54 protein-coding genes and 5 pseudogenes (1 of these 59 only partly in view) are annotated in these 57,171 nt (G+C 67.7%); 41 read left to right on the forward strand and 18 right to left on the reverse strand.

Going from position 1 to position 57,171, the window contains the following annotated elements; translation table 11 throughout:
• Positions 1–68: 68 nt before the first annotated feature.
• Positions 69–362 (forward strand): DUF503 domain-containing protein, encoded by a 294-nt coding sequence (locus A5764_RS15490; RefSeq protein WP_067114395.1) that lies wholly within the window; start codon positions 69–71, stop codon positions 360–362.
• A gap of 49 nt (positions 363–411) precedes the next feature.
• Here the strand turns inward: A5764_RS15490 and trmI are convergent.
• A pseudogene (trmI, locus tag A5764_RS15495) lies at positions 412–855 on the reverse strand (tRNA (adenine(58)-N(1))-methyltransferase TrmI); the annotation flags it as partial.
• Positions 783–1,370 carry a hypothetical protein gene (locus A5764_RS15500; protein ID WP_067114396.1) on the reverse strand — a complete coding sequence of 196 codons (588 nt, stop codon included), beginning with the start codon at positions 1,368–1,370 and terminating at the stop codon, positions 783–785. The pseudogene trmI and the gene A5764_RS15500, both read right to left, overlap by 73 nt.
• A gap of 295 nt (positions 1,371–1,665) precedes the next feature.
• On the opposite strand from A5764_RS15500, the gene arc reads away from it, so the two are divergent.
• The gene (arc, locus tag A5764_RS15505; protein ID WP_067114544.1) at positions 1,666–3,495 is read left to right on the forward strand and encodes a proteasome ATPase; all 1,830 of its coding nucleotides are present in this window, start codon (positions 1,666–1,668) and stop codon (positions 3,493–3,495) included.
• Positions 3,496–3,594: 99 nt separating this feature from the next.
• Here the strand turns inward: arc and A5764_RS15510 are convergent, their stop codons facing one another.
• Both A5764_RS15510 and A5764_RS15515 read right to left on the reverse strand, forming a co-directional pair.
• Positions 3,595–4,233, reverse strand: coding sequence for a hypothetical protein (locus A5764_RS15510; RefSeq protein ID WP_369807331.1), 639 nt, complete (start codon positions 4,231–4,233; stop codon positions 3,595–3,597).
• 23 nt (positions 4,234–4,256) lie between these two features.
• On the reverse strand, positions 4,257–5,459 hold the full coding sequence (locus A5764_RS15515; RefSeq protein ID WP_067114398.1) for a hypothetical protein: 1,203 nt from the start codon (positions 5,457–5,459) through the stop codon (positions 4,257–4,259).
• A 149-nt stretch (positions 5,460–5,608) separates the two neighbouring features.
• Here A5764_RS15515 and dop point away from each other — a divergent pair, with 149 nt between their 5' ends.
• The 11 genes from dop (at position 5,609) to A5764_RS15570 (ending at position 17,603) form a co-directional block, all read left to right on the forward strand.
• Positions 5,609–7,117, forward strand: a complete 1,509-nt coding sequence (gene dop / locus A5764_RS15520) for a pup deamidase/depupylase (RefSeq protein WP_067114399.1) — start codon at positions 5,609–5,611, stop codon at positions 7,115–7,117.
• A 94-nt stretch (positions 7,118–7,211) separates the two neighbouring features.
• The gene (locus A5764_RS15525) at positions 7,212–7,406 is read left to right on the forward strand and encodes a ubiquitin-like protein Pup (RefSeq protein ID WP_067114400.1); all 195 of its coding nucleotides are present in this window, start codon (positions 7,212–7,214) and stop codon (positions 7,404–7,406) included.
• On the forward strand, positions 7,403–8,290 hold the full coding sequence (prcB, locus tag A5764_RS15530; RefSeq protein ID WP_067114401.1) for a proteasome subunit beta: 888 nt from the start codon (positions 7,403–7,405) through the stop codon (positions 8,288–8,290). The genes A5764_RS15525 and prcB overlap by 4 nt, the downstream gene beginning before the upstream one ends.
• A complete protein-coding gene (prcA, locus tag A5764_RS15535) occupies positions 8,287–9,075 on the forward strand; it encodes a proteasome subunit alpha (protein ID WP_067114402.1) in 789 nt (262 codons plus the stop codon). Before prcB ends, prcA begins: the two co-directional genes overlap by 4 nt.
• A gap of 70 nt (positions 9,076–9,145) precedes the next feature.
• A complete protein-coding gene (gene pafA, locus A5764_RS15540) occupies positions 9,146–10,504 on the forward strand; it encodes a Pup--protein ligase (protein WP_152531269.1) in 1,359 nt (452 codons plus the stop codon).
• A 96-nt stretch (positions 10,505–10,600) separates the two neighbouring features.
• Positions 10,601–11,593, forward strand: coding sequence for a YafY family protein (locus tag A5764_RS15545; protein ID WP_067114404.1), 993 nt, complete (start codon positions 10,601–10,603; stop codon positions 11,591–11,593).
• Positions 11,590–12,564 (forward strand): YafY family protein, encoded by a 975-nt coding sequence (locus tag A5764_RS15550; RefSeq protein WP_067114405.1) that lies wholly within the window; start codon positions 11,590–11,592, stop codon positions 12,562–12,564. The genes A5764_RS15545 and A5764_RS15550 overlap by 4 nt, the downstream gene beginning before the upstream one ends.
• A gap of 71 nt (positions 12,565–12,635) precedes the next feature.
• Positions 12,636–12,899 carry a Sec-independent protein translocase subunit TatA gene (gene tatA / locus A5764_RS15555; RefSeq protein WP_067114406.1) on the forward strand — a complete coding sequence of 88 codons (264 nt, stop codon included), beginning with the start codon at positions 12,636–12,638 and terminating at the stop codon, positions 12,897–12,899.
• Positions 12,900–12,949: 50 nt separating this feature from the next.
• Positions 12,950–13,918 carry a twin-arginine translocase subunit TatC gene (gene tatC, locus A5764_RS15560; protein WP_156664700.1) on the forward strand — a complete coding sequence of 323 codons (969 nt, stop codon included), beginning with the start codon at positions 12,950–12,952 and terminating at the stop codon, positions 13,916–13,918.
• 87 nt (positions 13,919–14,005) lie between these two features.
• Positions 14,006–16,756: an RNA helicase gene (locus tag A5764_RS15565; protein WP_067114546.1), complete on the forward strand. Its 2,751-nt coding sequence runs from the start codon at positions 14,006–14,008 to the stop codon at positions 16,754–16,756.
• A gap of 79 nt (positions 16,757–16,835) precedes the next feature.
• Entirely contained in the window at positions 16,836–17,603 is a 768-nt protein-coding gene (locus A5764_RS15570; RefSeq protein WP_067114407.1) for a DUF4333 domain-containing protein, read from the forward strand.
• 44 nt (positions 17,604–17,647) lie between these two features.
• On the opposite strand, the gene A5764_RS15575 is transcribed toward A5764_RS15570, so the two are convergent.
• Positions 17,648–18,604, reverse strand: coding sequence for a 5'-3' exonuclease (locus A5764_RS15575; protein ID WP_067114408.1), 957 nt, complete (start codon positions 18,602–18,604; stop codon positions 17,648–17,650).
• 103 nt (positions 18,605–18,707) lie between these two features.
• Here A5764_RS15575 and A5764_RS15580 point away from each other — a divergent pair, with 103 nt between their 5' ends.
• From A5764_RS15580 to A5764_RS27565, 7 genes are all read left to right on the forward strand, one after another.
• Entirely contained in the window at positions 18,708–19,835 is a 1,128-nt protein-coding gene (locus A5764_RS15580; protein ID WP_067114409.1) for a Xaa-Pro peptidase family protein, read from the forward strand.
• 35 nt (positions 19,836–19,870) lie between these two features.
• The gene (locus tag A5764_RS15585) at positions 19,871–22,126 is read left to right on the forward strand and encodes an alpha/beta hydrolase-fold protein (RefSeq protein WP_067114410.1); all 2,256 of its coding nucleotides are present in this window, start codon (positions 19,871–19,873) and stop codon (positions 22,124–22,126) included.
• 236 nt (positions 22,127–22,362) lie between these two features.
• Complete coding sequence (locus A5764_RS27550; RefSeq protein ID WP_369807332.1) at positions 22,363–25,440, forward strand: glycohydrolase toxin TNT-related protein; 3,078 nt, start codon at positions 22,363–22,365, stop codon at positions 25,438–25,440.
• Positions 25,437–26,078, forward strand: coding sequence for a hypothetical protein (locus A5764_RS15600; RefSeq protein ID WP_156664702.1), 642 nt, complete (start codon positions 25,437–25,439; stop codon positions 26,076–26,078). Before A5764_RS27550 ends, A5764_RS15600 begins: the two co-directional genes overlap by 4 nt.
• Positions 26,079–26,210: 132 nt before the next feature.
• Positions 26,211–26,489 carry a hypothetical protein gene (locus A5764_RS29410; protein ID WP_082951714.1) on the forward strand — a complete coding sequence of 93 codons (279 nt, stop codon included), beginning with the start codon at positions 26,211–26,213 and terminating at the stop codon, positions 26,487–26,489.
• 112 nt (positions 26,490–26,601) lie between these two features.
• On the forward strand, positions 26,602–26,793 hold the full coding sequence (locus A5764_RS30090) for a hypothetical protein (RefSeq protein WP_369807328.1): 192 nt from the start codon (positions 26,602–26,604) through the stop codon (positions 26,791–26,793).
• A gap of 40 nt (positions 26,794–26,833) precedes the next feature.
• On the forward strand, positions 26,834–27,370 hold the full coding sequence (locus A5764_RS27565) for a TNT antitoxin family protein (protein WP_082951716.1): 537 nt from the start codon (positions 26,834–26,836) through the stop codon (positions 27,368–27,370).
• A gap of 16 nt (positions 27,371–27,386) precedes the next feature.
• On the opposite strand, the pseudogene A5764_RS27570 reads toward A5764_RS27565, so the two are convergent.
• Positions 27,387–27,473 (reverse strand): annotated as a pseudogene (locus A5764_RS27570) (PPOX class F420-dependent enzyme); the annotation flags it as partial.
• Positions 27,474–27,536: 63 nt separating this feature from the next.
• Between A5764_RS27570 and A5764_RS27575 the strand changes: the two are divergent.
• The 5 genes from A5764_RS27575 to A5764_RS27590 all read left to right on the forward strand — a co-directional run bounded on the left by A5764_RS27575 (position 27,537) and on the right by A5764_RS27590 (position 29,936).
• Positions 27,537–28,352 (forward strand): ADP-ribosyltransferase, encoded by an 816-nt coding sequence (locus A5764_RS27575; protein WP_231989719.1) that lies wholly within the window; start codon positions 27,537–27,539, stop codon positions 28,350–28,352.
• A 138-nt stretch (positions 28,353–28,490) separates the two neighbouring features.
• On the forward strand, positions 28,491–29,075 hold the full coding sequence (locus A5764_RS28380; RefSeq protein ID WP_156664703.1) for a hypothetical protein: 585 nt from the start codon (positions 28,491–28,493) through the stop codon (positions 29,073–29,075).
• A gap of 69 nt (positions 29,076–29,144) precedes the next feature.
• Positions 29,145–29,408, forward strand: a complete 264-nt coding sequence (locus tag A5764_RS27585) for a hypothetical protein (RefSeq protein ID WP_082951718.1) — start codon at positions 29,145–29,147, stop codon at positions 29,406–29,408.
• 43 nt (positions 29,409–29,451) lie between these two features.
• Positions 29,452–29,670, forward strand: a complete 219-nt coding sequence (locus tag A5764_RS15610; protein ID WP_067114415.1) for a hypothetical protein — start codon at positions 29,452–29,454, stop codon at positions 29,668–29,670.
• 50 nt (positions 29,671–29,720) lie between these two features.
• Complete coding sequence (locus A5764_RS27590) at positions 29,721–29,936, forward strand: hypothetical protein (protein WP_082951719.1); 216 nt, start codon at positions 29,721–29,723, stop codon at positions 29,934–29,936.
• Positions 29,937–29,982: 46 nt separating this feature from the next.
• On the opposite strand, the gene A5764_RS15615 is transcribed toward A5764_RS27590, so the two are convergent.
• Positions 29,983–30,393: a F420-dependent biliverdin reductase gene (locus tag A5764_RS15615; protein ID WP_067114416.1), complete on the reverse strand. Its 411-nt coding sequence runs from the start codon at positions 30,391–30,393 to the stop codon at positions 29,983–29,985.
• Between the two features lie 35 nt (positions 30,394–30,428).
• Between A5764_RS15615 and A5764_RS15620 the strand changes: the two genes are divergently transcribed.
• From A5764_RS15620 to A5764_RS15635, 4 genes are read left to right on the forward strand one after another with little or no spacing between them, the layout of a single operon-like run.
• Positions 30,429–31,178, forward strand: a complete 750-nt coding sequence (locus A5764_RS15620) for an SDR family NAD(P)-dependent oxidoreductase (protein WP_067114417.1) — start codon at positions 30,429–30,431, stop codon at positions 31,176–31,178.
• Positions 31,175–32,344, forward strand: coding sequence for a bifunctional cobalt-precorrin-7 (C(5))-methyltransferase/cobalt-precorrin-6B (C(15))-methyltransferase (locus tag A5764_RS15625; protein ID WP_067114418.1), 1,170 nt, complete (start codon positions 31,175–31,177; stop codon positions 32,342–32,344). Before A5764_RS15620 ends, A5764_RS15625 begins: the two co-directional genes overlap by 4 nt.
• Positions 32,341–33,096 carry a precorrin-4 C(11)-methyltransferase gene (cobM, locus tag A5764_RS15630; protein ID WP_067114547.1) on the forward strand — a complete coding sequence of 252 codons (756 nt, stop codon included), beginning with the start codon at positions 32,341–32,343 and terminating at the stop codon, positions 33,094–33,096. Before A5764_RS15625 ends, cobM begins: the two co-directional genes overlap by 4 nt.
• Complete coding sequence (locus A5764_RS15635; RefSeq protein ID WP_156664715.1) at positions 33,093–33,821, forward strand: cobalt-precorrin-6A reductase; 729 nt, start codon at positions 33,093–33,095, stop codon at positions 33,819–33,821. The genes cobM and A5764_RS15635 overlap by 4 nt, the downstream gene beginning before the upstream one ends.
• On the opposite strand, the gene sigC is transcribed toward A5764_RS15635, so the two are convergent.
• Together sigC and A5764_RS29420 are read right to left on the reverse strand one after the other, a co-directional pair.
• Positions 33,818–34,372: an RNA polymerase sigma factor SigC gene (sigC, locus tag A5764_RS29415; RefSeq protein WP_231989726.1), complete on the reverse strand. Its 555-nt coding sequence runs from the start codon at positions 34,370–34,372 to the stop codon at positions 33,818–33,820. The genes A5764_RS15635 and sigC overlap by 4 nt on opposite strands.
• A gap of 156 nt (positions 34,373–34,528) precedes the next feature.
• Positions 34,529–35,134, reverse strand: a pseudogene (locus A5764_RS29420) (DUF2275 domain-containing protein); the annotation flags it as partial.
• Between A5764_RS29420 and A5764_RS28885 the strand changes: the two are divergent.
• From A5764_RS28885 to A5764_RS15650, 3 genes are all read left to right on the forward strand, one after another.
• Complete coding sequence (locus A5764_RS28885; RefSeq protein ID WP_197501512.1) at positions 35,087–35,263, forward strand: hypothetical protein; 177 nt, start codon at positions 35,087–35,089, stop codon at positions 35,261–35,263. The pseudogene A5764_RS29420 and the gene A5764_RS28885 sit on opposite strands and share 48 nt — an antisense overlap.
• 82 nt (positions 35,264–35,345) lie before the next feature.
• Positions 35,346–36,890 (forward strand): PPE family protein, encoded by a 1,545-nt coding sequence (locus A5764_RS15645; protein ID WP_067114421.1) that lies wholly within the window; start codon positions 35,346–35,348, stop codon positions 36,888–36,890.
• 42 nt (positions 36,891–36,932) lie between these two features.
• Positions 36,933–37,562 (forward strand): flavodoxin family protein, encoded by a 630-nt coding sequence (locus A5764_RS15650; RefSeq protein WP_067114548.1) that lies wholly within the window; start codon positions 36,933–36,935, stop codon positions 37,560–37,562.
• On the opposite strand, the gene A5764_RS15655 is transcribed toward A5764_RS15650, so the two are convergent.
• Genes A5764_RS15655 through cobG form a run of 3 tightly spaced genes read right to left on the reverse strand, consistent with a single transcriptional unit; the run spans position 37,559 to position 40,777 of the window.
• A complete protein-coding gene (locus tag A5764_RS15655) occupies positions 37,559–39,037 on the reverse strand; it encodes a precorrin-2 C(20)-methyltransferase (protein WP_067114422.1) in 1,479 nt (492 codons plus the stop codon). The two genes, A5764_RS15650 and A5764_RS15655, sit on opposite strands and share 4 nt — an antisense overlap.
• Positions 39,034–39,660 carry a precorrin-8X methylmutase gene (locus A5764_RS15660; protein WP_067114423.1) on the reverse strand — a complete coding sequence of 209 codons (627 nt, stop codon included), beginning with the start codon at positions 39,658–39,660 and terminating at the stop codon, positions 39,034–39,036. Before A5764_RS15660 ends, A5764_RS15655 begins: the two co-directional genes overlap by 4 nt.
• A 4-nt stretch (positions 39,661–39,664) precedes the next feature.
• The gene (cobG, locus tag A5764_RS15665) at positions 39,665–40,777 is read right to left on the reverse strand and encodes a precorrin-3B synthase (RefSeq protein WP_067114424.1); all 1,113 of its coding nucleotides are present in this window, start codon (positions 40,775–40,777) and stop codon (positions 39,665–39,667) included.
• Positions 40,778–40,978: 201 nt separating this feature from the next.
• On the opposite strand from cobG, the gene A5764_RS15670 reads away from it, so the two are divergent.
• Positions 40,979–41,656, forward strand: coding sequence for a S9 family peptidase (locus tag A5764_RS15670; protein ID WP_067114549.1), 678 nt, complete (start codon positions 40,979–40,981; stop codon positions 41,654–41,656).
• A gap of 3 nt (positions 41,657–41,659) precedes the next feature.
• Positions 41,660–45,247: a cobaltochelatase subunit CobN gene (gene cobN, locus A5764_RS15675; RefSeq protein WP_067114425.1), complete on the forward strand. Its 3,588-nt coding sequence runs from the start codon at positions 41,660–41,662 to the stop codon at positions 45,245–45,247.
• A gap of 11 nt (positions 45,248–45,258) precedes the next feature.
• Here cobN and A5764_RS15680 read toward each other — a convergent pair whose 3' ends face one another.
• From A5764_RS15680 to A5764_RS15695, 4 genes are read right to left on the reverse strand one after another with little or no spacing between them, the layout of a single operon-like run.
• Complete coding sequence (locus A5764_RS15680; RefSeq protein WP_067114426.1) at positions 45,259–46,062, reverse strand: SDR family NAD(P)-dependent oxidoreductase; 804 nt, start codon at positions 46,060–46,062, stop codon at positions 45,259–45,261.
• A 31-nt stretch (positions 46,063–46,093) separates the two neighbouring features.
• A complete protein-coding gene (locus tag A5764_RS15685) occupies positions 46,094–46,750 on the reverse strand; it encodes a TetR/AcrR family transcriptional regulator (protein ID WP_067114427.1) in 657 nt (218 codons plus the stop codon).
• Positions 46,737–47,882, reverse strand: a complete 1,146-nt coding sequence (locus A5764_RS15690; protein ID WP_067114428.1) for a sulfotransferase — start codon at positions 47,880–47,882, stop codon at positions 46,737–46,739. Before A5764_RS15690 ends, A5764_RS15685 begins: the two co-directional genes overlap by 14 nt.
• Positions 47,879–49,111, reverse strand: a complete 1,233-nt coding sequence (locus A5764_RS15695; RefSeq protein WP_197501463.1) for a DUF1214 domain-containing protein — start codon at positions 49,109–49,111, stop codon at positions 47,879–47,881. Before A5764_RS15695 ends, A5764_RS15690 begins: the two co-directional genes overlap by 4 nt.
• 130 nt (positions 49,112–49,241) lie before the next feature.
• On the opposite strand from A5764_RS15695, the gene A5764_RS15700 reads away from it, so the two are divergent.
• Both A5764_RS15700 and A5764_RS15705 read left to right on the forward strand, forming a co-directional pair.
• Positions 49,242–49,628: a PPOX class F420-dependent oxidoreductase gene (locus A5764_RS15700; RefSeq protein ID WP_067114429.1), complete on the forward strand. Its 387-nt coding sequence runs from the start codon at positions 49,242–49,244 to the stop codon at positions 49,626–49,628.
• A 5-nt stretch (positions 49,629–49,633) separates the two neighbouring features.
• Positions 49,634–50,488 (forward strand): type 1 glutamine amidotransferase domain-containing protein, encoded by an 855-nt coding sequence (locus A5764_RS15705; protein ID WP_067114430.1) that lies wholly within the window; start codon positions 49,634–49,636, stop codon positions 50,486–50,488.
• A gap of 114 nt (positions 50,489–50,602) precedes the next feature.
• Here A5764_RS15705 and A5764_RS15710 read toward each other — a convergent pair whose 3' ends face one another.
• Positions 50,603–51,301 (reverse strand): dienelactone hydrolase family protein, encoded by a 699-nt coding sequence (locus A5764_RS15710; protein WP_067114431.1) that lies wholly within the window; start codon positions 51,299–51,301, stop codon positions 50,603–50,605.
• Between the two features lie 72 nt (positions 51,302–51,373).
• Between A5764_RS15710 and A5764_RS15715 the strand changes: the two genes are divergently transcribed.
• The 4 genes and pseudogenes from A5764_RS15715 to A5764_RS30100 all read left to right on the forward strand — a co-directional run.
• Entirely contained in the window at positions 51,374–51,907 is a 534-nt protein-coding gene (locus A5764_RS15715; protein ID WP_067114432.1) for an FxsA family protein, read from the forward strand.
• Between the two features lie 173 nt (positions 51,908–52,080).
• Positions 52,081–53,613, forward strand: coding sequence for an amidohydrolase (locus tag A5764_RS15720; RefSeq protein WP_067114551.1), 1,533 nt, complete (start codon positions 52,081–52,083; stop codon positions 53,611–53,613).
• Positions 53,614–53,890: 277 nt separating this feature from the next.
• Positions 53,891–55,499 (forward strand): annotated as a pseudogene (gene lnt / locus A5764_RS30095) (apolipoprotein N-acyltransferase); the annotation flags it as partial.
• An 85-nt stretch (positions 55,500–55,584) separates the two neighbouring features.
• Positions 55,585–56,400 (forward strand): annotated as a pseudogene (locus A5764_RS30100) (polyprenol monophosphomannose synthase); the annotation flags it as partial.
• 24 nt (positions 56,401–56,424) lie between these two features.
• Here the strand turns inward: A5764_RS30100 and rbpA are convergent.
• On the reverse strand, positions 56,425–56,760 hold the full coding sequence (gene rbpA / locus A5764_RS15735; RefSeq protein WP_067114435.1) for an RNA polymerase-binding protein RbpA: 336 nt from the start codon (positions 56,758–56,760) through the stop codon (positions 56,425–56,427).
• 158 nt (positions 56,761–56,918) lie between these two features.
• Here rbpA and A5764_RS15740 point away from each other — a divergent pair, with 158 nt between their 5' ends.
• Positions 56,919–57,171, forward strand: the 5' portion of a protein-coding gene (locus A5764_RS15740) for a hypothetical protein (RefSeq protein ID WP_082951720.1). The gene runs 98 nt beyond the window's last position; 253 of the gene's 351 nt are visible here — the first part of the coding sequence; it begins with the start codon at positions 56,919–56,921; its stop codon lies beyond the right edge, outside the window.

The raw sequence follows: 57,171 nt of genomic DNA on the forward strand, positions 1-57,171 counted from the left end.
GGCTCCCGATGCCGGCCCGTCGAAGGCCCCGTCTCAAGCCCCGTCTACGACTCCCCCGGGCTGATTGGATGTGGATCGGCTGGCTCGAGTTCGATGTGTTGCTGGGCGACGTGCGATCGCTCAAGCAGAAGCGGTCGGTGATCCGTCCGGTGGTCGCAGAGTTACAGCGCAAGTTTAGCGTGTCGGCGGCCGAGACGGGTTCGCAGGACCTGCATCGACGGGCCGGCATCGGCGTGGCCCTGGTGTCCAGCGATCGTGGCCACGCCGTCGATGTGCTCGACAGGGCCGAACGACTGGTGGCCGCGCATCCGGAGTTCGAGTTGCTGTCGGTGCGGCGGGGCCTGCACCACAGCGACGACTAGACCGCCGCTACCGATGGCGGCGACCCGCCACGCCGCGCTTGCGATCCGACTACCCGTCACGGCCCACGCGTTTGCGGCCCAGGGGCGCGGGCGCGATAACGCCGGGAGCGAGCCGCCGCGCGAATACCAGGAACGCCGTGTGCCCGCGCATCGAATGCTGCGGGCGGACGGCCAAGCCGACGACGTTCCAACCGCGCTGCAAGGTCTCCCACGCCCGCGGTTCGGTCCAGCACTGCTGGGCGCGCAGCGCCTCCACCACCCGCGACAGCTGGGTGACGGTAGCCACGTAGATCATCAGCACGCCGCCGGCAATCAGCAGTCGCGCCGCCGCGTCGAGCACCTCCCACGGCGCGAGCATGTCCAGCACCGCCCTGTCGAAGGAACCGTCGTGCAGGTCGGAGTCGGCGAGGTCGCTGACGATCAGCTGCCAGTTGTCCGGTAGGCGGCCGGAGAACACCTCGACGTTGCGGCGAGCGTGCTCGGCATGGTCGGCGCCGCTGAGTTACCCAGGGCCAGCAGCATTTCCGCGGTCCGCCGGGACAGCTGCCAACCGCCCTGGAAGGGTGCGAACTCCATGGGGAAGGTGAAGTTGCCGTTGTTCGCCTGTGCGGTGTGGACGATGATCGTGGCCATCACGTTGGACGGATTCTTGTCCGACCAGGCCAGGTTGTTCGCCGCGAACGTCATCGGCAGGTACCCGTTGTCCCGCAACGCGTTGGTGAACTTGTCCAGGGTGCCCGCGCTGTCGGGGTTGGCGCCCTCGACGAGGCTCACCTTGTTGATGCCCGGAACGTTCGGGTCGGCGAGCCGGTTCAGCACGTCGATGAGGGCCTCGGGCGCGGGCAGGGGAGCGGTCGGCGGAGCCGCGACGGTGACCGGACTCGTCGTGGGGTGAACCGTCGACGAGGGGGACGACACCACCTTGGGTCCGGGATGCGAACACCCGGAGAGGCCGACCACCGCCACCGCTGTGGCGGCGCTCAGCGCAACGGACAGTTGTCGGTGCATCCAGTCGGGGTTGTGGACTACTCGCTCATGCCTGCGGCCGGCCAACGGATGCAACGGAAGTCACACCGGCGGCCGCCCCGCCCACCAAGGCCCTGGAGGGTCAAGCCGGCTGAGCCTGTGGCAAGGGGTTTTACAGCCACCGCTGTCCTTTCGATCGGCGCGATTCGTGGGCGAGATTACCAGTTCGACCAAAGTCTTAACTTTTCGTGAGCATTTGTCTCCGTACATGAACGGGCAATCGCCGGTAGCGTGGGTGTATCCACCGCATCATGTCGGGGCGGGAAAGGAGCGCAACATGGGTGACTCAGAGCGTTCTGATGCATTCGGTAATTCCCGTGATACTGGCATGTCCAGCGGCGATGCTGCCGAATTGGAACAACTACGCCGCGAGGCAGCGGTGCTTCGCGAGCAACTCGAGCACGCGGCCGGGACGCATGGCGGCACCCGCTCCGCGCGCGATGTGCATCAACTCGAAGCCCGCATCGACTCCCTCGCGGCCCGCAATTCAAAATTAATGGAGACTCTCAAAGAGGCCCGCCAGCAACTGTTGGCGCTGCGCGAAGAGGTCGACCGCCTCGGGCAACCGCCCAGTGGCTACGGCGTCCTGCTTTCCGCGCACGAGGACGACACGGTCGACGTGTTCACCTCGGGCCGCAAGATGCGGCTGACCTGCTCACCCAACATCGACGTCACCGCGCTGCGCAAGGGCCAGACCGTCCGGCTCAACGAGGCCCTGACCGTCGTCGAGGCCGGCACGTACGAATCGGTCGGCGAGATCTCCACTCTGCGTGAGGTGCTGGCCGACGGCCACCGCGCGCTCGTCGTCGGCCACGCCGACGAGGAGCGCATCGTCTGGCTGGCCGAACCGTTGGTCGCCGAGGACCTGCCGGACGGCATTCCCGACGCCCTCAACGACGACACCACGCCGCGCAAGCTGCGTCCGGGCGACTCGCTGCTGGTCGACACCAAGGCCGGCTACGCCTTCGAGCGCATCCCCAAGGCCGAGGTCGAAGACCTGGTGCTGGAAGAGGTTCCCGACGTCAGCTACCAGGACATCGGTGGCCTGACCCGCCAGATCGAGCAGATCCGCGACGCCGTCGAGCTGCCGTTCCTGCACAAGGAGCTCTACCGCGAGTACGCGCTGCGCCCGCCCAAGGGCGTGTTGCTCTACGGCCCGCCCGGCTGCGGCAAGACCCTGATCGCCAAGGCGGTCGCGAACTCGTTGGCCAAGAAGATGGCCGAAGTGCGCGGCGACGATGCGCGCGAGGCCAAGTCCTACTTCCTCAACATCAAAGGCCCCGAGCTGCTGAACAAGTTCGTCGGCGAAACCGAGCGGCACATCCGGCTGATCTTCCAACGGGCGCGCGAGAAGGCGTCGGAGGGAACGCCGGTGATCGTCTTCTTCGACGAGATGGATTCGATCTTCCGCACCCGCGGCACCGGGGTTTCCTCGGACGTCGAGACGACGGTGGTCCCGCAGCTGCTCAGCGAGATCGACGGCGTGGAGGGCCTCGAGAACGTCATCGTGATCGGCGCCTCCAACCGCGAGGACATGATCGACCCCGCGATCCTGCGGCCCGGCCGGCTCGACGTGAAGATCAAGATCGAACGCCCCGATGCCGAAGCGGCGCAAGACATCTTCTCGAAATACCTGATCGAGCAGCTGCCGCTGCACGCCGACGACCTCGCCGAGTTCGGCGGCGACCGCACGGTCTGCATCAAGGCGATGATCGAGAAGGTCGTCGAGCGGATGTACGCCGAGATCGACGACAACCGGTTCCTGGAGGTCACCTACGCCAACGGTGACAAGGAAGTCATGTACTTCAAGGACTTCAACTCCGGGGCGATGATCCAGAACGTCGTCGACAGGGCGAAGAAGAACGCGATCAAGTCGGTGCTGGAGACCGGCCAACCGGGCCTGCGCATTCAGCACCTGCTGGACTCGATCGTCGACGAGTTCGCCGAGAACGAGGACCTGCCCAACACCACCAACCCCGATGACTGGGCGCGGATTTCGGGCAAGAAGGGCGAGCGGATCGTCTACATCCGCACCCTGGTCACCGGCAAGTCGTCGAGCGCGTCCCGCGCCATCGACACCGAGTCGAACCTCGGTCAGTACCTGTAGGGGCGGCGGACGTCAGCGCGAACCGCGACACTGAAACTACACACACACGACGCGCCGCGGCGGGTGTGCGTAGTTTCAGCGTCGGCGGCTCGCCAGCCCTCAGCCCGTCACCAGCGAATAGCTGTTGGTCAGGTCATCCTGGGTGACCTGGGCAGCGCGTGAGGTCGTGTCGATGCGCAACTCTTCGGTGAGCACACGCGACTGGTAGGACCATCCGTCCGGCAGCTTGAGCCGCTCGCCCAGCTTCGGCAGATCGGCACGCGAAAGGTCGGGGTCGACGACCTGGCTCCAGGTTTGCATGACCCAGTGGTGCCCCTGGGGATCCTGGAGTTCGTAGACCTCTTCGCCGGCGTTGAACACGAACACCGTGTGGCGGTTCACCGTGTTGGCGATGTAGGGCGCCGGATTCATCGACGACAGCAGGACGGTGGCCTGCTGGATCATCTCGATCCCCCCGAAGGTCTTTTTGATCTGCGGGCCCTGTTGCTCCTTTTCGATGGAGTTCATCAACCAGTAGCGTGGGCCGTTGAGCAGCGCTGCGGCCGCGCCGTTTTCGGCCGCGATGGCCTGCGGGTCCAACTTTGACCACAGCTCGGCGGGGCAATCGTTGAGCGGAAAGCTGTTGTACACCGTGGCCTGCGGGCCGGCCTCGCCGGAGATCACGAGAAGGACTTCGCCGTAACGCTTCCCAGCCAAATCGGTCACCGGCTCACACGCTTCCTCTTCGACGGGCGCCAGAGTGCTCCGGCACCTGTGTGAAATTAATCACTGGCCTGGGCGGCGTCAACTTCACACGCGGTAGCGACGGCGCCGCGGTAGCGGTTGCGCGCGATCAGGGTGGCGTGCAGATCCTCGATCAGCGGGTCGAGGAAGGTCGATCGGTATTCGGCGTCGCCGGCCGCGCGGGCGCTGATGTACATGAAGGTCAACGCGCCGAGGAAAAGGCACATGTGGATCAGCGAATCAGGCAGGGGCAGCGTCCATCCCAGCACCGTCGCGGTGCTGGAATAGGTGTGGGTCCATTCGTTGAGCAACTCCGGACTGAGGACGATCAGGCCGAGGATCAAGTAGATGGCGGCGGTGACCACTGCCACCACCGTGATCTGCGCCAGTTGCGAGGCGGCGAGCACGAACACCACGTTGAGCCGCTCGGACCTTTTCAGCGCCGCGCAGTCGGGAACATCCGGCATGGCCGCGAAGGGTGTGCCGGCGAGCCGTTCGGTGTCGTTGGCCAGCTCCGCCGTCGTCGATCGCAGCATCGGCCGCACGCGTTCCCGGGTGGCGGAGACGACGAAGACCGCGGCGATGGACACCAGAAACGCCATGGCCAGCGCGAGCCGCTCTCCGCTGATCGTCGCGGCCATCAACCAGACGTAGGTGTTGAAGAACACCAAGGCGGTCAACAGCACAACCGGCAGCGCCCGGACCACTAGGGCGCCGACCGTCACGAAGTGCGACAGCATCATTCGCACCGCCCAGCCGATGACCGACCCGACACCACAGCCGGTGAGGATCAGCACCACGACCACGACGACGATCTCCTGCGCTAGCTGGCCAGGTCCGGAGACGATGCTTGCGACGCACGCCACGACGGCAACCGCCGCAACGGCCACCACCGCACGCGTCCGCCCGCTGCGCGACCGCGAGACCAGCCAGCCGACCAGCGCCATCAGCGGCAGGGCGACCGCGACGATGGCGAGCACTGCCCATTCAGCCGGTGTCGGTTCACCCTTGATCTCGACGTCGCCGCCCCCGACGATCGAGTAGACCGCCAACACGCAGCCCTGAAGCGCCGCGTACGCCGCCAGCACGGGGGCCGACCGCGGCCACAGGCGTCGCCACCGGGCCCGCCGGGTGAGCACGGACGGTAAACCCCGCTCCAAGAACCAGCTTTCGGCCCCTGTGACAAAGGAAGCGCTCGCCGAGGTCCGGCGCCCCGGGGTGCGGCGCAGGGAAAGGTCCATGCGGGCCCACCCTAATGTCGGATCGGTCCGCGCGGTGGCCGTTTTCACCCCGCGTCGCGGGCTGCATCGTCGCCAGGCCGGACCCGATTGCCTGGCTCCTCCGCACCCCGCGTCGCGGGCTGCATCGTCGCCAGGCCTATCTTGAAGTAATGCAAAGGATTATCGGGACGGAGGTCGAGTACGGCATATCCTCGCCGTCGGACCCGACGGCCAACCCGATCCTCACCTCGACGCAGGCGGTCCTGGCGTACGCGGCCGCCGCCGGGATCCAGCGCGCCAAGCGCACCCGCTGGGACTACGAGGTGGAATCGCCGCTGCGGGACGCGCGCGGTTTCGACCTGAGCCGCTCGGCCGGGCCGCCGCCGGTGGTCGACGCGGACGAGGTCGGCGCGGCCAACATGATCTTGACCAACGGCGCGCGGCTCTACGTCGACCACGCCCACCCGGAATACTCCGCGCCGGAATGCACCGATCCACTCGACGCGGTGATCTGGGACAAGGCCGGCGAGCGCGTGATGGAGGCCGCCGCCCGCCACGTCGCCAGCGTGCCCGGGGCCGCCAAGCTGCAGCTCTACAAGAACAACGTGGACGGCAAGGGCGCCTCCTACGGCTCGCACGAGAACTATTTGATGTCCCGGCAGACGCCCTTTTCGGCCATCATCGCCGGCCTGACCCCCTTTCTGGTATCGCGGCAGGTGGTCACCGGCTCCGGCCGGGTCGGCATCGGGCCCTCCGGTGACGAGCCCGGTTTCCAGCTGTCGCAGCGCTCCGACTACATCGAGGTCGAGGTCGGCCTGGAGACCACGCTCAAGCGCGGCATCATCAACACCCGCGACGAACCGCACGCCGACGCCGACCGGTATCGCCGGCTGCACGTGATCATCGGCGACGCCAACCTCGCCGAGACCTCGACGTATCTGAAGTTGGGCACCACCGCGCTGGTGCTCGATTTGATCGAGGACGGCCCGACGCACGGCATCGACCTTTCCGACCTGACGTTGGCGCGGCCGGTGCACGCGGTACATGCCATCAGCCGTGATCCGTCGCTGCGGGTTGCGGTGGCCCTGGCGGACGGCCGCGAGCTGACCGCCCTTGCGCTGCAACGGATCTATCTCGACCGGGTGGCAAAGCTGGTCGACGGCCGCGATCCCGACCCGCGCGCGGCCGACATCGTCGAGACCTGGGCGCACGTGCTCGACCTGCTCGAGCGTGACCCGATGGAGTGCGCCGAACTGCTGGACTGGCCAGCCAAGCTGCGGCTGCTCGAGGGCTTCCGGCAGCGGGAGAACCTGAACTGGTCGGCACCGCGGCTGCACCTCGTCGACCTGCAGTATTCCGACGTCCGCCTGGACAAGGGCCTGTACAACCGGCTGGTCGCCCGCGGCTCGATGAAGCGCCTGGTCACCGAGCACCAGGTGATCGACGCCGTCGACAACCCGCCGACGGACACCCGCGCCTACTTCCGCGGTGAATGCCTGCGCAGGTTCGGCGCCGACATCGCAGCGGCCAGCTGGGACTCGGTGATCTTCGACCTCGGCGGCGATTCGCTGGTGCGCATCCCGACGCTGGAACCGCTGCGCGGCAGCAAAGCGCACGTCGGGGCGCTATTGGACTCCGTTGACAGCGCGGCGGAGCTGGTGGAACAACTGACCAGCTGAAGCACGTTAAGCAGGGCAACGTCGGCGTTGACCGGTAGGGTAGAGAAACACCGGTAGGCGTTGCGACGCGGCCGATAACAAGCAGGAGGCGGCGATGGCTCAGGAGCAGACAAAGCGTGGTGGTGGCGGCGGCGATGACGACGACTTCGCCGACGGCACGGCCGCGGGCCAAGAGCGCCGTGAGAAGTTAGCCGAGGAGACTGACGACCTGCTCGACGAGATCGACGACGTCCTCGAGGAAAACGCTGAGGACTTTGTCCGCGCGTACGTCCAAAAGGGCGGACAGTGACCTGGCCTTTCTCCGATCGCCTGTCCACTAACTCCGCACTTCCACCGAACCCGGCTGTAGACCTGTCCTCGTTTGCTGACTTTCTCCGCCGCCAGGCGCCGGAGCTGTTGCCGGTGAACCTCAGCGGCGGCGCCCAAGCGGGCGGTGTCGGGGCGCAGCTGCCGCACGGCACCACGATCGTCGCACTGAAATACCCGGGCGGGGTCGTCCTCGCCGGCGACCGGCGCTCCACGCAGGGCAACATGATCGCCGGGCGCGACGTGAAAAAGGTGTACATCACCGATGACTACACGGCCACCGGCATCGCGGGCACCGCGGCGATCGCCGTCGAGTTCGCGCGCCTCTACGCCGTGGAGCTCGAGCACTACGAGAAGCTCGAGGGCGTGCCGCTCACCTTCGCCGGCAAGGTGAACCGGCTGGCCATCATGGTGCGCGGGAACCTGGCCGCCGCGATGCAGGGGCTGGTGGCGGTGCCGCTACTGGCGGGTTATGACATGCACGCCCCCGATCCGGAAAGCGCCGGACGCATCGTCTCGTTCGATGCCGCGGGTGGGTGGAACATCGAGGAAGAGGGCTACCAGGCGGTGGGGTCGGGTTCCATCTTCGCCAAGTCGTCGATGAAGAAGTTGTATTCGCAAGTCACCGATGTCGATTCGGCGGTGCGGGTCGCGGTGGAGGCGCTCTACGACGCCGCCGACGACGATTCCGCCACCGGCGGACCGGATCTGGTCCGCGGCATCTACCCCACGGCCATCACCATCGGCGCCGAGGGGGCGGCCGAGGTGCCTGAGAGGCGCATCGCCGAGCTGGCCCGCGAAGTCATCGAAAGCCGCTCGCGCGCAGATACTTTCGGACCTGACGCCGAGCCGCGGGGGGAGAAGTGAGCTTCCCGTATTTCATCTCGCCCGAGCAGGCGATGCGCGAGCGCAGCGAGCTCGCCCGCAAGGGGATCGCGCGCGGCCGCAGCGTGGTGGCGTTGGCCTACGCCGGCGGTGTGCTGTTCGTCGCGGAGAACCCGTCGCGGTCGCTGCAGAAGATCAGCGAGCTCTACGACCGGGTGGGCTTCGCGGCCGCCGGCAAGTTCAACGAATTCGACAACTTGCGCCGCGGCGGGATCCAGTTCGCCGACACGCGCGGCTACGCCTATGACCGCCGCGACGTCACCGGCCGCCAGCTCGCCAACGTCTACGCGCAGACGCTGGGCAGCATCTTCACCGAGCAGGCCAAGCCCTACGAGGTCGAGTTGTGCGTCGCCGAGGTCGCCCACTATGGCGAGACCAAACCGCCGGAGCTCTACCGGATCACCTACGACGGCTCGATCGCCGACGAGCCGCACTTCGTGGTCATGGGCGGGACCACCGAGCCGATCGCCACCGCGCTGAAGGACACCTACGCCGAAAACGCCGACCTGAGCGACGCTCTGGGCATCGCTGTGGCGGCCCTGCGGGCGGGCAGCGCCGACGCCTCCAACGGCGATCAGCCCTCCCTCGACGTGACCAGCCTGGAGGTGGCCATCCTCGACGCCAACCGGCCGCGGCGCGCGTTCCGGCGCATCAACCGACCCGCCCTGGAGAGCATGCTGCACGAGCTGGACGCCAAGGGCTCGAAATCCGAGGACTCCGAATCCGGCGGCGAAGCGTCGGAACCCGACGGCAAATCCTCGGAGTAGAGCCGCCCAATAACATCCACGGGCGCGGCTTCTGCACCTTTGCGGTGGGACAACCAGTACCCTCGATTACGTGCAGCGACGAATTATGGGCATCGAGACCGAGTTCGGTGTCACCTGCACGTTCCACGGCCATCGCCGCCTGTCCCCGGACGAGGTTGCCCGCTACCTGTTCCGTCGGGTGGTGTCGTGGGGCCGCAGCTCCAACGTCTTCTTGCGAAACGGCGCCCGCCTCTACCTCGACGTGGGCAGCCACCCCGAGTACGCCACCGCCGAATGCGACAGCCTGGTGCAGCTGGTCACCCACGACCGGGCCGGCGAATGGGTGCTGGAGGACCTGCTGGTCGACGCCGAGCAGCGGCTCGCCGACGAGGGCATCGGTGGTGACATCTACCTGTTCAAGAACAACACCGACTCGGCGGGCAACTCCTACGGATGCCACGAGAACTACCTGATCGTGCGTGCCGGCGAGTTCTCCCGGATCTCCGACGTGCTGCTGCCGTTCCTGGTCACCCGCCAGCTGATCTGCGGGGCCGGCAAGGTGCTGCAGACGCCCAAGGCCGCGACGTTCTGCCTGTCCCAGCGTGCCGAGCACATCTGGGAAGGCGTCTCCTCGGCCACCACCCGCAGCCGGCCGATCATCAACACCCGCGACGAGCCGCACGCCGACGCCGAGAAGTACCGGCGGCTGCACGTCATCGTCGGCGACTCCAACATGTGCGAGACGACCACCATGCTCAAGGTGGGCACGGCGGCGCTGGTGCTGGAGATGATCGAAGCCGGCGTCCCGTTCCGCGACTTCTCCCTCGACAACCCCATCCGGGCCATCCGCGAGGTCAGCCACGACGTCACTGGGCGCCGGCCGGTGCGGCTGGCCGGTGGACGTCAGGCCAGCGCCCTGGACATCCAGCGCGAGTACTACAGCCGCGCCGTCGAGCACCTGCAGACCCGGGAGCCCAACGCCCAGATCGAGCAGGTCGTCGACCTGTGGGGCCGCCAGCTCGACGCCGTGGAGAGCCAGGATTTCGCGAAGGTGGACACCGAGATCGACTGGGTGATCAAACGCAAGCTGTTCCAGCGCTACCAGGACCGCTACAACATGGAGCTGTCCGACCCGAAGATCGCCCAGCTCGACCTGGCCTACCACGACATCAAGCGCGGCCGCGGCGTCTTCGACCTGCTGCAGCGCAAGGGCCTGGCGACGCGGGTTACCACCGACGAGGACATCGCCGAGGCCGTCGACCACCCGCCGCAGACCACCCGAGCCCGTCTGCGCGGGGAGTTCATCAGCGCCGCCCAGGCGGCGGGCCGTGACTTCACCGTCGACTGGGTACACCTCAAGCTCAACGACCAGGCGCAGCGCACCGTGCTGTGCAAGGACCCGTTCCGGGCGGTCGACGAGCGGGTCAAGCGGCTCATCGCGAGCATGTAGTCCCTACCTGCTGGCGCGGGCGCCATCAGCTGTGTAGAGGCAGCGCGGCCGGGCGGCGGAAGCGCCCGGAAAGGGCCATCGAATAACCTGGTGCAGATGGCGATCTCGAAAGTCGAGCGGTTGGTCAACCTCGTTATCGCGCTGCTGTCCACCCGGGGCTACATCACCGCGGAGAAGATCCGGTCCAGCGTCGCGGGTTATTCCGACAGCCCCAGCGCCGAGGCGTTCTCGCGGATGTTCGAGCGCGACAAGAACGAACTGCGTGACCTCGGCATCCCGCTCGAAGTCGGCCGGGTGTCGGTCACGGACCCCACCGAGGGCTACCGGATCAACCGCGACGCCTACGCGCTGCGGCCGGTCGAGCTGACCCCTGACGAGGCGGCCGCCGTCGCTGTCGCGACGCAGTTGTGGGAGTCGCCGGAGCTGATCACCGCCACCCAGGGCGCGCTGCTCAAGCTGCGCGCCGCCGGGGTCGACGTCGACCCGGACGCGCCGGTGGCCATCGCGTCCTCGGCCGGGGTTCCCGGCCTGCGGGGGTCCGAGGAGGTTCTCGGAATCCTGTTGTCCGCCATCGATTCTCGGCAGGCGGTGCAGTTCCCGCACCGGCCCTCGCGCGCCGAGCCCTACACCACGCGCACCGTGGAGCCGTGGGGCGTGGTCACCGAGAGGGGCCGCTGGTATCTGGTGGGCCACGACCGCGACCGCGACGCCACCCGCACCTTCCGGCTCTCCCGGATCGGCGCCGGGGTCACGCCGATCGGGCCGCCCGGCGCGGTCACCGTGCCCGACGGGGTGGACCTGCGCAAGATCGTGGCCCAGACGGTCACCGAGTGGCCGACGGGCGGGCAGGCGCGGGTGTGGGTCGCCGACGGGCGTGCCACCGCGCTGCGCCGCGCCGGAAGGTCGACGGGCGCCCACCGGAGGGGCGGCCGCGACGGCGAGGTGATCGAACTCGACATCGGATCCGCCGACGGGCTGGCGCGCGATGTCGCGGGGTATGGCGCCGACGCCGTCGTGCTCGAGCCGCAGTCCCTGCGCGACGCCGTGCTGGCCCGGCTGCGTGGCCACGCGGAGGTGCAGAGCTCGTGACGCCTGTCTCCACCCGGCTGGTGCGGTTGCTGAACATGGTGCCGTATTTCCAGGCCAACCCGAAGGTCACCCGCGCCAAGGCCGCGGCTGACCTGGGCGTCTCGGCCAAGCAGCTGGAGGAGGACCTCAACCAGCTGTGGATGTGCGGCCTTCCCGGCTACTACCCGGGTGACCTCATCGATTTCGAGTTCTCCGGCGACACCATCGAGGTGACGTTCTCGGCGGGCATCGACCGGCCGCTCAAACTCACGTCGCCGGAGGCGACGGGCCTGCTGGTGGCCCTGCGGGCGCTGGCCGACATTCCCGGCGTGGTCGATCCGGAGGCGGCGCGCAGCGCGATGGCCAAGATCGAGGCCGCCGCCGGCGCCATCGGGCAGGACAACACGGCCTTGGCGGCGGCCATCGACGAGCCCGCGCCGGTCGAGAGCCGGGCCGCGGCCGCCGTGCGCACGGCGGTGCAGTACAAGCACGCACTGGCCATCGACTACTACTCCGCCTCGCACGACACGCTGACCAGCCGGATCGTCGACCCCGTCCGGGTGCTGCTGATCGGCGGGCACAGCTACCTGGAGGCCTGGTCGCGCGAAGCCGAAGGGGTCCGGCTGTTCCGCTTCGACCGGATCGTCGACGCCACCGAGCTGGGCGAGCCGGCGGCTCCGCCCGAACCCGTGGTGCACGCGCCGCCGGACACGTCACTGTTCGACGGCGACCCGGCGCTGCCGTCGGCCAGGCTCCGGGTGGCGCCCTCGGCGTCGTGGATGCTCGAGTACTACCCGATGCGCGAGGTGCTCGAGTTGCCGGATGGCTCGTGCGAGGTCGTCATGACCTTTGCCTCCGAGGACTGGATGACGCGCCTGGTGCTCGGCTTCGGGGCGGCCGTGCGCGTCCTTGAACCGGCGTCGCTCGCGCAGCGTGTCCGGGATGCCGCGGCGGCGGCCCTGGAGTCCTACCAGGTCGCCGCGCAGTCTTAGCGTCCGGCGCGGGCACACCGGCCCGTCGCCGCGCTGCGGTAGCATCGGGTGGACGTCTGGAGGTAATCAAAGTGGGCAGTCTTAGTCCGTGGCACTGGGCGATCCTCGCTGTCGTAGTGATTCTGCTGTTCGGTGCCAAGAAGCTCCCCGATGCCGCGCGCTCGTTGGGCAAGTCGATGCGCATCTTCAAGTCCGAGATGCGTGAAATGCAGACCGAGGGCAAGTCCGACGCGCCTTCCCTGCAATCGCCTCCGCCAGCCCAACCCGTGCAGTCGCAGCGGGTCGACCCGCCGGCGGCCACCGAGCAGGGCCACACCGAAGCGCGCCCGGCTTAACCGCGTCGCCGCGGTGGCCGAGCGCGACTGACCGACCGTTAAAGACCACGGTGAAAGGTTTCAGGGTTTCAGCGCGCACCGCCGGCTTGCTGAAACGGCTCAACCCTCGCAACAGGCGCAGCCGCGCCAATCCCGACGCGACGATGTCGCTCGTCGACCACCTGACCGAGCTGCGTACCCGGCTGCTGATCTCGCTGGCCGCCATCCTGGTCACGACGATCTTCGGCTTCGTCTGGTATTCGCATTCGATCTTGGGGCTGGAAAGCCTCGGCGAATGGCTGCGCCATCCCTATTGTTCGTTGCCGCAGTCGGCCCGTGCCTCGATCAGCGCCGACGGGCAGTGCCGGCTGCTGGCCACGGCGCCGTTCGACCAATTCATGTTGCGGCTCAAGGTCGGGCTGACCGCCGGGATCGTGCTCGCCTGCCCGGTGTGGTTCTACGAGCTGTGGGCGTTCATCACCCCCGGGCTCTATCAAAAGGAGCGCCGCTTCGCGATCGCGTTCGTGATCCCCGCCGCGGTGTTGTTCGTCGTCGGCGCCGTGCTGGCCTACCTCGTGCTGTCCAAGGCGCTGGCATTCCTGTTGACGGTCGGCAGCGACGTGCAGGTGACCGCGCTGTCTGGCGACCGGTATTTCGGCTTCCTGATCAACCTGCTGGTGGTGTTCGGGGTCAGCTTCGAATTCCCGCTGCTGATGGTCATGCTCAACATCACCGGCGTGCTGACCTACGAGCGGCTCAAGTCGTGGCGGCGCGGCCTGATCTTCGGCATGTTCGCGTTCGCGGCGATGTTCACGCCCGGATCCGATCCGTTTTCGATGACCGCCCTCGGGGTGGCGCTGTCGGTGCTGCTCGAGTTCGCCATCCAAATCGCCCGGCTGCACGACAAGCGGAAGGCCAAGCGCGAGGCGCAGGCCATGATCCCCGATGACGAGGCATCGGTCATCGAGCCGCCCGCCCCGATACACGAGCCCGTGCCGGAGCCGTCGTTCACCGCAGGTCAGCATGACGATGTCACCTAGCCCCGCTTCCCGCGAGCGTGCGTGTTTGTACCGCGACACGCCGGTATTGACGTACAACTGCGCACCCTCGCGCGATCCGGCGGCGGCGTGACGGAGCCGGCCGAGCTGGCCCGGTTCGCCGCCGAACTGCGTTTTACGCTCGACGACTTTCAGCGGCGGGCCTGTGCGGCGCTGGAACAGGGCCACGGGGTGCTGGTCTGCGCGCCGACCGGCGCCGGCAAGACCGTGGTCGGCGAATTCGCCGTGCACCTGGCGCTGGCGGCCGGGGGTAAGTGCTTCTACACCACACCGCTGAAGGCACTGAGCAACCAGAAGCACACCGACCTGACCGCGCGGTACGGCCGCGACCGGATCGGCCTGCTGACCGGCGACATGTCGGTGAACGCCGACGCGCCCGTCGTGGTGATGACCACCGAAGTGCTGCGCAACATGCTCTACGCCGATTCGCCTGCGCTGCAAGGTCTTTCGTATGTGGTGATGGATGAGGTGCATTTCCTGGCCGACCGGATGCGCGGTCCGGTGTGGGAGGAGGTGATCCTGCACCTGCCCGACGAGGTGCGCCTGGTCAGTCTCTCGGCCACGGTGAGCAACGCCGAGGAGTTCGGCGGCTGGATCCAGACCGTGCGCGGCGACACGACCGTCGTGGTCGACGAACACCGGCCGGTGCCGCTGTGGCAACACGTCCTGGTGGGCAAGCGACTGTTCGACCTGTTCGACTATCGGGACCGTGACGGCGCCGAGGCCGCTGACCAACGCCAGCCGCGGGTCGATCCGGACCTGTCGCGCCACATCGCCCATCGGCGTGAAGCCGACCGGATGTCGGATTGGCAGCCACGCCGGGGGCGGGGCGTGACCAGCCGGCCGCGGTTCTATCGGCCGCCCGGTCGGCCGGACGTGATCGCGATCCTGGATTCCCAGGGGCTGCTGCCGGCGATCACGTTCGTGTTCTCCCGGGCCGGTTGTGACGCCGCGGTCGCCCAGTGCCTGCGCTCGCCGCTGCGGCTGACCACCGAGGAGGAGCGTGCGCAGATCGCCGAGGTGATCGACCACCGGTGCGGTGATCTTGCCGACTCCGACCTGGCGGTGCTCGGCTACTACGAGTGGCGCGAGGGGCTGCTGCGCGGCCTGGCCGCCCACCACGCCGGGATGTTGCCGGCGTTCCGCCACACCGTGGAGGAGTTGTTCACCGCCGGGCTGGTCAAGGCGGTGTTTGCCACCGAAACGCTGGCGCTCGGCATCAACATGCCCGCCCGCACGGTGGTGCTCGAGCGGCTGGTGAAGTTCAACGGCGAGCAGCACGTGCCGCTGACACCGGGGGAGTACACGCAGTTGACCGGCCGCGCCGGCCGGCGCGGCATCGACGTTGAGGGCCACGCCGTGGTGCTGTGGAATCCCAGCGAGGAAACCACCGAGCCGTCCGCGGTCGCCGGCCTGGCCTCCACCCGTACCTTCCCGCTGCGCAGTTCGTTCGCGCCGTCCTACAACATGACGATCAACCTGGTGCGCCACATGGGTCCCGAGCAGGCTCATCAGCTGCTGGAGCAGTCGTTCGCCCAGTACCAGGCCGACCGCTCGGTCGTCGGGCTGGTTCGCGGCATCGAGCGCGGAAAACGCCTGCTCGACGAGATCGCCTCCGAGCTGGGCGGGCCGGCGGCGCCGATCCTCGAATACGCCCGGCTGCGGGCGCGGATTTCGGAGATGGAGCGCGCGCAGTCCCGCGCGTCGCGGCTGCACCGGCGGCAGGCGGCCAGCGATGCGCTGGCCGGGCTGCGTCGAGGCGACATCATCACGATCGACCACGGACGGCGCGGCGGGCTGGCGGTGGTGCTGGAGTCGGCCCGCGACAGCGACGACCCGCGCCCACTGGTGCTCACCGAACACCGTTGGGCGGGGCGGATTTCGTCGGCGGACTATTCGGGAGCGGCGGCGCCGGTGGGTTCCATGTCGTTGCCCAAGCGCGTCGAGCATCGCCAGCCGCGGGTGCGGCGCGATTTGGCTTCGGCGCTGCGCTCGGCCGCCGCCGGACTGACCGTTCCATCCGGCCGCCGTGGGCGTGGTGACACGGACGGCTTCCACGACCCGGAGCTGGCGTCGTTGCGGGCGGAGTTGCGCCGCCATCCCGCCCACAACAGCCCGGAGGAGCGGATCCGCGAGGCCGAGCGCTACCTGCGCATCGAGCGTGACAACGCGCAGTTGGAGAAGAAGGTCGGCGCCGCCACCAACTCGCTGGCCCGCACGTTCGACCGGATCGTCGGGCTCCTCACCGAGCGCGGTTTCATCGAGGGTCCGGCCAGCGACCCGCACGTCACCGACGACGGCCGCATGCTGGCGCGGATCTACAGCGAAAGCGACCTGCTGGTCGCCGAATGCCTGCGCACCGGCGCGTGGGCGGGTTTGAAACCGGCCGAGTTGGCCGCGGTGGTGTCGGCGGTGCTCTACGAGTCGCGCGGCGGGGACGGCCCCGGCGCCGCGGCCGCCGGGGAGGTGCCCACCCAACCATTGCGGCAGGCGCTGCAGCAGACGTCGCGGCTGTCGACGGCGCTGCGCGCCGACGAGCAGACGCATCGCATCGGCCCGAGCCGCGAACCCGACGACGGCTTCGTCACCGTCATCTACCGCTGGGCCCGGACCGGAGACCTGGCCGCGGCGCTGGCCGCCGCCGACGTTTCCGGCAGCGGTTCCCCGCTATCGGCGGGCGACTTCGTCCGGTGGTGCCGCCAAGTGCTCGACCTGTTGGACCAGGTCCGCAACGCCGCCCCGGATCCCGACGTTCGGGCCACCGCCAAGCGCGCCATCAATGAGGTTCGGCGCGGCGTCGTCGCAGTTGACGCCGGGTAGGCTGGGCCCGAGCTACCGTTACAGCCGTAATCGGAACCGGATGACTTCGGCTAAGACATAAGGGGACTGAGGAGAAACGATGAGCGGACCGCACGGATCGGACCCGGGCCACCAGTGGCAACCGCCCGGCCAGGGCGGCGACCAATCCTCGGAGCCGACACAGGTGGGATCGCCCTGGCAGCAGCAGCACTCGCCCCAGGACGCGACGTGGCAGGCCCCGGCGTATACGCCGCCCGCCGAATATCCGCAGTACCAGCCGCCGACCGAGCAGGCATACCCGCAGCAATACCAGCAGCCCGGCCAGTATGGCCAGCCGGGCCAGCCCGGGCAGTTCGGCGCCCAGCCCCCGCAGTACGCGCCGCCGGGCCAATACGGCCAACCAGGGCAGTACCCGCAACCCGGCCAGTACGGCCAGCCGGGCCAGCCCGGCCAATACGGTCAGCCCGGCCAGCCTGGTCAATACGGTCAGTACCCGCAGCAGTACCCGCCCTACGAACAGCCGGGTAAGAAGCGCTCGATGGCGCTCATCGGCGGCGTGACCGGCGCGATCCTCTTCCTGCTCATCGCGGTCGTGCTGGTGCTCGGCTTCTGGCAGCCGGGCTTCTTCGTCACCACCAAGCTCGACGTCAACAAGGCCCAGACCGGTGTGCAGCAGATCCTCTCCGACGAGACGAACGGCTACGGCGCCAAGAACGTCAAAGACGTCAAGTGCAACCGCGGCCAAGATCCCGTCGTCAAGAAGGGCGGCACCTTCGACTGCGACGTCAGCATCGATGGCGCCCAAAAGCGCGTGACGGTGACCTTCCAGGACAACAAGGGCACCTACGAGGTCGGTCGGCCGCAATAACCGATTGCCCGCCTCCTCCTCGCGCCGCCATCGGCGCGCGAAGCTCAGGCCGGCAGCGCGTCGAGCGCCTTCTGCAAGCGGGCAATCGGCGACCCCACGCCCAGCTCGGTCGCGAGCGTGGCGGTGCGTTTGGGGTGGGCGGCAACCAGGGGTAGGGCGTCGGTGGGCGTCGACATCTTGACCGGGGCGTCGGTGGCCACGCGCACCACCGTGCCGGCGGCCTCGATGTAGTCGGTCGAGGCCAGCAATTTGGCCCGTAAACCCTTGGCCATCTTGGACTTTGGGTCGTGGGCGGCGGCAAGGATCCGCTCCAGCGAGCCGTGCTGGGCCAGCAGGGTGGCTGCCGTCTTCTCGCCGACACCCGGTACCCCGGGCAGGCCGTCGGACGGGTCGCCGCGCAGCAGCGCGAGTTCGGCGTAGGCGGGGCCGGCCCGATCCTTGGGCACCCCGTAGTGCTCGGCCACCTCGGGGGGTCCAAACAAGGTGGCGTTGCTCAGCCCCCGCCCCAGGTACAGGACCCGAACCGGGACGGGCTCGTCGGTGACCACCTGCAGCAGGTCGCGATCGCCGCTGACCACCACGACCGCGTCCTTGCGTTCGCGCGCGGCGAGGGTGCCCAGCACGTCGTCGGCTTCGAAACCTTCCGCCCCCGCCGTCGGGATCCCGAATGCGTCGAGCAGCTCCATGATCATGTCGATCTGCGGGGTCAGCTCGTCGGGCACTTCCTCGATGTCGGGCTCGCCCTCGGGTTCCGGTTCGGCGACCCGATGCGCCTTGTACGACGGGATGAGGTCGACCCGGAACTGTGGACGCCAATCCAGGTCGAGGCACACCACCAGGCGGCCGGGTCGGTGGCGTGTGATCACCACGGCCAGCGAGTCGAGGAATCCGCGGACGGCGTTGACGGGTCGGCCGTCGGGGGTGGTGATCGACGACGGCACCCCGAAATACGAGCGGAACCACATGCTGGGGCCGTCGAGGAGCACTAGCGGCGATCGCATGCCGGTTATGGTCTCACGTCGCCGAACGTCGACTTGTCGTCGACCACTTTCGCGAATTGCCACAACAACTCGACGTTCGGCGGGCCGGGTTAGCCTTGCTGCCATGGACTCGGACCGATTCGACGCGGGAGTGTATGCACGCCGCCTGGCCGCGGCGGCCGGCGCGACCGCCGACGCCGGCCTCGCCGGCCTGGTGATCACGCCCGGCTACGACCTGCGCTACCTCGTCGGCTCGCGCGCGCAGACGTTCGAGCGGCTCACCGCGCTGGTGCTGCCGGCCTCGGGCGATCCGACGGTGGTGGTGCCGCGGCTGGAGCTGGCCTCGCTGAAGGGTTCGGCCATTGCGGAACTTGGCCTGGCCGTGCGGGATTGGGTCGATGGCGACGACCCGTACAAGTTGGTGAGCGCGGCACTGCGCGGGGGCCCGGCCGCGACCGCCGTCACCGATTCCATGCCGGCGCTGCACCTGTTGCCGCTCGCCGGCGAGCTCGGCGTGCTGCCGACGCTGGCCACCGACGTGCTGCGCGGGCTGCGGATGGTCAAGGAGGAATGCGAGGTCGACGCCCTGCGCAAGGCCGGGGCGGCCATCGACCGGGTGCACGCCCGGGTGCCCGAGTTACTGCGACCGGGCCGCACCGAGGCCGACGTGGCCGCCGACATCGCCGAAGCCATTGTCGCCGAAGGGCATTCGGACGTGGCATTCATCATCGTCGGCTCCGGCCCGCACGCCGCCGACCCGCATCACAGCTATTCGGACCGAGAACTGCAGGCGGGCGACATCGTCGTCGTCGACATCGGCGGCGCCTACGCGCCCGGATACCACTCCGACTCGACCCGCACCTACAGCATCGGAGAACCCAAACCTGATGTAGCACAGCAATATTCGGTGCTACAGCGAGCGCAGCGCACGGCCTTCGACGCGGTGCGACCCGGCGTGACGGCCGAACAGGTCGATGCCGCCGCCCGCGACGTGCTGGCCGAGGCGGGGCTAGCGGAGTTTTTCGTGCACCGCACCGGACACGGGATCGGGCTGTCGGTGCACGAGGAGCCGTACATCGTCGCCGGTAACGACCTGCCACTGACCGCGGGCATGGCGTTTTCCATCGAGCCGGGCATCTACTTCCCCGGCCGGTGGGGGGCGCGCATCGAGGACATCGTCGTGGTCAGCGACGAAGGCGCCCTGGCCGTCAACAACCGGCCGCATGACCTGATCGTGGTGCCCGCACCCTAACGAGCTTGACACCGCCGCCGCGTAGGTTGGGCGGGGTGTCGATCCTGGACCTTCCGCTGCTTCCGATCCGCATCGCACGTCACGTCGCTCACGCTCTCCTGCATCCCGTCGCGCCGTCCCCGGCGCCGCCCGGCGAGCTCGTCGTCGTCGACGGGATGCCCGAGGGCGTGCCGCCCGCGGCGCGGCGCCCCGAGCCGGGGCTGCCCGCGCCGTCGAATTGGCCGTTCGGCGAGCAGTTTCCGCGCACCTGCGGAGCCGGGCGGCTGGCCGGGGGTGCGCTGTTCTGGACCGATTTCCTCTACGACGACCACGGCGCGACGGGCGTCCCGATCGGGGACCTGAAGATTCAAGCGCCGCCGCGCGGCACCTACGTTTATCCGCACGGGCCCGCGGCCAACAACGGCGCCGACATCTTCCGCGTCGCTATCGGGCTGACCGAGACCGACACATGGTGGCGGGTCGACTGGAACACGCTGGTCGACGCCGCCGTGCCGATCGCGCTGTTCACCTTCGACACCGATCCCGCCCGGACGGCCGCCGAGGAGTGGCCGGCCGGGGCCGGCGTGCGGTCGAAGGGCATCGACATGGCGCTGCTCATCTCCGGGAGGGCCGCGGCGGTGATCGACCTGACCACTCGCGTGGCCACGCCCGTCAAGCACAGCGTCGACATGGCGTCGCGGTCGTTTATGGCGCAGGTTCCGCGGGCGCTGGTCGAACCCACCGGAAGCTGGACGGTTCGCCTGGCCGCCGGGTTGGCCACGGCGGCGGGCGACGGGTTCGCCGACGTGCCCGCCCAGCGCGGCGCGCTGCCCGGGCAGCCCAACGTCTACAACGTCGCGTTCCGCACCCACGAGCAGGAGCCGCCGCACCTCAACTTCTGGTCCGATTCGGCGCAGGCCGCGGCGCTGAGCCACGGCGACGTGTCCGAGTTTGCGCTGACGGTGCCGTGGGCTCAACTGGCCGCCCGGGCGACCGCACCGGAGCCGGTGATCACCGGCCCGACAACCCGCTGGTACGTCTCGTCGGTCGAGCTGGGCCAGGGCGTCGCGGCCGAAGACATCTTGAGCACGTTGAGCACCAAGCCGCAATTCCTCGGCCGGGTGCAGCCGTATTCGGTCTGCCTGCCGTCGACCTACGCACCGGGCCGGGCGCTGCCGCTGACGCTGCTGCTGCACTCGCTGGCGCTCGGACAAAGCCAGTTCGCCGCGATCGACCCGCGCCTGCTGCACGAGGTGTGCGAGGGCCGCGACTCGGTGGTGGTCACGCCGCTGGCCCGCGGCCCGTCAACCTGGTACTTCGACACCGGGGAACTCGACGTCTGGGAAGTGTGGGCGCGGGTGGCCGAACAGCTCGGCACCGACCCCAATCGCACGGTCATCTCCGGCTACTCGATGGGCGGGTATGCCGCCTACAAGCTGGGATTGAGCTATCCGCAGGCGTTTTCGCAGGCGGTGGTGCTGGCCGGCCCGCCGACGTGCGGCGTGCGGCTGCTTCCCGGCGTCGACATCCCGGCCGACCTCGACCTCGACTCGCCGTGCGCCCGCGAGGGTGACACCTGGAAGCTGCTGGTGAATGCCCGCTGGTTGCCGTACGTCATCGCCCACGGTTTGGTCGACGAGCTGGTGCCGTTCGTCTCCGCCGCCGAGCAGGTGCTCGAGCTGGACCGGCTCGGCTACCGGCACCGGTTCACCGTCTACCCCCTCGAGGATCACATCGCCTGGGTGCTTCAGGACAAGTTCGCGGACCCGATCTCGCACATGGGAACCGGTCTGCGCCAAGCGGACCCGGGGCACATCACGTTCGCGTGGCATCCGCAGCTGGTGCGCGCCGATCTGGGCATCGGGCCGCATCAGGTGTGGTGGTTGTCGGAGCTGACCGCCGATCCGGCGGTCACGGCGCGGCGCGGCGCCGTGGCCGAGGTCGACGCGCGGTCGTATGCCCGGCCGGACCCGACGCACACCATTCGGCATCACCGCGGGGTCTTCTTCGATTTCGACCCGACGCCCGGGGTGTACAGCGAGCTGGACTGGCGAGTGGGGCGGCCCGTCGACCCGCTGCCGTATCTGACGCTGCGCCTCACCGGGGTCGCCGGAATCCGGGTCGACGTGGCGCGTGCCGGGCTGGCTGCGCTGCCGTCATCGACGATCACCGTCGCCACCGACACCGCCGCGCAGATCACGCTTGGCGGGCTGCCCGACGGTGTCGAGGTGGAGCTCGACGGCCAGCCGGCCGGGCCGACGGTGGCCGTGTCGCGCGGGCGGCATCGCATCACGCTGACCGGCTCCGGCTAGCGTGTCCGCCTGACCTGCGTGAATAGCCATGCGCCTCGACGTGGGCGAGAATTCGGCGCGTGGGGCCGTTAGCGGTAGATCCTCAGGCGCTCTATGCCGCGGGCAGCGCCCTGAACGGCGCTGGAGGCGGCCTGGAGGCCAACCTCACCGTGTTGACGGCCGGTTTCGCCGCCCATACCGGCCTGGACGCGGCCGGCACGGTGTTCGGGCTGGGGTACCAGGAGGCCGCGGAGAAGGTGTTGACGCTGGCGGCGGCCGCGATCAACGCCTGCCGGCAGTGTGGAGCCCGACTACAGCAAGGCGCGGCGAATTACTCGAGGGCCGAAGCCGATTCGAGGCTGGGCGGCGGTGCCGACGTCTTGCAGGCGCCGCCCGACCCGCCCACCATCGCGCCTCCCGGGCCGCCCGGGACGTGGGGCAAAGGGGAGCCCCCTCCGCTGCTGTGGGCCGTGGTGCAGTCGTTCGTCGACGACGTGTGGCCCGACGGCGACGTCGAGGGCTTGCATGCGGCCGCGGCTCGGTGGCGCAGTTTCGGCGCGGCAGCGGGCGGGATGCGGGGCGCGGTCAACGCTTCGAAGTCGCTGTTTGATGGTCAGCACATCCCCGAAGGCGGCTTGATCGATGAGGGTTTGTCGAAGATCGCCGGCGGCATGGGGAAGATTGGCGAGCTGTCGGAAGCGCTGGCCAGGAAGCTCGATGACTTCGCCAACGGGGTGAGTCGTGCCCAGAACGCGATCCGGGACCTGCTGAACCGCCTGGGATCACTGACCGACATCGGGCACGACCTGATGTTGATCGTCAAAGGCGACGCGTTCGAGGAGATCAAAAAGATCGCAGGGGACATCAACGACGTGCTCCACCACTTTGGTGAGGAAGCCAGGGCCATGGAGCAGTCGATCAAGATGGGGATGCAGGTCGTCGACGGCGAGGTCGTCAAGCTCGAGAAGTACGTGCGCGGCGAGCTCAAGAACTTCCTCGGCGATGCGGTCGGCAACCAGGTGGCGACCGTGTTCGACACATGGCTGAACGCGAACGAGGGCGTCCTCAAAGGCGCAGTCGGCATGGCGCAGGCCATTGGTGAGCTCGACCCGCGATGGTTCCTGCTCGATCCAAAAGGCGCTGCGGACACCTGGGCGAACTTGGGCAAGAGCTTGTGGAAAGGCAGCCTGATCAATGCCTTGTTTAACCCCCAAGAGGCCAGTGAAACACAGCTGCAGCAGCTGAAAGGACTGCTGCACCTTGATGATTGGAGCACGGCTCGGCCGGGATTGGGGTTCGGTGAAAACCTGTTCGATCTCAGCACGTTGCTCATTCCTGGCGGTGGGGAGGCCGGTGCGGCGGCGGATGGCGCAGGAGCGGCCGCTCGCGGCGCCGAGGCCGCAGGGGAGGCCGCGGGTACCGCGGGGCGTGCCGGCGAGCGAGCGGCCGGTGGGGTAGCGGGCGCCGCCGGTGCTCGCGGCGCGTTGGCTGATATCGCCGGAACCGGAAGCAAGCTGACAAAAGACCTCGAAGGCGTCACCGGAAACCTCCCCAAGATCGAGCCGCCGCCCGTGGGCGGACGCCCCGTGGGTTTGCCACCGGGCAAGCTGCCGGACGCGCCCGTCGGGCCGGCACCGCACGCGCCGGACGCGGCCCCCGGTGCGCCTCACGGGCCAACTGCCTCGCCGGGGCCGACGGCCTCGGAGCCGCCGGGACCGCCGGGTGGTCAGCCGGCACCCGCACCGGCGGGCGGCCCGCACGAACCGGGAGGCGGTCCTCCCGCCTCGGCGCCTGCGCCAACGGGTGGGGCGCACGAGCCACCGCCTGAGCCGGCGCCCGCTGCGCCTGCACCAGCGTCGCCGCCGGGTGGTCCGCATGAACCGGGATTCGACCCGCCAGCCGCCGCGGCTCCAGCCTCGGGTGGACCCCATGAACCGGGATTCGACCCGCCAGCCGCCGCGGCTCCCGCGCCGGGTGGACCCCATGGTGTTGGGTCTTTGCCTGAGAGCCATTCGCCTGAACCGCCGTTGCCGGCTGGGGGTGACCCGCATGGACCGGGGGTTGAGCCGGAGTCTGTGCCTGCGCAGCCGGGCGCGACGCCGGGTGGTCCCCATGATCCCGGCGCTGTGTCTGAGAGCCATTCGCCTGAACCGCCATTGCCGGCTGGGGGCGGCCCGCATGAACCGGGGTTTGAGCCGGAGTCTGCACCTGCCCAGGCGGACGCGACGCCGGGTGATCCCCATGATCCCGATTTAGTGCCGGCCGGCGGTCCGCACGAGCCGGTCCCAGAACCGGCCGGTGGTCCGCATGAGCCGGTCTCAGAACCGGCCGGTGGTCCGCATGAACCGGCATCCGTGCCCGCCGGCGGACCGCATGACCCGGCACCCGCGGCCGCGCCCGTTTCCGCTCCGGCAGCCGTGCCCGCCGCAGTGGGTGACCGCTTGCCGTCGGCTGTTCCCGCAGCGGCCGAATCGACGCCAGCTCGCTTGCCGGCAACACCCAGCGGGTCTCCTGTCGGACCGGCGCCCGTCGCCGCGCACTCGGCGCAGCCGACGCCATCGTTGTCGGCTTCGACACCTCATTCCGCGCCGCCGGGTGGTCGCCCGACGGAACTGCCGCCGCCGGGCCGCGGCGGCCGGCACGGGACGGGTGAAGGCGGTTCCCCGGGTGGGCCGCCACACCGAAAGCCACCGCCTGGTGGGGGTCCGCATGCGCCTGGCGACCAGGGCCCCCCTCGCGATGGCCCCGGCAGTGGAGCCGACGATCAGGCGCACGACCAACCATCCCCAGACGGCGCTGACGACGGTCAGAACCCGGGCAAGGGAAAACCCCCAACGGCAAGAGAGGTCTTTCCAGAGGCAAACGAATACGGTGACCTCACAAAGGATCAGTATGAGCACGAGTTCGTGGACGAAAACGGTCAAACGCGGTATCCGGAGGAGAATGATCCGGAGAAGCCCTACGCAGTTCCTGGGACCGTTCACAACATGACTCCAACGGAGATCATGAATGAGTTAGACGGGAATTTCATCGACCGTATCGGCCACCCCCGCGGTCGATGGCTGGCCCCCGAAGGAACACCTTACGAAGGGCGTTCTTTGCCCTGCGAGTCTCTAGACTTGGACTACCATGTGTATAAAGTACATGCCGAGGTTGGCTTACCCCGTGGATGGGTAATCGAAAAATCGACCGCTGCACCGTGGTTTGGCCATGGCGGTGGAGGTATTCAATATAGGTTGGTTCCACCGAGGAATGGCAAGGCGAGCGTTGAAGAGCTTGAAGGCAGAGGATTCTTGGAAGACGTCGGACACCTTTTCTTTGGGAGTGGATCATGAACGACTATTATGTCGACCTGAGTAAATTTCCATCTCGTCTCCGAAGAGTCGTCGAATCTTGGTTCGTCTGGCAGACGATATACCTGCGGGCGCGTGATAGTTACCCTGGTGATGACCGGCGAAGGCCCGCAGAATGGGAAAGTCCGGAGCGACGATTTTGGGGCAAACAACTGCCGCAAATAATTAATGATTCTGAAGTGGCGTTCACCGGCGATGCCGAGATTTCTTACTTCGTAGTGAAAGAAGGCGATGCATACTACATCGATCAGAAGGAGAGGTCGTCGCGGGGGAGATATTGGATGTTTAGGCGTTTTGAGGACGCTGAAAAGTATCTTTTGCTGCTCATAAGCGACTTCGCGCGGCCGGGCGAGTATTCCGATTCAATCCTCTTTCGGTGGTACAAGGAAGGAATCGATCCGAATGTGTCGTTGACAGAAATCGATCCTGATAACTATCCGGGCCGGGTTTCGCTGAGAGTCGATCGGGAGGAGACCGATCGAGGCTGGATGTCCGATTACGACGCGACAATCTTCTCGCACGCAATCGCGTTGACATACGAAGAGCTTGACGGTGCTCTACGCGAAGGAATTCCGCCGGAATGGTTTAACTTCAGAATCGTCGCCGACATTACGAAGTAAGCAGTGTTCTCGAAAGAAGCTTTGGCGTCGGGTAGAACTTAATAACTTGGGCCACCACGAAATATATTTTTGTGCTACTATGCTTAAAAAAGGACGCGTTCCGGAACAACGAGCCGAATTGAGGGAGACGATTTGGAACTCAGTGATACATGCTTTTCGCTTTCTGGAAGATATTCGATCGGCGCCGAGTCCGAGTCGAGTCGCTATTACGTGTCTGTACCAGTAAGCAATGGTATCGTTGACTACGAAGAGTATTACGAGATCATCGAAGGCCAATATCAGCAATTTCTGGTTGACGAGGCCGCGGCGACTGATTTTGTTGAAGCTTGCCGCAGGCGGGAGCACAATGACCTGCTCTTGCAGAGACTGGGGAGTAACCGCGGAATTCCCGTGTATCAGGCACGAACCTAAGCAGAGAAGTAAACGCCTGGTGAGAGGCACCGCTCCGCCGTTTCCAGGGATATTCGCCCACGGTCGGCTGTTGGACCGGATTAGGCTTGAATCTGGGAAGTACTTGGCAGTAATGGAAGACGGAATACCAGCATCTTGGGAGGGACGCGCGCTACATGTCAATAGTCTCGCGCATCCGTATAATTCCTATATGTTCAAGAGTCTACCTGAGAACTGGCAGATCGAAGTTTCTGAAGTCGCACCCGGAGTTGGTCGACCGGGTGGGTCGATACAGGTGCGAATACTTAACTCAGTAGGGCGATGACACCTGAAGAGCTAACCGATCCTGATATGGGTGTATTGGAATGACGGGCCCCATAGAAATCTCATCACAACTCGAGCAATGGGCTAAGCGAGCTGATTACACGCTGACGCCTGGATCGCGTACCGGTGATGGCCGCGCGGTATTCTGGGCATCGTTGGGCGAGATCCGACTGCTGATCGGGAGGAACCGGGACGGCTGGCTAGTCGTTACCGATTCGGATCGCATGGGACCAGAACATTTCGTTCTGGCTGCTCCATCGAGTACCACCATTGAAAAGTATTTTTTTGGAAGGTTCGCGTTATCTCTAAGGTCCAGCCATGGTTTATCCCGCATGCGCGTTCCGAACTCAGCCGAGAGAATGTCAAACCATTACAATATCGACACGCGTTTGTTTGAAGGTGTTGAGCGGTTCGCGTTAATCGCTTCTGATGGCTCTACAGTGGCTATAGGCAGCGCTGACAGGGTTACTGCAAGAGCAGAACTTACTAAGCTGGCACGGTATCTGACGGCGACGGTAGATCAGATTGAAGCGTCGGCCGTCGATCCTGACGGAAAACCGCTCTTCGAGCCTCTATAGGACAACTGGCCTCGAACTACTCGCCATGGTCAAGCAGATCCGACGACCCGAGTGTCCGCTCCACCTGCACCTCGATGACAACCCGTCGCGGATTGGGCCGTGGGGGTGAAGTGGAGAGCCGCACGGGGCAGGCGATGGCGGTCCGCCAGGCGGCCGCCAACCCAAGGTGCCACCCGACGGCGGCAAACCTCCGGGACACGGCGACAATGGCGGGCAACATGACGGCCCTCCCGACAGCGCCGACCACCCAAGCCCCTCCAGCACGCTGAACTCGGATGATCTGTCAGCATTAGCCGACTACACTGGGTCCGGCTATCGAGACTTAAACGACGCGTTGAGGAGCAATGCTGTGGATGCAACTCAACATGCTCGTATCGAAGCCATTAAAAATGCTTTGCAGAAGCTCCCAACGTATCGCGGATCGGTAACCCGGGGCACAAACCTTCCGTCCGAGGCGCTTGCGCAATATCGAATGGGTGAAGTGATCACAGAAAAAGCTTTCTTAAGTACTAGCACGAGTCCTGCTGTTGCAAGGTCTCCAGCCTTCTCTGGCAATGTGGAATTCAGGATCTTCTCCAAGACGGGGCGCGATGTCTCGTCCGTTCGTTGTTCCCTCGAGAGCGTGAGATATTGTTTCCGCCTGGTACGAGTTTCTTTGTTGCGAGTAAAACATATAGACCCTTTGACAGGCAAACGATTATTGAAACGATCGAACCGTGAAATCAATGACATCCAACCCAACCTATTAGAGATAGGAGCGCTCATAGTGAGTAGAGAAATCGCCGGCAAGATTTTCTCGACCCCAGAGGAGGCAGGTGTAACTCCGCCGACAGAAGAGTTGGCGGAAGCACGGAAAGCGTTCGATGAGTTTCAGGCGAAGGTGGACGCGGTGGCTCCGGAAGATCGAGTCACTGAAGTCTCACCTAAGCTCTGGGACGACATATCTGGCACTGAATATGACCCTCGGCGTAAAGATAGTTAGAGCGCGAGTCGGAGAAACCAATATCGGTTGAGGAGCTCAGGAGGAACGGCATGCTGATCGAGCCGTCCGACCCTGCCCCGCATGAGAACCCACCAGATTCGCCGCCAGAGAGTGGGCCGCCCAAGGAGGTCTAACGGAATGAGAAGGGACACGCTCACCGATATGCATGACCAAGATATTGAGGAATTGATCAACCATTATAATAGGTGGCGGCAAATTTTTCGATATGCTAACCAATCGGTGCCGAATGAACCAATTTGGGAAAACGGGCGACTTTATTTTCGCGAAGGTTACCCCAATCCGGGCTGGTCGGCGCTCATCCTGGAATTTAGTTCTGACGGACACTATGCAGTCCTCCATGCATCGACTGAACGACGCAACACTCCCCTGGAATCCACTCGTGCGGTGTTTTCGCAAGTGCAAGATGCGGGCAAGTACATAATGTACGAAGTTGCAGACCTACTTCGAGTTTCGATTGGGCTCAAACCTTTAGAACGGCAATGGCGCGATGCCGGCCTCGACGCTAGCGTGCGTAAGGTGACTTTGTCTGATAAGCAAGCGAAGTATGAGTTAGTTACGGATCCCACGGTCTATTTTATTGCATATTCTGGAGGCATTCAGCCTTTCAATCATATTCTGCCTCTATCGTATGATCAGCTAGACTCCCAGCTGCTCGAAGGATTTCCTTCTCGTGTGACTGCCCAGCTGGCAGGGTCCGGCTAGCCTTGGCTTGCTACCCGCGTATATTCGCATTGCGATAGTGCAGTGAACCCTCTATTTGAAAGGCATGTATTGACATTTGCGGTAGTCTACTCATCAAGAGAAGACAGGTATTCGATCGGCGTCGAATCGCCTTCCGGCCGTTACTATGCATCGATACCAGTAAGCAATGGGATCGTTGACTACGAAGAGTATTACGAGATTACCAAAGACCAATATCATCAGTTTCTGCGTGACAAAGCAGCAGCGATTGATTTCGTAGAAGCTTGCCGTCGGCGTGAGCACGATGACCTGCTCTTGCAGAGACCGGGAAGTAACCGCGGAACTCCCGTGTAGCACGCGACAAACATATGCAAACCATAGATGAGAGGAGTTTGAAGTGGCCAAGGAGATTGCTGGAAAGATCTTTTTGACGGCCGAAGAGGCGGGTGCCGCTCCGCCGTCGGAAGAGAAGCTCGCGCGTGCACGGAAACTCTTCGACGAGTTCCAGAAGAAGGTAGATGCCGTAGCCGAGGAAGACCGTCCGACGGAAATCTCGCCAAAGTTCTGGGATGATGTATCTGGTACTGAGTACGACCCTCAGCGGAAAGAGCAATAGGCGCGGGAGCGACCGACTCCAGGCTGTGAACAGATTATGGGAGAGGACGAATGGCGAAGCACATTGCTGGCAAAATCTTTTCTACTCCAGAAGAGGCCGGGGTTACTCCGCCCACCCAAGAGGAGCTGGCTGAAATCCGAAAGCAATTTGACGAATTCGAGCAAAAGATAAACGCCGTGGCTCCGGAAGATCGAGTCAGAGAAGTGTCTCCGAAGTTTTGGGACGACACCTCAGGCACCGAGTACGAAAACTGGAACCGAGAGTAGCTCTTAGGTCGCCACGATGTCCGGTCCGACCTAATCGACCCAAGAACTAGTCGCCGCGGTCAAGCAGATCCGACGACCCGAGCACCCTTTCCACCTGTACCTCGATGACCACCCGTCGCGGGTTGGGCCGGGGCGTGCGATACCGCTGGGCATAGCGCAGTTCGGCATCACGCACGGCGTCGGCGTCGCTGTTCACCTTCGACCGGCCCTCCAGCGACAGCCACCGCGCGCCGTCGACCTGGCTGAGCACGGCCATCCCGGCTCGGTCGGCGTTCACGGCCTTCTGCGAGCCACCGGTGGTGATGACCCGTGCGATGTGGGTCTTGGGATCGAAGGTGAAACCCACGGCCACCACATGCGGCGAGTTGTCGGCCCGCAGCGTGGTCAGCATGGCCAAATGACGTTCGGACAGGAATGCCAACGCATCGTCGGTAAGCCGGGTAGTGGTATTCGCCATCACCGCCCACGCTAGCGCAGGTAATAATCGCAGCCGTGGACGACACGGGCGCCGGTCCAGTGCTAATCCTGGGCGGCCGCAGCGAAATCGGCATCGACCTGGCGCGGCGCTTGGCGCCCGGGGCGACGGTGGTGCTCGCCGCGCGCAACGCGGACCAACTCGACGAAGAGGTCGCCACCCTGAAAGCCGCCGGCGCCGCGGCGGTGCATACCAAAGAATTCGACGCGGACGACCTGGCCTCGCACGGCCCGCTGGTCGCCGAGGTCGTCGCGGAACACGGACCGATCAACACCGCGGTGCTCGCGTTCGGCATCCTGGGCGACCAGGCCCGCGCCGAGACCGACGCCGCGCACGCGGTGGCCATCGTGCACACCGACTACGTCGACCAAGTCAGCATGCTCACCCACCTGGCCGCCGCGATGCGCCAAGCCGGCCGGGGCTCGCTGGTGGTGTTCTCCTCGGTCGCCGGGGTCCGGGTGCGCCGCGCCAATTACGTCTATGGTTCGGCGAAGGCCGGCCTGGACGGCTTCGCCAGCGGGCTGGCCGACGCGCTGCACGGCACCGGCGTACGGCTGCTCATCGCGCGCCCGGGCTTCGTCATCGGACGCATGACCGAAGGCATGAGGCCCGCGCCGCTGTCCAGCACCCCAGAGCAGGTGGCCGCCGCAACCGCGCGTGCGCTGGCGAAGGGACGTCGCACCGTGTGGATCCCCTGGTCACTGCGGCCGATGTTCTTCGTGATGCGGCTGCTGCCGCAGTTCGTCTGGCGAAGGATGCCCCGATGATCGTCGTGGTCGGCATCGGCGCCGACGGCATGGCCGGTCTCGCCGAAACATCGCGCGCCGAATTGCGCAGGGCCACAGTGGTTTACGGGTCCAGAAGACAGCTTGACCTGCTCGACGACACCGTGCCCGCGCCCCGACGCGAGTGGCCGTCACCGATGCTGCCCGCGCTGCAAACCCTGCTCGGCGATCACCCCACCGACATCCACGTGGTGGCCAGCGGCGACCCGCTGCTGCACGGCATCGGCGGCACGCTGATCCGGCTGCACGGGCCCGACCGGGTCAAAGTCCTGCCGCACGTGTCCTCGGTGACGCTGGCCTGCGCCCGGATGGGCTGGAACGTCCACGACACAGAAGCGATCAGTCTGGTCACCGCCCAGCCGCACACCGCGGTGCGCCGCGGCGGACAGGCGATCGTGCTGTCACAAAACCGGTCCACCCCCAAGGCGCTGGCGGTGCTGCTCAACGCCCACGGCCGTGGTGACTCCGAATTCATCGTGCTCGAACGGCTCGGCGCCCCAACCGAACTGCGCCGCGACGGCACCGCCCGCCAGTGGGCCGACGACGCGCCCGACGTTGACGACCTCAACGTCATCGCCGTCCGCTACCTGCCCGACGAGCGCACCTCGTCCATGCCCGACGACGCGTTCGTCCACGACGGGCAGATCACCAAACACGGGATCAGGGCGGTGACCCTGGCCGCGCTGGCGCCGCGACCGGGGGAGCGGCTGTGGGACGTCGGCGCGGGCTCGGGCAGCATCGGCGTCGAATGGTGCCGAAGTTGGCGGGGTTGCACCGCCGTGGCGTTCGAACGCGACGAGCTGCGCCGGGTCAACGTCGGGTTCAATGCCGCGGCCTTCGGCGTCACCATCGACGTGCGGGGCGAAGCGCCGCGCGCCTTCGACGGCGCCGAAGCGCCGTCGGCGATCTTCATCGGCGGCGGCCTGACCCAGCCGGGCCTGCTCGACGCGTGCCTCGACCACTTGCCGACCGGCGGACGGCTGATCGCCAACGCCGTCACCGCCGAATCGGAATCCGTTCTTACACAGGCCTATTCGCGCTTCGGCGGCCAGCTTCGGCGCTTCCAGCACTATCAGGGCGAGCCGCTGGGCGGCTTCACCGGATGGCGCCCCCAGATGCCGGTCACCCAATGGGCGGTGACCAGGTGACCGTGTATTTCATCGGCGCGGGCCCGGGCGCCGCCGACCTCATCACCGTCCGCGGCCAACGGCTGCTGCAACGTTGCCAAACGTGCCTCTACGCGGGCTCCATCATGCCCGACGACCTGCTAACGCTGTGCCCGTCCGGCGCGAACATCGTTGACACCGGCCCCTTGACGCTAGATCAGATCATCACCGCACTCGCCGACGCCGACGCCGCCGGCCACGACGTCGCACGGCTGCACTCCGGCGACCCGTCGCTGTACAGCGCGCTGGCCGAGCAGTGCCGACGACTCGACGCGCTTGCCATCGACTACGAGATCGTGCCCGGCGTACCAGCTTTCGCCGCGGCGGCGGCCGAACTCAAACGCGAACTGACCGTTCCGGGGGTGGCTCAGACCGTCACGCTGACCCGGGTAGCGACCCTGTCGACAGCCATGCCGCCCGGCGAGGACCTGGCAACCCTCGCCAAATCGGGCGCCACCCTGGTCCTCCACCTGGCCGCCGCCCAAATCGACGCCATCGTCCCGCAACTGCTCGAAGGGGGCTACCGAGCCGAAACACCCGCCGCCGTCGTGGCTTTCGCGAGCTGGCCGCAGCAGACCGTGCTGCGCGGCACGCTGGCCGGCATCACCGAGCAGATGCGCGACGCCAACATCACCAAGACCGCCGTGATCATCGTCGGCGAGGTGCTCGCCACCGAAGGGTTCACCGACAGCTACCTCTACTCGACCGGGCGCACCCGCGGGAACCGGCACTGATGCGGGTCCTGCTGCTCGGCGGCACCGCCGAGGCCCGGGCGCTGGCGAAAGCCCTGCACCCGCAAGTCGACATCATCAGCTCGTTGGCCGGCCGGGTGCCGGACCCGGCCCTGCCGGTCGGCCCGGTGCGCATCGGCGGCTTCGGCGGCGTCGACGGGCTCCGGTGCTGGCTGCGCGATGAACGCATCGATGCCGTGGTCGACGCCACCCACCCGTTTGCCGCGACCATGACCGCGAACGTCGCCGCAGTGTGCGGCGAATTGCGGATACCGCATCTGGTGTTGGCCCGGCCGCAATGGGATCCCGGCGACGCCATGGTGGTCAAATCGGATGCCGAGGCCGCGGACACGGTTGCCCGGCAAGGTTATTCGCGGGTGTTCCTCACCACCGGCCGATCGGGAGTCAAAGCCTTCGCCGACAGCGACGCCTGGTTTCTGATCCGCGCCGTCACGGCCCCGGACGCCGCCGGTCTGCCGCGGCACAACCAGGTGCTGCTGTCGCGCGGCCCGTATCGCTACGACGACGAGCTGGCGCTGCTGCGTGAGCACCGCATCGACGCCTTGGTCACCAAGAACAGCGGCGGCGACATGACCCGCGCAAAACTGGACGCCGCTGCCGCGCTCAGTGTTTCGGTGGTGATGGTCGAGCGGCCACCGCTACCGGTAGGGGTGACGACGGTCGGCAGCGTGCAAGACGCCGCTAAGTGGGTTGGGGGATTGGGCTAGCCGGTCAGGTCGTCGCGTTCGGCATCCGCCAGCAGCGCGTCGCGGGCGCGGGCGACGCGGGACCGGATGGTTCCCACCGGGCAGCCGCACACCGCCGCGGCGTCGGCGTATGGCAGCCCGAGCAACTGGGTGAGCAGCAAGGCTTCTCGCTGTTCGGGGGTGAGGCCGGCGATCATCGTCGTCACCTCGACCAGGTCCTCGAATCCGCGGGCGTGACGGTCGGCACTGGGCATGTGTTCGGGGTCGGCGCCCGATGCGGTGCGCGGACGCGACTGGACGTGGCGGATGTGATCGGCGACGACGCGGCGCGCGATGGCCAGCAGCCAGGTACGGGCACTGGACCGCCCGGAGAACCGTTCGATCGCTCCGATTGCCCGCAAATAGGTTTCCTGGGTCAGGTCATCGGCGTTGCCGGCGTCGCACAGGTAGGCGACAAACCGCCAGACGTCTTGCTGGGTGGCTTTGATGAACGCCTCTAGCGCTCGCGAATTCCCGCGTGCGGCTGCCAAGGCAAGTTCGGTAACGGCCTCGTCGTCGGATGACGCGGTCATGAGCAACCACCTTAGTTGCGCGGGCCGGGCCAGTCTACGACCGGCCGTCGTAGAGACCGCCATCGGGCCGGGGGCCAAGCGGTCGATCGGCCAGAGGTGTCCGCGTCGCCGACCGGTGTGTGACTCCGACGGCCAGCTGAGCTCGCCATCGGCGGCATCGGAGGAATGCGGCCTCCGCGTCCCGACCCGTTCCCGCGCCACCAGCAGCGCGAACACCAGCCCCAACAGCAACGGCATGTGACTGGCGATCCGCGTCGCCGTCACCTCACCAGCGAAGGCGTCCACGACCACATAACTCAACAGCGCGACGGAATACACGCCGGTAATCGCCGCGACGCCAATCGCGGTCACGGGCCATACGCCGGCGGCGACCATCGCTATGCCCAACGCCAGCAACCACGCGGTGGACTCGTGCATCAAGTGCTCGCCGGACATCGCCCCGTGCATGTGGTCCGACACCATGCCGAAATCGATCCCGGCGATTTGGGCCGCAGCGATCGCCACCTGAAACAAACCGACACCGATCAGGCCCCAACGCCGGTAGCGGGATCGCAGCCAGCGCGTCGACCGGCGGTACGCGGGCGACTGCTCGCCGATGCGGGTCATGATTTTTTCGACCAGGTCCGGTCCCTCGCCCGGTTCAATCGTGGCCAGCCGGCGGGTCTGCACGGCCGCGCCGATCAGCCAGGCGCGGCAACGTCGACAAGATTCCAAATGGGCATCGACCTGCTGCGCGAGCACATCCGGACGCTCGCCGTCCAACCGCGCAGAAAGCGCTTCACGCGCAACGTCACACCGCATCCCTGCATCGTTGCGCATGCCCGGTCTGCGCGCAAAGGGCTCGCGAAAACAGATCGCTGGAACCAAACCGTGCCGCGAACCGACAACTGAAGGAAAGCATCTCCAGCCCACCGCCTATGACCTTCACCGAAGGGGTGTTTGTGTCCCTGCACGCTGCCGAAGGCCACCGACGATGACCGCCCCGATCTGGATTGCGTTGCCGCCGGAGGTGCACTCGACCTTGCTCAGCAGCGGCCCGGGTCCCGGGCCGCTGCTCGCCGCCGCGGCGGTATGGACGTCCCTGAGCACCGAATATGGCGGCGCTGCAGACGAACTCATCGCGCTGCTGGCCGAGGCCCAAAGCGCGTGGGATGGCCCCACGGCGGAACGGTACGTGGCGGCGCATGCCCCGTACCTGAGCTGGCTGCTCGAAAGCGCCGCCAAGAGCACGGTCGCGGCAACCCTGCACGAGACGGCCGCCGGCGCCTACACCACGGCGCTGGCCGCCATGCCCACGCTGGCGGAGCTGGCGACGAATCATGCCGTGCACGCGGCCCTGGTCGCGACCAACTTCTTTGGCATCAACACCATCCCGATCGCGTTGAACGAAGCCGACTACGTGCGCATGTGGATCCAGGCGGCCACGACGATGACCGCCTACCAGGCCGTCACAGAATCGGCTCTCGCGGCGGTCCCCGCGACCGCGCCGGCGCCCCAGATCGTCGCCCCTGGCGGGCAGGCGGCCAGCGCAGCACGGCAGCAAGCCGCCACGGCCGCCGGCATGTCGTGGCAGGACCAGCTCACCGCCTGGGAGAATCAGCTCGCCTATTACATCCAGCAATACACCAGCAAGTTCGCGTGGCCGGTGTCGAAGGACCTCAACCCCGCCGGGTGGCCCATTCCCGCGGTCCCGTTCGCCAACGGGCTCAGCTCCGCCCTGATGCAGATCCCCGGAATGTCTCCGGCCCTGGCCAGCGCCCTGGCCTGGGCCACCTTTCACACGTTGATGATCTTCTTGCCGTTCGGGCAACAGGCGGTTCAGCTGGCGATGTCGCTGGCCCCCGCCTTGGTGGCCGTTCCAGCCGTCGGCGCCGCCGGTGTGGCCGCCGGCGCCGGCGCCGCGGCCGGCATCGCGGTCCCGGTTTCCGTGGCCACGTCCGTGCCGACGGCCGTGGCAGGGACGGCGCCGGTGGGTGCCGTGCCGACGCCCGGAGCGCCGGGCGTCGCACCCGCGAGCGCCAGCAGCGCAGCGACGGTCACCAGTCCATCGGCGCCGAGCGCCGCGCCCGCGCCCGGTGGGGGACCCGCCGGGCCCGGGCTCGGCTTCGGCCCGACCTCGTCGAGCGGGCTCGGCGCGGGCATGTCCGACGCCCTGTATGCCGTGGGGCTCTCGGGATTGTCCGCGCGCAGCGGCGCCGGCGGCCGCGCGCGTCGCAAGGCCGAGGAACCCGCGCCCGACGATGCCGATGCCGGCGCCCCCGCGGCGACAGCGGCCGGTGAGCGGGCACGGCGCCGTCGCCGGCAGGTTGCGACGGTGAAGGACCGCGCCCACCGCTACGAATACATGGATGCGGAAGCGTCTGGGGTGGGTGCGGGGCCGCTCGGATTTGCCGGTGCGACAGCGCAATCCGCCGTGAGGGAAGCGACCGGCCTGACGACGCTGACCGGCGACGGGCTGAGCGACCGCCCGACCCTGCCGATGCTGCCGAGCAGCTGGGGTGACGGGCCGCCGAAGTAGTCGGCGTCGTTTGTCGACGCGGCACACGGGTATGTGGTCACCATGACCTCAGCAACCCAGCAACGCCCGCGCGCCATCGCGTTGATCTGCACGTTGAAGAAGAGCCCCGCCACCTCCAGTAGCGAGCTGATGGCCGACCAGGTGCTCGAGCAACTGCGCAGAGCCGGCGCCGACGGCGAGAAGGTCCGCTGCGTCGACCTGAACCTGCTGCCCGGCACGGAAGCCGACATGGGACCGGGGGACGACTGGCCGCAGGTACTCGAAAAGGTAAGGGCTACAGACATCGTCGTCGTTTCCACACCAACGTGGGTGGGCCACATGTCCAGCGTCGCGCAGCGCGTCCTCGAGCGACTGGACGCCGAGCTTTCCGACGAGGACGAGGCCGGGCGGCCCAAGATGGTCGGCAAAGTGGCGCTGGCCGCGGTGGTCGGCAACGAGGACGGTGCCCACAAGATCGTCGCCGACCTCTTTCAGGCGCTCAACGACATCGGCTTCTCCATTCCGGCGCAGGGCTGCACGTATTGGAACGGCGAGGCCATGCAGGGCGGTGACTTCACAGACCTCGATGAGGTGCCGGAGGCGATCGCCACCACCACCGAATCCGCGGCTCGCAACGCCGTGCACCTGGCCCACGTGCTGCGCCAAAGCCCCTACCCGCCCTACAAGCGCTAGGCGGGATAGCGCCGAGGGGTGAACACCCGGTCACCGAAATCGTCTGCGTACCACTGGGTTTGCGACGATCCGACGATCAGCAGGCAGCGCATGTCGATGTCGGCGGCGACGAGGTCGGCCAGTCGCACCACGCGGACGTCTTCGTCGGGGCCCGACACGTTGCGGCCGATCACCACCGGCGTGCCGGGTTCGCGATGGGCCAGCAGCACGTCGCGCATCGCGCCGACCTGCCAGGTGCGCGTCTTGGATGCCGGGTTGTAGATGGCCAGCACCAGATCGGCGGCGGCCGCCGCATCGAGCCGCGCGGCAATCACCTCCCACGGTTTGAGCCGGTCGGACAGCGAGATCACCGCGTAGTCGTGACCCAGGGGGGCGCCGACCCTGCTGGCGACGGCCTGCGCGGCCGTCATCGCCGGGATGACGCGGATCCGCACGCTCGGCCATTGCTTGGCCTCTTCCAGGACGGCGGTCGCCATCGCGAACACCCCCGGATCGCCCGACGACACCACCGCGACGGTATTCCCCTGCTCGGCCAGTGAGCAGGCCAGCCGCGCCCGCGCGGGTTCGTCGGTGTTGTCGCTGGGATGGCGCCGTTGGCCATCCCGCACCGGGACGCGATCCAAATAGCCGCCATAGCCGATCAGGTCCGTCGCGGCGGCCAGCTCGCGCCGGCTCTGCGGCGTCATCCAGTCGCCGTCGCCGGGCCCCAGGCCCACGACCGCGACGGTGCCGGCCCGGGACGACGCTTGCCGCTGCCGGCCGCCCGGCACGATGGCCAGCGAGAAGTACGGCACGCCGGCCTCATCGACCTCCGCGGCGGGCAGTATCCGTTGCCCCGGTGTGCTGGCCCGCTCGACGTAGAACGCGTCGTCAAGCTGGCCCGATGCCGAAAGCGCTTCGCGCACAGCGTGATAGGAGCGGCCGAGCTTGAGCACCACCGCGGCGTCGGCGTCGGCGAGGCGCCGCGTCAGCTCCCCGACGGGCAGCGTCCCCGGTAGCACCGACAGCACCTCGTCGCCGGCCACCAGCGGCGTCGCGATGGCCGCCGAGGCGGCGCTCACCGACGTGACACCGGGCACGATGACGGCGTTGAACCGCTGCGTCAGCCGGGTGTGCAGATGCATGTAGGAGCTGTAGAACAGCGGGTCGCCCTCGGCGAGCAGCGCCACGTCGCGACCGGCATCCAGGTGCTCGGCGATGCGCCGGGTGGCATCGGCATAGAAGTCTTCGAGCGCGCCGGCGTAGCCGCCGGGGTGGTCGGTCGCCTCGGTGGTCACCGGATAGATCAGGTGCTCCTCGATCTGGCCCCCACGCAGGTACGGCTGCGCGATGCCGCGCGCGATGCTGCGGCCGTGCCGGGCGCTGTGATAGGCCACCACGTCGGCCTCGCCGATCAGCCGGGCGGCCTTGACCGTAACCAACTCCGGATCGCCGGGCCCCAACCCGACTCCAAATAGCTTGCCCCGCTTCGTCATTCGTTATCGCTCGCGATCGCGTTGACGGCCGCGGCGGCCATGGCGCTGCCGCCGCGGCGGCCCCGCACCACCAGGTAGGACATCCCGCGCGGACGGTCGATCAGCTCCTGCTTGGACTGGGCCGACCCGACGAATCCGACGGGCCCGCCGAGCACCGCGGCCGGCGGGGAAGCCCCCTCGTCGATCAGCTCCAGCAGCCGGAATAAGGCGGTGGGGGCGTTCCCGATCGCCAGCACCGCGCCGGTCAGCCGGTCTGCCCACAGCTCCACCGCGGCCGCCGAGCGGGTGGTGTGGCGGCGTGCGGCCAGCCCGGCGGCGCGCGGGTCGGCCACCAGCGACACCACCTCGTTGCCGGCGGGCAGCCGAGCCCTGGTGATCCCGGCGGCCACCATCGACGAGTCGCACAACACCGGGGCCCCCGCGCAAAGGGCGGCGCCGGCGCGCGCCACCACGTCGTCGGTGTAGGCGACGTGCTCGGCGACGTCGACCTGACCGCACGTGTGGATCAGCCGCACCACCACACGGGCGACGTCTTCCGGAAACCGCGTCAGGTCGGCTTCGGCGCGGATGGCCGCGAACGACTGGCGATAGATCTCCGCCGCGTCGCGGATATAGTCGAGCACCCGCTCACCTTAAGGGCTCCGCACGTAGCAGCCGATATCCCTGTCCGGTGGCCACCAGCACCTGACCGGCCGGCGGGCTGCCGCAGGCGCGTTCGCAGCCGACGAAGTGACGGTGCACCGCGGAATCCGCCTGCAACGACATCGCGGCGTCGGCGCGCACGTCGGCCGCCGCGTGCGCGCACCCGGGGCTGCCGGTGCAGGCGCTGACGCTCAGCCAAGGGGAGTTCTCGTCGAACACCAGGCCCAGCGGCGCCAGCACGCGAAGCGCGGTGTCGGCCACAGCCTCGTCGAGATCGCACACCAGCACCGATCGCCACGGCGTGATCACCAGCGGGGCCTCGATGGCGGCAAGATACTCGGCGACCCGCGCCGACAGCAGGCCCAGCGGCACCGCCGCTCCCAGCGCGACCCGGCCGTCCCGCTGGCCGATCCAGCCCACCGGTGGCTTGGTGACGGGCGGAAACGTCGTTGCGCTCAGTTCGGCCCCGGGCAGCAGGACCGCCGCATCGGCCAATTCGTTGACGCGCCAGGCATTCCCGCGAATCTCTATGAACCGCGCGGCAATCGCGACCAGCGACTCGGCGACCTCGTCTTCCGGCACCCGCACACCGGTGTCGCGTCCCGACAACAGCAGCGCCACACCGTCGTCCAGCACGTGCACGCCGGCATCGGCGCCCAGCCCGGAGACGTCCGCGCGGCCGTCGTCGAGACTGAACCAAAACCGGCCGCCAAGTTCCACCAGCCTCTGGTCGGCGCAAATCGCCGCGTCCAGCTTGCTCACCCACACGCGGATGTCCGCGCGCCCGCCAGCCCGGCCGGACAGCGGCGACGCGACGATGTTGCGGACGCGCTCGTGCGTCGGCGACGGCAACAGCCCGGCCTGTGCGAGGGCCTCGGCGGCCGCCGTGACATCACCGATCCCGCGCAGCTGCACGTTGCCGCGGGCGGTCAGCTCGAGCGTCCCGCCGCCGAGTTCACTCGAGACGCGCGCCAGCGTGGCCAATTGGGCGGCGGTTATCGCGCCCCCGGGCAGCCGGACGCGCACCAGTGCGCCGTCGGCGGCCTGGTGCACCTGCAACGCACCCGGGCAAGCGTCGGTGTCGCGGGCCCTGACCATCTATCCACGGTACGGCTTGGCCCGCCCGCGATTCGAGTAGCCGACCACGCTGAGCGCCCGCTGCTGCTGGACCCGACACTGCGGGCAGTCCGATTCCGGCAGGCAGGAGAGCCCGCGCCGAGCGTGCATTCGTTGCGGGATTCGGGCGAGTTTTTCGCGCTGGTTGCACGCTCGGCGCGGGCTTCGGGCACACTCGTGGCCGTGAGGACGGTGGAGTACGCCCCGGGACGTTTGGCCGATGTCTACGGCGATTCTTCGCGACCGACGGTCTTGCTGTGGCACGGCATGCAGACCGACGCCCGCGCCGCCTTCGGCCCCCTTGCCGGCATGCTCGCCGACCGCGGCGCGGCGGTGGTGGCGCCGGACTGGAACTCCCACGCCGACGACGGCGGGCGCGCCGACCTGTTGCGATCGCTCGACTTCACCCGCAACCGCGCCCCGGACGCCGACGGCATCGTGCTGGTCGGGTGGTCCATGGGGGGTTGCGCCGCGGCGGGCGTGACGCTCGACGCAGCACGCTTCGATGTCGCCTTCGCGCACACGGTCTGCCTCGCCGGCGCCTTCATGGTCCCGGATCCGATCTCTGGTCGGAGGCCGGCTGACATGCTGTCCGCCGAGCGCGTCGGTTCGCCATTCACGTTGCTGCACGGACTCGCCGATGACTCCGTACCGGTGGAAGCCAGCAGGGAGTTTGCCGCCAGCCTCCGAGACGTCGGGTGGCCGGTGGATTTGGTCGAGCTGGAGGCCGATCACGGGTCGATCGCCGGAGCCGACTACGACGCGGTCGCCGATCGCTACGGGCCGGCCGCCGGTGGGCGGCCGCTGGAGGTCGCCGCCGAGGTCGCCGCTCGCATCGCGGCGACGCTGCTGTACGAATAATGGGTGGCTGAGCCGACCGTCCTGCTGCTGTCGACGTCCGACACGGACCTGATCAGCGCCCGGGCCAGCGGGAAGAACTATCGGTGGGCCAACCCGTCGCGCCTGTCCGATGAGGAGCTGCAGGAGCAGCTCGCCTTGCTACCAGACAATGCGGGGATCGTGGTGGTGCGCATCCTCGGCGGCTACCGGGCCTGGCAGAGCGGCATCGACGCGGTGATCGCCAGCGGGCTGCCGACGGTGCTGGTCAGCGGCGAACAGGCCGCCGACGCCGAGTTGACCGGCCTGTCCACCCTCGCGGCGGGCATTGCCGTGCAGGCGCACATCTACCTGGCCCATGGCGGCGTGGAAAACCTGCGCCAGCTGCACGCCTTCCTGTCGGACACGGTGCTGATGACCGGCTTCGGCTTCAGCCCGCCGGTGGTGACGCCGACCTGGGGCGAGCTGGAACGGCCGAACGCCAGGGTCACTGAAGGCCCGACGATCGCGGTGCTCTACTACCGCGCCCAGCAGCTGGCCGGCAACACCGCCTACATCGACGCGCTGTGCCGGGCCATCGAAGACGCCGGCGGGCAACCCCTGCCCGTCTACTGCGCCTCGCTCCGCACCGCCGAACCCGAACTGCTGCAACGGCTTAGCGACGCCGATGCCATGGTGGTCACCGTGCTGGCCGCCGGGGGATTGAGACCCGCGACGGCGGCGGCCGGTGGCCAGGACGACAGCTGGAACGTCGAACACCTAGCGGCCCTGGACATCCCGATCCTGCAGGGCTTGTGCCTGACCAGCCCGCGTGACCAGTGGCGCGACAACGACGACGGCCTCAGCCCGCTCGACGTGGCCAGCCAGGTGGCGGTGCCCGAGTTCGACGGCCGCATCATCACGGTCCCGTTCTCCTTCAAGGAGATTGACGACGACGGGCTGATCTCCTATGTCGCCGATCCGGAACGCTGCGCGCGGGTCGCGGGGCTGGCCCTCCGGCACGCGCGGCTGCGGCACGTCGCACCGGCCGACAAGCGGGTGGCCCTGGTGTTTTCCGCCTATCCCACCAAGCACGCCCGGATCGGCAACGCGGTCGGCCTGGACACCCCGGCCAGCGCCGTCGCGCTGTTGCGGGCGATGCGCGATCACGGTTATCAGGTGGGCGATCTGCCCGGCGTCGAGGCCGGCGACGGTGATGCCCTGATCCACGCGTTGATCGAACGCGGCGGCCAAGACCCCGACTGGCTCACCGACGGACAGCTGGCCGGCAACCCGATCCGCGTCCGCGCCAGGGACTATCGCGCCTGGTTCGAGACCCTGCCCGGCGAGCTCACCGACGCGGTGCAGGCGCATTGGGGCCCGCCACCCGGCGACCTGTTCGTCGACCGCGCGGGCGACCCCGACGGCGAGATCGTCATCGCGGCAATGCAAGCCGGCAACCTGGTGCTGATGGTCCAGCCACCCCGCGGCTTCGGCGAAAAGCCCGTCGCCATCTACCACGACCCGGACCTGCCGCCCAGCCACCACTACCTGGCCGCCTACCACTGGCTGGACGCCGGATTCGGCGCTGACGCCGTGGTGCACCTGGGCAAGCACGGCAACCTGGAATGGCTGCCGGGCAAGACGCTGGGCATGTCGGCGGCGTGCGGACCCGACGCGGCGCTGGGCAACCTGCCGATGATCTACCCGTTTCTGGTCAACGATCCCGGCGAGGGCACCCAGGCCAAGCGGCGGGCCCACGCCGTGCTCGTCGACCATCTCATCCCGCCGATGGCGCGCGCCGAAACCTACGGCGACATAGCGCGTTTGGAGCAACTGCTCGACGAGCACGCCAACGTGGCCGCGCTGGATCCCGCCAAGCTGCCCGCCATCCGCCAGCAGATCTGGACGCTGATCCGGGCCGCCAAGATGGACCACGACCTGGGGCTGGCCGAGCGCCCGGAAGAGGACGCGTTCGACGACATGATCCTGCACGTCGACGGGTGGCTGTGTGAGATCAAGGACGTGCAGATCCGCGACGGGCTGCACATCCTCGGGCAAAGGCCAACCGGCGCCGCCGAACTCGACCTGGTGCTGGCCATCCTGCGGGCCCGTCAGCTGTTCGGCGGCGAACACGTCCTTCCTGGCTTGCGGCAGGCGCTGGGCCTGGCCGAGGACGGCACCGACGAACGGTCCTCGGTCGACCAGGCCGAGGCCGCGGCCCGCCGGCTCGTCGCCGCGCTGCAGGCCAGCGGCTGGGATCCCGACGCCGTCGAAGGGATCACCGACGACATCGACGTCGCGGCGGTGCTGCGGTTCGCGGCCACCGAGGTGGTGCCCAGGCTGGCCGGCAGCGCCGCCGAAATCGAGCAGGTGCTAAGGGCGTTGGACGGCCACTTCATCCCCGCCGGCCCCTCGGGATCACCGCTGCGCGGCCTGGTCAACGTGCTGCCCACCGGCCGCAATTTCTATTCCGTCGACCCCAAGGGTGTGCCGTCCCGGCTGGCGTGGGAAGCCGGTGTGGCGCTGGCGGATTCGCTGCTGGCCCGGTACCGCAACGACCGCGGGGTGTGGCCGCAATCGGTGGGCCTGTCTGTGTGGGGCACCTCGGCGATGCGCACCGCGGGTGACGACATCGCCGAAGTCCTTGCGTTGCTGGGTGTTCGACCGGTGTGGGACGACGCGTCGCGACGGGTCGTCGGCCTGACGGCGATTCCGCTGGCCGAGCTGGGGCGCCCGCGCATCGACGTCACCGTGCGGATATCCGGGTTCTTCCGCGACGCCTTCCCGCACGTCGTGACCATGCTCGACGACGCGGTGCGGTTGGTCGCCGACCTCGACGAGCCGGAGTGCGACAATTACGTGCGCGCGCACGCCCAGGCCGACCTCGCCCAGCATGGCGACCAAAGACGCTCCACAACAAGGATTTTCGGGTCCAAGCCGGGAACCTACGGCGCCGGGCTGCTCCAGCTGATCGACAGCCGCAACTGGCGCGACGACGCCGACCTCGCGCAGGTGTACACCGCCTGGGGCGGGTTCGCCTACGGCCGCGGTTTGGACGGTCGGCCTGCCGCCGAAGATATGAACCGCCAGTACCGGCGCATCGCGGTGGCCGCCAAGAACACCGACACCCGCGAACACGACATCGCCGACTCCGACGACTACTTCCAGTACCACGGCGGCATGGTGGCCACCGTGCGGGCGCTGACCGGGCAGGCGCCGGCCGCCTACATCGGCGACAACACGCGGCCCGACGCCATCCGCACCCGCACCCTGTCGGAGGAGACCGCCCGGGTGTTCCGCGCCCGCGTGGTCAATCCGCGCTGGATGGCCGCGATGCGCCGGCACGGCTACAAGGGCGCGTTCGAGATGGCGGCGACGGTGGACTACCTGTTCGGCTACGACGCCACCGCGGGGGTGATGGCCGACTGGATGTACGAGCAGTTGACCGAGCGCTACATGCTTGATCCGGAGAACCGCAAGTTCATGGCGGAATCCAACCCATGGGCGCTGCACGGCATGGCCGAACGGCTGCTGGAGGCCGCCGGCCGCGGCATGTGGGCGGACCCGCGGCCGGAAACGCTCGACGGCCTGCGCCAGGCGCTACTGGAAACCGAGGGTGATCTCGAGGGCTGAGCAGGCAGCTGTCAGATGAAATCCGACCCGCCGTCCACGTTGACCGTGGCGCCCGTGACGTAACCGTTTCGCCGCGACGCCAGGTAGGCCGTAATGGAAGCGACCTCTTCGGGAAGTCCGGCGCGGCCGAGGTCGCAGGGCTGGTGAAAGTTGTTGTCGATCCAGGTCATGACATCGACCGGATTAGTGGCGTCGAGGCCATCGGCGGCGAGGATGTCTTTGAGCACTTCGGTGAAGCTCGCAGTCACAATGGTTCCGGGGCACACGCAGTTGACCAGTATGCCCTCCTTGGCAAGGCTTTTCGATAAGTTCTTGGTGACACTGGCCAATGCCGCCTTCGATGCCGTGTAGGCGACGATGCGCGGATTTTGCCGCTGAATCGAGTGCGCGGACAGCGTCACGATGCGTGCCCAGTCCGCGGCGCGCAGCAACGGCAACGAGGCGCGGATCGATCGCACGGCCGACATCGTGCCGAGTGTGAAGGCTTCGTCCCATTGTGTGTCGTCCATCTGCTCGAAATAGCCGTCGCCCGGTCCAATTGTGTGAACCAGGCTATTGAGTTGGCCCCAACGTTCCGAGACCGCGGCGAAGCCATCGGCGATGGACTCGGCATCACCCATATCCACGCTGATCCCTAGGGCATCCGGAGCGCCCGCCTCGCGCAGCGTTAGCACGGCGGCGTCGAGCGCTCCTCGGCTTCTCGCCATCACCGCGACGCTGGCTCCCTCAGCCGCAAGGGTTTCGGCGATAGCCAGCCCCATACCCTTGCTGCCGCCCGTGACCACGGCCGTCGATCCCGCGAAGCCCAGGTCCATCCGTGTCTCCCTCTGATTGGTGTGCGGTTGGTCAAACCTGGGCGATCGCTTCCGCCGTCACGCCCAGCCCGCCCAAGCAGAAACGAAGCGCGCGTTGGCGGACGTTGTCGCGGTCACAATCGCCGGTCGTCCATTGCCGCTCGATGGCCGCCCACACCACGGCGTGGATGGCCTGCGCGTCGGTCACCGGATCGATGTGATGGAACACCCCGTGCTGCAGGCCGCGTTGAAGCGCTTCGCTCAGCGGCTTGAGCAACTGCTCGTACGCCGGCTGGACAAGACTGGGGGAGGCGAACATCTGCGATTGGGCTTCCAGCGACACGCGGCGTAAATCGGATTTGATGTTGTCATCGAATGCCAAGTCGAGACGTCCATCGATCCACGCCGCCACCGCGCCGATCTCCGTGGTGGCATAAGCCATCCGGCGTCGTAGTCGCCGTTCCTCCACGCGCGCCATTTCAAGGAAGAGCGCGGCCACCAGTTGGTCCTTGGAGTCGAAATGCCGATAGAACGCGCGGGTGCCCAATGCGGCTCCGTCAAGGACCGCGGCGATGCTGAGTCCTCGAATGCCATGCTCCCGCAGCGTTTTGGACGCGGCGGTCAAGATTTCGCGGCGCACCGCAGGGTCGGGAGGCAGTTTGTCGCGTCGCCGCCTGCGAGGAGTGCCCACCGGGTCAGGCCGTCGCATCGTAGGCGGCGAGGTAGTCCGCAAACCGCTCACGAACACCCTCGGGGGTCAGGCCGTAGTCGGCGAGCTCGTAGTCGTGGGTACCGCGCGAGCCCGGTCGATGTCCTTGCGCCCATTGCGTGACCGCGCGCAAAGTGGCATCGGTAAAGGTCAAACCCAGGGAGTCGTAGCTGGTTTGCAGCGTGCGTACCGGATCGGTTCGCAAGTCGGCGAAGGAGACGTCGGCGAATCGGTCGTCGCCCACCCGGCGACGGAAATCCATTGCCCGCCGCACCCCTTCGACCCAGCTGTCGAGCTGCTCGGCGCCCAGCTCCTTGGCGTCGTTGCGGTCGCTACTCCAGCTTCGCACGTACTGGATAAGGCTGCACACCGAAGCCATCACCTTGGCCGGATCACGGTGACTCCACAGGAATTTGGCGTTCGGATAGGCCTCAACGAGCGCGTCGAGGGCGAACATATGCACGGGGGTCTTGAGGTGCCATAGAACCGGCGGGCAGTGCCATTGCAACAGCTTGAGCACTCGCCGGTGGAACGCGTACGTCCCGCGCATGTCGCAATCCATCAGCCACGCCAGATATCTGGGTGCGCGGACGGCGCCGTCGAAGTGGAATGTACGGAAGCTCATTCCCATCAGGTCCTGGCATTCGGTCGGCGCCGTAGGCTCGGAGTTGTACAGCGTTTTCATCAACGGGAACATGTCATCGAGCATCTTCAGACCGGCCTCGGCCTGTGCGATCCGCGGGTCGCTGTGTTGGGTTGCGGCCTCCGGCGGCGGGGTGGGTGCTTGGGATTCCCACATGCGCAATGACCGGAACTGGGGGTCGGCAGCCACCAGCTGGCTCAGCGCGGTGGTCCCGGTGCGGGGCAATCCGATCACGAAGATCGGTCCGCCGACTACTTGGTGGTCGATCTCGGGGTGCTGAGCATAGGCGTCCTCGATCTTGAGGCGTTGAATCAGGGCGTTGCTGATGGTGGCGTGCTGGATGACCCGGCCCACGTCGTTGAGGTCAGCCTCAGTATTCAGCGCTTCAACGATGCGTTCGAGACCCTCGCGATAGTAGGACGAACCGAAGTCCTCGAGACCGGTTGCGGCGCAGGCGCCTTCCTCTAACTCGTCAGCGTCGAAGGTCATCGTCCGAACCTTTCGCGCACAGCGCGCCGGCGTGCCACGAGGATGGATTTCCGCTCTTCGGGGGTGACCACTGCGGTGTCCGAAGGCAATTCTGCCCGAATATTGCCGACGGGCACGACTCGCGTCGTCGGTGTCGGCGCCGTCTTGGTGCGCACACAGCGCAGGATGATGGGACCGTTGCTGTAGCCGGCGGTGTCAAGCCAATTCGCGACCCCGGGATCCTCGGCACTCAACACCATGCGGACGAGGCCGTCGGAATCCACCGCGGCCTGATGGGCGTTCAGACTGGATTGGTGCCGCCCGTAATGAATGGTTTCCCACCACGGGTTGCCGATCGAAAAGCTCCAGTAAATCCCTTCCGGCGGTTCCACTTCGACGATGAGTGCCTCGTCGGGGTGCAGCTCCCACCGGCCGATCACCGGCCTGTTCTCCGCGGCGGCTCCGATGTCGGTGCGGTCGATGGGCGGCAGGAACCCGTTCGATGGGGCCGCCGCACCGAACTGCAAGAAGAACGCCAGGTTGTCCTGGACGAAGTCGCCGAGGGCGACCAGTTGCCTCGTCACCGCCTGCTGCGGATCGACCGGACGGCTGGTGGCCTCCACCGCGCGGCCTAGCCGCTCAATGCGCAGCGACGATGCCACCTCGGTCTCCCAGTCGTAGAAGAAGTGCCGCACCGTCAACGTGGGATGCTCGCCGTCGATACGCATCCAATTGCCCGTTCGTTCCGTCTGTCCTGAGGCTGATAGCACCACCTCGAAGTTTCCGTCGGCATCCACCTCGAGTTCGTCGACCAGTTCGTTCGCCGTTGCCGCGATGCCGTTCATCGTCTGCAGCCCGACGTAGCGGGCGGTGCCGCGATTGCCGAACAGTCGGTAACTTTCCCCGCCGCGCAGCACGGCACGGGCGTAAACGCAGTCCGGACACTCCATTCCCCAAGTCACGACGTCATCGGTACTGGTGCGTTGCACAGACAGGATCGGATCCGGATCAAACCGCAACACCTCATCGATACCCGCGGTGAGCAGCACGAGGAGATGTCGTATGCCCGCGGCGAGGTCGACCCGATTTCGGCTCGCCGGCTCGGACTCCACAGTCTGCGCGGCTTCGCGGAGCCGGTCCATCAGGTACGACCACGCGTGTGGCAGGTCGACGTTGCGGGGGTCCCCGGATAGCGCCGCCTCGGCAATCGAGAACGGCAACCACGCCATTGGCTTCATCGGGTCGCTCATGTGTCCCCGCTTCGGTCGGTGTTCCCAACGCCCTTAAATGAAAACCGGGTTTACGTTTAATGCCCGCTGACTATCGCAGCTGATGGGCGTGAATGTCAACGCCGCATCCGCTCCGCGGTAGGTTGACACCGTGACGACCACCTTCGCCGACCTCGCCAAGTCGCGATACATCCTGCTGACCACCTTCACCAAGGACGGCCGGCCGAAGCCCACTCCCATCTGGACCGCCTTGGACGGGGACCGGCTGCTCGTCATCACCGAGGCAAAGTCGTGGAAGGTCAAGCGGATCCGCAATACGCCCCGCGTGACGATGGCCACCTGCACCATGCGCGGCCGTCCGACGAGCGAGGTGGTCGAGGGCACCGCGACCATCCTCGACAAGTCCGAAACCGCCGCCGTGTACGACGCGATCGGCAAGCGGTACGGCGTCATGGGCAAGGTCTTCAACTTTTTCAGCAAGATGCGCGGCGGCATGGAAAGCAACGTCGGCCTCGAGCTCAAAGTGGCCGCGCCCTAACGCAAATGGGCACCGTCCTGATCCCGATTCCGGATCGTGACTTCGACCCGACCGAGGTCGCAGTCAGCTGGCGCGTCCTGGCCAGGGACGGCCACCGGGTGGTTTTCGCCACCGAAAGCGGCGCGCCGGGGGTCGCCGACGACATCATGGTGACCGGCCGCGGCTTGGACCTGTGGTCCGCGCTACCGGTGTTAGGGTCCATTCCGCTGGTCGGCCTGATGCTGCGGGCCAACAAGGACGGCCGCGACGCTTACGGGGAGATGCTGCGGTCACCCGAGTACCAGCGCCCGCTCGCCTGGGAGCGGGCCAGCCTCGACGGCGTCGACGCGCTGCTCTTGCCCGGCGGGCATCGCGCCCGCGGAATGCGCAGCTACATCGACAGCGAGCTACTTCAGCGGCTCGTCGTCGACGCGTTGGCCCGCGGGCTCGTGGTGGCCGCAATCTGTCACGGTGTGCTGCTCGCCGCGCGCAGCGTGGATCCCGGCACCGGCCGCTCGGTGCTCTACGGTCGCAAGACCACCGCGTTGACGTGGGCCATGGAACGCCTGGCCTGGCGCCTCACCCGGATCACCCGATTCTGGGATCCCAACTACTACCGGACCTACACCGAGGAAGCCGGCCAGCCCGGCGGCTACATGTCCGTGCAGTCGGAAGTCACTCGCGCACTTAAAGATTCGACGGATTTCTGCGACGTCACCCGCGGCTCGCCGCACGCCTGGCTGAAGGCGTCGGGCATGGTGAGGGACACCGCGACCGACTCACGGCCGGCGTTCGTCGTCGACGACGGCAACTACGTCTCGGCGCGCTGGCCGGGAGACACCCATACCTTCGCCGGCGTGCTGTCGCAAAAGCTCAACTGAGGCAATGCATTTCAGTGCCGCGTCATGCCACCGTCGCGCCGCCACCACTGGTACAGGCTGTTGAGGTCGGGCCCACCGTTGACGGTGGCCAGTAGCAGCTGAGGGTCGCGGGGGCTATTCCTGCTTCAGGTGCTCGCCGAAGAAGGCGAAGACCCGGCGCCAGGCGTCCTCGGTGGCTGCCTCGTCGTAACCGAAACCGGCGATGCGAAGCAGTGGCTGGGCGGGGAGCGTGTTCGCGAAGCTGTGCCCGACGCCGGGGTAGACCTTGATGTCGGTGGTGATCTGTCTGGCGGCGGTCACTTCACGGAATTTGTCGGGCGCGCCCCTGCCCAGCGGATCGCGCCCGCCGAAGCTCGCCACGATCGGGCAGGCCCCGTCCAGCGTTTGGTCGAGGTTGCGGGGCAGGGGAGTGCCGTAGAACGGCGCCGAGGCGCCAAAACCCTTGGGCGACATGACGAGCGCGAAGTGGCCGCCCATGCAGAAGCCGGCGATGCCAACGCGACCGGAGCACTCCTGCATCCCCTGCAGGTGATCGCGCGCGGCCAGAATGTCGTCAAGGGCGCGGCCCCGCTGCGTCTGCATCTCGCGCATGACTCGGGTGATGCAGCGGATGCGGCCACCCCGCGAATACAGATTCGGGGTGAGCGCCGCATACCCTGCCCGGGCGATGCGCTCGTTGATGGCCTCCTTGTCCCGCCGATAGCCGAGTGCGTCGTGGATGACCACCACGCCCGGCCACGGTCCTTGCCCTTGGGGAAGGTTCAGCAGTGCCTCGATGCGTCCGTCCGGCGTATCGATCTGAATCGTCGTCATAGCGTCATCTAACTGCAGCCGCGTCGTGTCCCACCAGGGAACTCCGCCGTGGCCGGCGGACGTTGGCATGACATGTTCTCGCGCCTGTTGCTGATCTACGCAGTCGTCGAGCTCGCGGCGGCCGCCGCCCTGGTCTCGACGATCGGTTGGGGTTGGACGCTGCTGGTGCTGTCGGCGAGCTTCGTGCTCGGGTCGTGCCTGTTGGCGCCGATGGCGGGCTCGCACCTCACCCGCCAAATCGGGCATTTGCGGTCCGGCGTCGCCGAGCCGCGCAGCGCGGTCAGCGACGGCGCGCTGCTCACGCTGGCCGCCGTGCTGGTGCTCGTCCCCGGGCTGGTCACCACGGCCCTGGGGTTGTTGCTGCTGATTCGACCGATACGGTCGGCCGTCGCCCCCGGATTGACCGCGGTCGTGACGCGTGGTTTGCGGCGACGGATGCCGCTCATCACCGACACGGCGCTGTTCGGAGCCGAGCCGCCGCACGGCTATCCGGGCGGGGGCCGGGACTACATCGACGGCGAGGTGGTCGACGTCCGGGACGTCCGGCCGCAGGCCTTGCCCAACGACCCGCGCGGTGGATTCCCGGGTCAGCCCGGGTGGGACTGATCTGCCCGGTTCGCCCCCGCCGCACGTAGTTTTGGCCTGTGACAGAGTCCTGTTGTCCTGCTCCTCCTCAGGCCGTTTTGCGGCCTGCATCGTCGCAGGACGAGTCCGATCCCCCCACCACGCTGCTGGTCAACGGCCGCATCCATAGCCCCAGCCACCCCGACGCCACCGCGATGGCGGTCCGCGGCGATGTCGTCGTGTGGCTGGGCAGCGACGACGTCGGGCGCGGGCAGTTCCCCGGCGCCGATGTCGAGGATCTCGACGGCGGCTTTGTCGCGCCGGGATTCGTCGACAGTCATATCCACGTGACCGCGACCGGCCTGACGCTCAGCGGCCTGGACCTGCGGCCGGCCGCGTCGCGGGCGCAGTGCATCCGGATGGTCGCCGAGCATGCGGCCGCCCACCCGGGGCAGCCGGTGTGGGGGCACGGCTGGGACGAATCGTCGTGGGCCGAGAACACCGTCCCCAGCACCGCCGACCTCGACGGCGTCCTCGGTGACCGGCCCGCCTACCTATCGCGCGTGGACGTCCACTCCGCACTGGCCTCAACGGGCCTGCGGCGGCTGGTCCCAGACCTACCGGCCGCGGCCGGTTTCACCGCCGACCGGCCGCTGGTCGGGGACGCGCACCACCTGGTCCGCGCGGTCGCCCGCGACCTGCTCACGGCCCAGCAGCTGGCGGAAGCCCGCACCGCGGCGCTGCGGGCCGCCGCGGCGGCCGGGATCGTCGCGGTGCACGAATGCGCCGGCCCCCAGATCGGCGGCCTCGATGACTGGCTGCGGCTGCGTGACCTCAACCAAGGTGTCGAGGTGATCGGCTACTGGGGCCAGGCGGTGACCACACAAGCCGAGGCGCGTGCGCTGATGGACGAGACGGCGGCGCGTGGGCTGGCCGGTGATCTCTTCGTCGACGGGGCCCTCGGGTCGCGCACCGCGTGGCTGCACGACCCGTACGCCGACGCCCCGGACCGCGTCGGCACCTGCTACCTGGACCCCGGCGCCATCGAAGCCCACCTGCGGGCGTGTACCCACGCGGAGGTGACCGCGGGATTCCACGTCATCGGCGATGCCGCGGTCTCGGCGGCGGTCGGCGCCTTAGAACGGGTCGTCGCGGACGTCGGGGTCGCCGCCGTAGCCCGCTGCGGGCACCGCCTCGAGCACGTGGAGATGGTGACCGCCGACCAGGCCGCCAAGCTGGGCGCGTGGGGCGTCATCGCCAGCGTGCAGCCCAATTTCGATGCGTTGTGGGGCGGCGCCGACAGCATGTACGCCCGGCGCCTGGGCGCCGAGCGAGGCGACCGGCTCAACCCACTCGCGCTGTTAGCATCCCAAGGCGTGCCCCTCGCGCTCGGTTCCGACGCCCCGGTCACGGGCCTAGACCCGTGGGCGAGCGTGCGTGCCGCCGTCAACCATCGCACCCGCGGCAGCGCGATCTCGGCACGTGCCGCGTTCGCCGCCGCAACCCGCGGCGGCTGGCGGGCGAGCGGGGCCGGCGACGGCCACGCCGGGACGCTGGTGCCCGGCGCGCCGGCCTCCTACGCCGTGTGGGACGCCGGCGACCTGGACGTCCACGCACCCCGCGACGCCGTCCAGCGCTGGTCCACCGATCCGCGCTCCCGCGTACCCGCCTTGCCGCGTTTGCGCCCCACCGACGCCTTGCCGCGTTGCCGGCGCACCGTGCATCGAGGCGCGGTCATCTATGGCTAGGGAAGGGCTCGGCGGAAACGAGCCCGCCGACCGCGACACCCGGGACCTCCCCCTTCGTCCGGACACCGACCCGATCAGCGACGAAGCCGAATCGGAGCGGGACGACGAGCCCAGCGCCGTCCACGCCGAGCCCGAGCCGGGAAAGCCCGACCACCCGGACGCCGTCCCGGTGCATCGGCTGGCCGCGCTAACCCGCCGCGCGCTCGAAGGACTGGGTGCCGCGGCGATCGCGCGGCTGCCCGCCGTTCGGGCCGCGCTGGTGCCCCGGCTGCCGCGCATGGCGCTCGCCTTCGCGGCCGGCCTGCTGCTGTTCACCAGCTTCCCCGCGGTGAACTGGTGGTGGGCCGCCGTCGTCGCCGCCGCCCTGCTGGCGTGGGTGCTGACCCACCCCGCCACCACGGCCGCGGGCGGGCTCGGCTACGGGTTTCTGTTCGGGCTGGCGTTCTATGTGCCGCTGCTGCCTTGGATCAGCAGCCTGGTGGGCGCCGTGCCGTGGCTGGCGTTGGCGACGATGTGCGCGCTGTTCCCCGGCCTGTTCGGCCTGTGCGCCGTCATCGTGCGACGGCTGCCGGGCTGGCCCCTCTGGTTCGGGGTGCTGTGGGCGGCTCAGGAGTGGTTGAAGTCGGTCTTTCCCTTCGGCGGCTTCCCCTGGGGGTCGGTCGCCTTCGGGCAGGCGCAGGGTCCGTTCCTGCCGCTGGTGCAGCTCGGCGGCGTCGCACTGCTCTCGACGGCGATCATGCTCGTCGGATTCAGCGCCACCGCCATCGCGCTGGAAATCGCGAAGTGGTGGCAAACGGGTCGCGAGCGGGGCGGCGATGACGCGAAGCCGCCCGCGGTCGTGTTGCCCGGTGTCTGCATCTGCCTGGTGTTGTTCGCCGCGGTCATCGTGTGGCCGCAGGTCCGGCACTCCGGGGCAGGCGCGGGCGGCGAACCCACGGTCACGGTCGCCGTGGTGCAGGGCAACGCGCCGCGGCTGGGCCTCGAGTTCAACGCCCAACGCCGCGCGGTGCTCGACAACCACGTCCGTGAGACGCTTCGGCTGGCCGAGGACGTGCGTGCCGGGGCGGCGCCACAACCCCAGTTCGTGATCTGGCCGGAAAATTCGTCGGACATCGACCCGCTCATCAACGCCGACGCCGCCGAGCAGGTTGCGCGAGCCGTCGCGGCGATCGGGGTGCCGGTAGTGGTCGGCACCATCCTCGACGTGGCGGGCCGTGGCCAAGAGAGTTCGGCGTATACCAACACGGTGATCGTGTGGAACCCGGTCACCGGACCCGCGGACCGCCACGATAAGGAAATCGTGCAGCCCTTCGGCGAGTACCTGCCGATGCCCTGGCTTTTCAAGCACCTCTCCGGATACGCCGACCGGGCCGGGCACATGGTGCCCGGCAAGAGCAGCGGCGTGGTGCACGTCGCGGGCGTGCCGGTCGGGGTTTCCACCTGCTGGGAAGTGATCTTCGACCGGGCTCCGCGCAAAGCGGTCCGCAACGGCGCCCAGCTGCTGGCCGTGCCCAGCAACAACGCCACGTTCAACCAGACCATGAGCGAACAACAGCTGGCGTTCGCCAAGGTCAGGGCCGTCGAGCACGATCGATACGTCGTGGTCGCCGGCACCACCGGCATCAGCGCGGTGATCGCCCCCGATGGCGCCGAGTTGGTGCGCACCGACTTCTTCCAGCCCGCCTATCTGGACATCCAGGTGCGGCTCAAGACGAAGCTGACCCCGGCGACGCGCTGGGCCCCGATCCTGCAATGGGTCCTGGTCGTGGCGGCCGGGGCGGTCATTCTGGTCGGGATACGGCAGAATGGATGGTTCCCGCGTCCGATTCGCCTCAGGTCCAGGCCTCGGGGTGAAGCCGAAGACGCCGGTGCGCCCCCGGGCGAAACCCCGCCTGACGAGGGCGGCGACCACACTTCGCCGGATGGCGGCGATGACGACACCCCGCCCGACGAGGGCGGCCGACCTGATTTCGGGCGACACAGAGGAGCTACATGACCACCGGCCAGCCGGCGCCCCGGGTTCCGGGCAACCGTCCCAGCGAGCGCGTCCTGGTGATCATTCCGACGTTCAACGAGCGGGAGAACCTGCCGGTGATCCACCGCCGGCTCAAAGAGGCGTGCCCCAACGCACACCTGCTCGTCGTCGACGACAACAGCCCCGACGGCACCGGCGAGCTCGCCGACGCGCTGGCGGCGGCCGATCCCGAACGCACCCACGTCATGCACCGGACCGCCAAGGACGGCCTCGGCGCGGCTTACCTGGCCGGTTTCGCCTGGGGTTTGAGCCGGCAGTACTCGGTGCTGGTCGAGATGGACGCCGACGGCAGCCACGCCCCCGAACAGCTGCACCTGCTGCTGGACGCCGTCGACGCCGGCGCCGACCTGGCGATCGGTTCCCGCTACGTCGACGGGGGCGCCGTACGAAACTGGCCGTGGCGGCGCTGGGCTTTGTCCTGGACGGCCAACACCTATGCGCGGCTGGCGCTCGGCGTCGGCGTTCACGACATCACCGCCGGCTACCGGGCCTACCGCCGAGAGGTCCTCGAGACGATAGGTCTCGACGGGGTGGACTCCAAGGGCTATTGCTTCCAGATCGACCTGACCTGGCGCACCGTGTGCAACGGATTCGTCATCGCCGAGGTACCGATCACCTTCACCGAGCGCGAACTCGGCGTCTCCAAGATGAGCGGCTCCAACATTCGCGAGGCGCTGGTCAAGGTCACTCGATGGGGCATCGAGGGCCGGGCGGCGCGTCCCGGCGCGATCCGGGCCGACAACCGCCGCTAGCCGGGCGCAGCCGGCGAGCCGTGATCAGCCGCGCCGGCGCGATCTGATGATCTCGAGGCGCTCCTTGAGCAGCTCGTCGAGCTCCTCGACGGAGCGGCGCTCCAGCAGCATGTCCCAGTGGGTGCGCGGCGGCTTGACCTTCTTGGGCTCGGGCAGGTCGCCCTCGATGAGGGTGCCCTCCATGCCGTTGCGGCACAGCCAGGTGCCGGGGATGTCGGCGTCGTCGGCGAAGGGAACCTCGAACTCCTCGCCGTTTTCGGTGCGGTACCGCGCGATCTGACGCGGCGCGAGGTCGTGGTTGCGGTCGGTCTCGTAGCTCACGGCTCCAAGGCGACTGCCTCTTAGGACGCGATCGGCCATGGGTGCTACTCCTTTAGATCCTGTGGCTGTAATGCACTTCTGTTCGCTTAGCAAACGTTATGACGGTCCGCGTAGTTCCCGGTCCGGCACGCGGCATACGCGACGCAACCACCCATGATACCGGGGTTGGAGAACTGCCCGGACTAAAGTCGGCAGGCGTGACCCGCCGTGCCCGCCCGCAGCCGTGCCGCTGGTGCGGGCGAGACGTGACCGACGCCGGCATGGGCCGTCGCCGCCAGTACTGCCGGCAGTCCTGCCGCCAACGCGCCTACGAGCAACGTGCCTCGCTGAACCGGGGCGGGGCGGCTGCCTTGCCTCCCGATGCAGTGGTCCTGTCGGCCGACGATGCTGCCGATCTGTCGGACCGGGTTTACCAGGTGCGATGCGCGGCCGAGGATGTGGCCACGGCCC

The organism is Mycobacterium sp. 852002-51057_SCH5723018, from assembly GCF_001667035.1.
GTDB lineage: Bacteria > Actinomycetota > Actinomycetes > Mycobacteriales > Mycobacteriaceae > Mycobacterium.

Coding starts and splice junctions, on each gene's coding strand:
- A5764_RS15490 (WP_067114395.1), top strand. CDS start 69: ATGTGGATCGGCTGGCTCGAGTTCGATGTGTTGCTGGGCGACGTGCGA.
- A5764_RS15500 (WP_067114396.1), bottom strand. CDS start 1,370: ATGCACCGACAACTGTCCGTTGCGCTGAGCGCCGCCACAGCGGTGGCG.
- arc (WP_067114544.1), top strand. CDS start 1,666: ATGGGTGACTCAGAGCGTTCTGATGCATTCGGTAATTCCCGTGATACT.
- A5764_RS15515 (WP_067114398.1), bottom strand. CDS start 5,459: ATGGACCTTTCCCTGCGCCGCACCCCGGGGCGCCGGACCTCGGCGAGC.
- dop (WP_067114399.1), top strand. CDS start 5,609: ATGCAAAGGATTATCGGGACGGAGGTCGAGTACGGCATATCCTCGCCG.
- A5764_RS15525 (WP_067114400.1), top strand. CDS start 7,212: ATGGCTCAGGAGCAGACAAAGCGTGGTGGTGGCGGCGGCGATGACGAC.
- A5764_RS15545 (WP_067114404.1), top strand. CDS start 10,601: ATGGCGATCTCGAAAGTCGAGCGGTTGGTCAACCTCGTTATCGCGCTG.
- A5764_RS15570 (WP_067114407.1), top strand. CDS start 16,836: ATGAGCGGACCGCACGGATCGGACCCGGGCCACCAGTGGCAACCGCCC.
- A5764_RS15575 (WP_067114408.1), bottom strand. CDS start 18,604: ATGCGATCGCCGCTAGTGCTCCTCGACGGCCCCAGCATGTGGTTCCGC.
- A5764_RS15580 (WP_067114409.1), top strand. CDS start 18,708: ATGGACTCGGACCGATTCGACGCGGGAGTGTATGCACGCCGCCTGGCC.
- A5764_RS15600 (WP_156664702.1), top strand. CDS start 25,437: ATGAACGACTATTATGTCGACCTGAGTAAATTTCCATCTCGTCTCCGA.
- A5764_RS30090 (WP_369807328.1), top strand. CDS start 26,602: ATGGAAGACGGAATACCAGCATCTTGGGAGGGACGCGCGCTACATGTC.
- A5764_RS27565 (WP_082951716.1), top strand. CDS start 26,834: ATGACGGGCCCCATAGAAATCTCATCACAACTCGAGCAATGGGCTAAG.
- A5764_RS28380 (WP_156664703.1), top strand. CDS start 28,491: ATGAGAAGGGACACGCTCACCGATATGCATGACCAAGATATTGAGGAA.
- A5764_RS27590 (WP_082951719.1), top strand. CDS start 29,721: ATGGCGAAGCACATTGCTGGCAAAATCTTTTCTACTCCAGAAGAGGCC.
- A5764_RS15615 (WP_067114416.1), bottom strand. CDS start 30,393: ATGGCGAATACCACTACCCGGCTTACCGACGATGCGTTGGCATTCCTG.
- A5764_RS15625 (WP_067114418.1), top strand. CDS start 31,175: ATGATCGTCGTGGTCGGCATCGGCGCCGACGGCATGGCCGGTCTCGCC.
- sigC (WP_231989726.1), bottom strand. CDS start 34,372: ATGACCGCGTCATCCGACGACGAGGCCGTTACCGAACTTGCCTTGGCA.
- A5764_RS28885 (WP_197501512.1), top strand. CDS start 35,087: ATGGGCATCGACCTGCTGCGCGAGCACATCCGGACGCTCGCCGTCCAA.
- A5764_RS15645 (WP_067114421.1), top strand. CDS start 35,346: ATGACCGCCCCGATCTGGATTGCGTTGCCGCCGGAGGTGCACTCGACC.
- A5764_RS15650 (WP_067114548.1), top strand. CDS start 36,933: ATGACCTCAGCAACCCAGCAACGCCCGCGCGCCATCGCGTTGATCTGC.
- A5764_RS15655 (WP_067114422.1), bottom strand. CDS start 39,037: ATGACGAAGCGGGGCAAGCTATTTGGAGTCGGGTTGGGGCCCGGCGAT.
- cobG (WP_067114424.1), bottom strand. CDS start 40,777: ATGGTCAGGGCCCGCGACACCGACGCTTGCCCGGGTGCGTTGCAGGTG.
- A5764_RS15680 (WP_067114426.1), bottom strand. CDS start 46,062: ATGGACCTGGGCTTCGCGGGATCGACGGCCGTGGTCACGGGCGGCAGC.
- A5764_RS15685 (WP_067114427.1), bottom strand. CDS start 46,750: ATGCGACGGCCTGACCCGGTGGGCACTCCTCGCAGGCGGCGACGCGAC.
- A5764_RS15690 (WP_067114428.1), bottom strand. CDS start 47,882: ATGACCTTCGACGCTGACGAGTTAGAGGAAGGCGCCTGCGCCGCAACC.
- A5764_RS15695 (WP_197501463.1), bottom strand. CDS start 49,111: ATGAGCGACCCGATGAAGCCAATGGCGTGGTTGCCGTTCTCGATTGCC.
- A5764_RS15705 (WP_067114430.1), top strand. CDS start 49,634: ATGGGCACCGTCCTGATCCCGATTCCGGATCGTGACTTCGACCCGACC.
- A5764_RS15710 (WP_067114431.1), bottom strand. CDS start 51,301: ATGACGACGATTCAGATCGATACGCCGGACGGACGCATCGAGGCACTG.
- A5764_RS15715 (WP_067114432.1), top strand. CDS start 51,374: ATGTTCTCGCGCCTGTTGCTGATCTACGCAGTCGTCGAGCTCGCGGCG.
- A5764_RS15720 (WP_067114551.1), top strand. CDS start 52,081: ATGGCGGTCCGCGGCGATGTCGTCGTGTGGCTGGGCAGCGACGACGTC.
- rbpA (WP_067114435.1), bottom strand. CDS start 56,760: ATGGCCGATCGCGTCCTAAGAGGCAGTCGCCTTGGAGCCGTGAGCTAC.